Below are 57,671 nucleotides of genomic sequence, written 5' to 3'. Positions count from 1 at the left end.
GGTTACCATGACTGGTTACCTTAATCGAGTACCATAACCAAAAATTATAGTTTATTAAGATTTAAGTGGCACATAAATGGATTTCTTTGAGAATTCTAGCTAGAACTTACGTTTGAAAATGATTTGGTAACGAATGATGGTAACTATATAAAATGCCATTATATCAACGATTTTGCAACACTATATATTAACGGTATCTGAATCTAGTAACCATTGAAAGTTACTAATAGCCGTAATAAGCATTTGATGGCAAATCCGGATACAGGAACAATCAATATAGTTCAAAGTACTTCGATTTTATGATCTTAAATTATTGACATATAAAAACATTTCAATAAATCTAAATTAGAGATTTCGAGCATTTAATTGAAAATTATTATGAACCTTGTGCATTCTTAGCCTTTCAGTTTTATTATGGTAGTTTACTAGAAATATAGAGAATCCCCGATATAATGCTTAATGAAAAGCAGTTAGATTAAATCCATTTTGAGCTTTCTCTACTGAATTCTCTATATATACCAAGGTGATATGATTTCCTATCTAGTTTTATTAGGTCGATTTTAATCTAAGTAATATAGTTTAATTGATCCGAAATAATAGGCTTTCAAGTAGAGGAAACTCTATTACTTTGGAAAACACTGTTACTCTGGCTTACTAATTCCGGGGTAACAGACTTTAGCAGTAACAACTATAAAAGGGGATAGGTACTATTTGTTTATCAAAGTAATTTTTTAAAAAAATTTGAAGGGAGTTTGTAAAAGATTGGACGATGTTAGTGTAATTAAAGGGAAAGGGAGATCCCGGCTGGAAGTTAAAACTTCTGAAATCCTGTTATTAGAATATTTAGAACGTCATCGATTGCTTACGATGGCACAACTTTATAAGTATTTTACTCAGTTCTTGGGAGAAGAGATTAAAGAATACTCATTTAAAAATCGATTAAGAAGACTGGAGGAATTTAAATTAGTTCGTTCTTCTAGTTTTGCAGAAGGTTTCGATGGTGAACGTTTTAAGTGTTGTTCAATTGGTACTGGTGGAATCAATTTGTTAATTGAAAATGGGCTTTTGTTTGAAGATTACAATAAGAATCAAATATATCAACTATTAGAAAAGAAGAATAAACTTCATTTCTTATATACACAAGAGGTAGTTCTGAATATTATGTGTACCACTAAACAAAGATTATCATTGCCGCAATATAAGCATTACAGTCAAACTAAATTATATAGCTCGTTATCACCGTCTCATGTTCCTTATGAAATGTGGATTGAGAAGGCAAGTAAGCCCGTAGCTATGTTTAACAAGGGAGCAGCACACGCTAGAGCAGCACAATTTATTAATAACAATCAACAGTATAAAAAAACTACTGGTGATTGGGTAACAATTATTCGTCCAGACTGGATATTAAAAAGGGAATTTGAAAATCAAGGACAAAAAACAAGATATCTAAACATTGAATTAGATACCGGTACGGAGCCATTCGAACAACTTGAGGATAAGGTTTGGAGATACTGTATACTGGCCGAACGAGAATCAAATAGTAGTAAACACGGGGTTCTATTTGTACTGCCTGACGAAAGTTTTTCAAAAAGGACGAAGTATGGCGATAGAAGTCAAAGAATAACAAATATCCGCGAAAAAATATTTAATGATCCGTTAATGGCCGATAGGATAAAAAAAGTAAATTTAGCAGTAGGTGTAGTATCGTTAAGAAATGCTGGGGTTGTTGCAACTAATTTTTTGGTACCGAAATTATTTAAATAGTAAACTATTAAGCAAAGTTGCAGCTTTTAGTACTTTATGAAATTTGTTTGTAGATGTGCAAGTGAATTTATCCCCCATCAGAGGGGGATATCATTTGATTTTGGAAGTACAAATGTTATTATTACAACAATCTTCAGTACAAAAATTACTAAGGCATTTGAAACAACGAATATACGAACTATCTTAATAACTAGTAAATTCACCTTCATTTATTACATTTTTTTATAGTGTTTACTATTTTATTACTTCCTGATGATTAAAAATTAATTACCATAGTTTTTGGAATGATTAATGATATAGAAGTTTGACTGGATTTCAAAAAGATCACACTTTCGCAAACGGGCCATTTAATTGAATTAGACTTGAATATTTATTCTAGTAAATAAGATTGTAAGACAGATAAGATGTAAAACATATTTGACATCTCATTTGTCTTTTTTTATAATTAAAGTGTAAAAAACATTTTACACCTTATAAAAATTAAAGGTGGTTGAGTGAATGGAAAATAGAATTAAGGAGTACAGAGAAAAAAGCAGTTTTTCACAAGGGAAATTAGCAGAATTATGCAATGTAAGCAGACAAACGATTAACGCTATTGAGAACAATAAATATGACCCAAGTTTGCAGTTAGCATTTGATATAGCAAGGACTTTGGGTGTCGCTATGGAAGATTTATTTATCTCTGAGAATAGGAGGGAAAGGAATGAGTAAAACCAAAAGTATTATAGCTATTTTAGTCTTTATTGCTTTTCTATCAATTGTAGGATTTTCCTTATACAAATGGGTTAGTTTTGGAACTATAGATGCAGCGGGTATATTCTTTAGTTTTCTAGCTTTAAGCTATTTTTTTAATTGGCTTAATTGGGGTCATCATGAAGGCGGTGGAGAAAAAGATGAATTAGATAGACATATTGAAACTCAAAGTGCCAAAATAGGTTATTATGTACTAATGATTCTATCTGGTCTAATATTATTTATTTCTGAAGGAACTGGTAATTTCAAACATATTAATAATTATCCACTGGTTGTAGTGGTAGGCCTTACATTTGTTACGGTCCCAATTACAGAATTTATATATTCAAAGAAGTACAAGTAATAAAAATGGTTACTATGTTATTACACAATCGGGCGTGTTTGTGGAAAATCAAAAGCCTAATCCCTCGCAAAAAAATATAGGGGGATTAGGCTTTTTTCTTTCGAAATCCTTTGCGTTGTAAATACCGCTTTCCGGATTTTCCCCATAGGTAACTGCATTGGCGATAAGTGGTAAATATAATGGTGAAAGCTAGTGAGAATTATAACGAAAGTGGTAAATTCTTATGGTTGTAATTAACTCTTACCCTTTATGCTTATTGTTATAAGTTAGTCTTCTTCTCTAAGAGAAGATAAAAATGCAAATAAGTTCTTCTTTTGCTTTTCAGTTAGCGAGTGGATGCTTTGCATTAACTGTTGATCAATTAGGTTTTGTTCATCACTCATATCGTTTAATTGCTTGAAAAATTCATGAAGTGGAACGTTAAAATAATTACAATATTGTTCTATAAAACGGATACTTATATCTTGTTCTCCAGCCTCGATTCTTGATAGTCGGGGCTGTGTCGTTTGGAGCGCTGAAGCTAAATCCATCATAGAGACTTTATGTTCTTTTCGGATCTTTCTAATTAATTCTCCTGTGCTTTTATTGATCATGGTCCATTATCCTTTTTAGTTCTAGTTTATCTTTTTCCCATTTTACAAGCAAATAAACATAAATTATAATATAAGTTATATAAAAAATATATATAATACGTTATAAAGGGTGGGATAAATGGATAACCTATCATTTGATGAAGCTTTTAATGATTTTGTCGAGAAGCGTATTCATGAAGCTTTAACAAAAAAATCAGATTCAAAGCAGAAGGAATTACTAGAAAGTCTTGAAAGTGAATTGTTATCGCTCTTATCTTCAGAAAGCGATAGGGATAAATTAAAAGAAATTTTCTTCAAGATATTATGTGAACAGAATCAAATTTGCTATGAGTTAGGTTTGGCTGATTCGCAGTTATTTTCATTAAAACTTTCTAAGTAACGATTAAAGTACCACCATTGAAAACTTGAAAAAAGTAAATACCTTAATCTGCTTTTTGCAGTATCAATAATTACAAGCTGGAGGTGCGTTATTATGGGAACGTATATTGGTTTGTCACTCCTTCCCAAAGGAGTATCTCAACTACAATGGGGAAAGGTATACGAAGAAAGTCTTGAATTATTAAACGCATTTCCGTTTGCAGATATAATAGAGAAAGATTACTTTGGACTCACTATCCCTGTGTTTGTACAAGCAAAAGAAAAAGTTAAGCAAAAAAAGTTTTGGCAGTTTTGTGGAGATTTAAATAGCAAAAAATATGGGGAAACTTTCAAACTTTATAAAGACATAAGTGTTTATAAGAAATCGGTTGAATCTGATGAAAGAAAAGATATTTTACTAGAGAATCAAGCGCAGCATATAGTAAACATTTTTGATTCAAAGACGCAAGGTCATGAGTATCATTTGTATATATTAGCTATTGCAATGCTTATAGAAAGCCGTCTCCCCAAATACGCCTTAGTCAGCGGTAATATTGACTATAAACAATGTGTTAAAGCAAAAGAGTTGGCAGACATGCATCTTTCTACTCCAATTGATCTACCTGTTAGGGTGAATGCAGAGAGGCTGTTTTCGCGATTTAGTCATATTAATAATGACGTTGATAAGATTGAAATTTTGGAAAGGTGGTTAATTGCTGATCAAGAAAAAAAGTTTGAAATGATATTTAATCTCTTTTCAAGGGAGAGTTTCGTTCAGTGGTATTTAAGGAATCTAAGGTCTTATTCTTCACCAGTACAGGTAGGCTCATTGAAACTTATGATCTATTATTTGAACATAGTAAAAGATATAAAAAGTTTAATTTATTTAGCATGTAAACATGAGGATGGTCCTAAATTTCATTCACTTGAAATGATAAAAGCCATTGCACGGACATGGATATGTTTGCCTCAAGAACACTTTTCGTTTATGAAGGCTTTTAATAAAGTTGAAGGGCATCCGGAAATTGTTGAACGGCAATTTGGAATGATGGTGATGGATTTAAAGTTCTCAGGTAGAGAAATCAAAACTCATATTCTTTTAGACGAAGTAGCAGCAAATTTAGAGAACCATTTTCCAGATTTTGAGGGAAGTATTGAACAAACTTTAATCAATGAAATTTCTTTAATAGAAGGAGAACTACAAACATTTCGTGAGCAAGCTAAGACATCTCTTGAACTATCAGATGTATCTACTGAAGATAAAATGTATTTTGCAGATGAAGAAGCGTTTCTATATTTTAATGGTGATAGTGTAGTCTTAACAGAAGAGCAAGAACTACATTTGAAATCTATTGCATATAGTATTAAGGTCTTTTTAGAACAAAATGAGTATTCCACGATGTTAAATCAATTCTTATTTGGATCCATGTTAGACATGAAAAAAGTGTTAGCAGGGTTAGCTAATGAAAAATTCCATATGATATTGACAGAACATACGTGGAACTGGATTCAGGCAACAGATAATGTTGAGTTAATAAAAATATTATTGTTAAAACTACTAATTGACGAGCTAATGGCTAATAAGAATGAAAAAAATAAAATGGATATGCGGAAAGCGATGTTCGAAAACAGGATACTTTTGGAAAGAATAAATGGATATTTGAAAGATGAACAAACAATGGAAATGCTTAATAGGTGGAGTACACACCAAAAATAAACTGAATCAATAGTAGGGCATTTTATTTTCTGCTAATTGAACAAGAGGGAGAAAGGCTTATTAAACTTTTACTTTGTAAAAATTGTGGCGACATATTTAATCTCGATTTTATTGTAAAAAGTTGTCGGTGTGGTGTTACTGGTGGTAAGTACTTAGATCAAAGGTTGGCTGAATACTTTGGCGATGCTATACCTATAGGGATTGCTAATGATTCGCTAATTAGTGCAATAAATAATCAACCGTATGACGGTATGGGGGAATTATTTAAGGCATTTGTAATTCCAGTTCAATGCCACACTTTTATAAGGAAAGAAGATTTATAAAAATAATTAGCTACATTTATTGAACAGACTACTTTAATAGGGTAATTTAATAAATTTCTCAATCAATATTCTTTATTAACATTATTAGCTATGTTATCACTTATTCACTTATTGTTGATTTGAATAATCAAAGCGAGGTGGATCTGTTTGATGGTCAAAGGCTATCTTCAGTTGAAATATGCTCGAAATTATCAAGCTTCGCATAATAAATGCTATAGATGTAATACAGAACTAACTTATTTTATTCAAACTGTTAAAATTGGAAATCAAACTATTGAAAATGCTAAGGTACTTATGTGTCCAAATTGTTCAAAAATGTACAAATATAATTAACAGATGTTTCTTAGGAACTCCGATTCGTTTTTTAGGTATAAATTATCGTATAACTAAAACACGAGTCGGAGTGTTGGTAGCATTTCGGTTCGCGTCCATTGTGAATCTTAGAGCAAATAATCCACCCGAACGGTTCATAATGAAAAAAGGTAGCCTATAAAGGGATTAGTCCATCTCTATAGGTTGCCTTTTTTATTTGTGTTAATTTAATTGTTAATTTACTTGCTATTTAAGTGGAGGAATCATTTGTTATTTTAGTTGCAAATTTATGTTTTCTCCACGTTATCTGAACTACTTAATGAAATATCCATCTGTTTTTTTGCGTATTGTGTATTTTGTTTTATAACGATGTAACCTTCTTCATGAATTAGTTGCAAAAATAAATCGATAATTTCTTGCGCCTGAATTAAATCTATCCCTTTTTCATTGGATATTTCTTTAGCTAATCTATCGCGAGTATTTCGTATCATTACGTAACCCCCATTGTTTAAGATAAAAGGCTGGAAGTTCAATATTTTACCCTGATTTTTGTATGTAATTATTATTTTACTCCATTGCTAATATGGAACACCTTGGCTGATTGGCCTATTACCTCCTCAAGGCGCATTTTGAACTGTCTTACTACCTCATCAGCATGTATCGTTTTATTAATCCAATCTGTATCAACATATACGGCAAACTCATCATTTATCAAGTAACCATCTTCTGACTGCTCTCCTTTAATAACCATTCGTGTTGTTCCTTTTACCGTATCTATAATATATTTTAACTCATCATCCATTTTCACCTGTTTTTGCACTGCATTACCCCCAAAATAGTATTTTTTAAAGCTTTTCATGCCTTTTTTACGTTATTTTTAATACGAGTTTAGCCAATTCTTATTTTACAATGAATAAAACATATTTTATAATATATTATATATAATAAATATATAAAATGTGATATAAATATTGGTATAATGAATTACTTATTCATTAAATTCTCAAGTAATTAGTGGTTAAAGGAGTAGCGATGCAGTACGTAAAACATTTAGGATTTCTACAATTAGATATGTGTATAATCACAAAGTTAGACGAGGTACCACATTCAAAAATCTCTGATGAGCTTTTATCAGATATCGTAACTGTCCTTGCAAAACACGAAGTTGTAACGGATAGTATAATTTTCGATTTTTTAAGTAGTGAGAGATGTGAACAGAAGGATATTTTACACAAGGCGTTGATTGAAGCGGGTAAACGAATTGCGACGGAAAATCTATTAGCAGCTCAGAAAAAGCAATAGTTCATTATTAAATTTTTAAAACACTACTAAAGAGGAAGTGTTCGATGTTTATATTTAAAAACGAAAAGGAAAAAATCCTCCTAGAAATAAATATTGACTACCCTATTGAGGATTTCTTTTCCTTAGTAAATTACATAAAACGAGCCACAAATCTAGATCTAGTAAGAACAGAAACAAAGCAGTTAATAGAAGCTAGCACCCAAGTATGCTCAAATAGATTTTACTACAAAGATTTAAACCAAGAGATTGAAATAATGATTAAAGATAGTTCTTATTCAATTCATTTTAGCAATTTTGTTACCTTATCTGGTGTTATAGAGAAGGAAAAGCATAAGGAACTTGAGTGTAAAGATATTAAAGAAATCAGAATTAAAATAACTAGTAGAACTGAAACGGGGTTGTATGAGGTCTGTATTGATAATATAAAAAAATATTACCTAATGGAATCGACTTCTCACCTTTCAAAATATCAAATAAAAAAGATTCTTAATGGAAAACGTTCTATAAATTATATACAGATTAGACTATAACGTATAGAGAGTAAATAATATATTACAAGTAAAAAGGGGAATATCAACATGGAAATATACTCTGGTAAGTTAAAGATAGAGCTTGCAACAATTGTTGAGTCTTCAGAAGAAAACAATATGAAAAACAAAGCTCATGAAGGGTTAACTATGGAATTGTTGAAGGAACTTCGCCTTTTACTAGGTGCTGCTGGATACATGGTAGGAGCTATTGGAACAACATTGGAAAAAGTTGAAAATCCCAAGTCTAGTGATTATTCTATGATTAAATCAGAAGTAGAGAAATCCAAAAAAGAAATTAACCGCGTGTATAACAAGGCTAGTAGAATATCATTTAGAATTGAATAAATTGTATTATTCCGCAACCGCCTTAAAATTAAGAAGGCGGTTATTTTTATATTTTTATATCGCTTAGATACAAAAAATAATGTCCTTATGAAAAGAATTATTTAATCAATATTTAGACAAACATAGATCAAATAATCGACTTCCGATGTACAAATGGAGATTTTAAAGCTTTAGAAGCCCTTTTCAAGCCTTTTTAAAGCTCTAGCATAGGTCGTATTCCGCTCTTTTTCTTCCCAATCGAGATTTTGAAGTATACGTTGCCAATAAATATTCCCTTTTTCGGCGTAAGACTTTGCTGTCTCCCGCCATAAAAAGGCTTCCGCCTCTTCCAAAACGATAAAGATCTACTTTGAATTTTGAAATGGGGCATACCTTCTTCTTTTATTAAATGGTATATCGTGGCAGGACTTGATCTGAAATACTCGGCAGCTTCTTTTACCGATAATACTGTTCTTCCATACTAACGTGTTTTTTCATTCTGTGCTTTCGCATATAAATCTTTAGAAAATTTATCAAGTTCCTCAGTTCACCTCTGTAAAATGATTTTGTTCAATCCTAATATAAACCAGCAATGCAAAATCAATATGGTAGGCTGTTAAAAGGGCTGCTTTCCGTAGAAAAATGAGCTGTTGGGACAATGCTAACATTATAGAAAAAAGTAAAGAAAAAATGCAAAATAGATATGAATGTATCTACAAGAAAAATTGTAAAAACAATTGGATATTTCTGTTAAAATAAAAAGGGATATTTATAATAAGTTAGGTTGAAAATCAATTTCATATATTAAGGGGTGAACCATCGTTATGAAAATTACAAAGGGGATTATAATTGGAATTATTTTCGGTTTAATTTTATCCTTCTGTATTTCTTTTATTTTTATGGTGGTTACACAAGGGCTAGCAGGTGGCTTTACATCTTTATTTGGAGAGAGTTGGTTATACTACGCAACGGTTTTTCCCTTTGTATTAACCTTTTCAATATTAGGATCTTACTTTGCAAAACGAGAAAATGTATCAAACGAAAAGTTTTGGTTATTGAGTCTAATATCGGCATTGTTTATTACCCTCTATAGTGGAACTATTGGGGCTTTATTTGGTGAGTATCTTGTCAGGGGAGGAAGCCTTAGAACTTATACAGCGGGTGGTTTTATTGGCGTTAATGTAGAGGGTGTCTTAGTTTGGGGAACCATTTATGCTTTTGTTATGTTGCCTTTGACTGTACCATTGGCACGTTTGAGTATCCAAGTATTTTTCCAATTGCTTAGTAAATTTAAAATACCGTGTTAAGCAGCAACAAGTTATCTCTTCGGATACTGTTATTAATTTGAAAAGGAGAAATTCCAGTGGTGATGGTTGAAAAGTATAACCTTAATGAAGAAACGTTAAATTTTATACTTGATTTTGAGAAAAAAGTTGAAAAGGGTAGAGTTTTTACAAATAAGGAATTGGTAAAGCTGTTTGAATCGTCCTCTTTCTACAACGAGGTGGTGCAGTCTTATTATAAGACGGCAATACAAAAATCTATCTGGTGGGCTGTTAAAAGGAGTAATAACTGGCTCATGGAGAGAGGGAAATATACGAAACTGTAATAGAGTTTAACTATGGGAAGTTAGCTCCCAAAAAATCGTATTGAAGTTACAGTCGACAGATAAGAAATGAATCTGTCGTCTTTCTTTTCCTCTTACATAACGAATAAATTGTATGTTTTCATAAATTTATTAATCCAGAAATATCTAGAGAAAAAGACTCACTTCATTAAATAACTATTTAATGAAGTAAAAATAGAATTATAGAGATTTGGATTTTCAATTCACCGTAGAGAGAGCTCGAAATCAATAGGCAAAGCAAACGCTATAAAGATTTGAAGATGAGAGGGAGCTATGGGGAGATCTGTGAATTATATTTGCCGGAAGCTTTAATGGATTTGATTGAGGTGCTGGCTCCGCTATATTAAAAAGATAGGGCTTCTTCCCTTGAAATGATTTACCATGTGGATACAGACCGTTGCAGGGGATACAATCAGAAGTGGAAAGGGAAGGATATTTCCTTCAATGGTTGTTATGCCTAAAGGATAGAAATTCTAAATAAGTAAAAAGAAACGGAGATATTATAAAAATGAACGATGTCTTAACTGTACAAAAACAACTCATAGATGAATACGAAGGTCATTTAAATAGATTAACTGAAAGACTTGGATTTAGGTATTCAATTTCTCCTGATCAAAATTTAATAGAGATATGGGGGAAAACATTAAATGAACCTAGGTTTAAAATGTTTACCATAAATGTTTTTGGTCCGGATGAAATTGTTGGCGAACTTACTATGACGGAGTTGTTTGTTCCCAAAGAATTACACCATAACAGAATAGTGTTTGGATTAATGAATATAACATATGAGATAGCCAAAAAGTATGACTACGATGTTTTTATTACAAATATGGTAAGTAGCTTTTATCACTATATGACTAAAGTTAGAGGCGCTTTACCAATAGAGGTTGAGAACACTGTACAATTGGTAGATACAACTAATTTAAATTAATCAAAATAAAATAAGATATAGGTAGACAATCAATTTAAGATAAGTGATATAAATGGAAAAAAGATATCAAAATCCAAGGGAGAAAGAAAATGACTGAAATACTTGATAAATTAGGTGTTTTAGCTGCTCAACAAAGATTAGTCCCATTTATGGGAGCCGGTTGTTCAGCTTCTATGATGCCGGATTGGGATTCCTTAGTAATGGAAATGGCAGAGGAATAGGACATACATCTGCTACGTTTGATAATTTAGATATTGCTCAAAAATATGTAGATACATTTGGGAGAGATAAGTTCTGTGAGTTCCTACAAAGTAAGTTAGAAATCTCAGACTTTGATGATGAAAAAGGGTATATTCATTTAACGATGATGAATATGGGTGTTCCTGCTATTTATACTACAAATCAAGATAATGTTATGGAAAAGGCGTTCGAAAAGTACGGAAGAAAACATAGAATTATTGTGCAATTAAAGGATTTTGCTGAAGTGAAACTGTCAGAATTACTCTATATAAAGTTTCATGGCGATCTCAATAATCCAGAAACAATTGTTTTTACAAAAGAAGATTATAAAAAAAGAATGAGCGACCCATTGAATGCGCTCAATATTCGCTTGCGAGCGGATTTGTTGGCAAAAAATTTGTTGTTCGTAGGTTATAGTTTTAGAGATATAAATATTCAGGAAATGTTTGCTGAACTTCAGGAAGCATTTTATGGACAGTTGCCAAATTCCTATATGATTGCATATAGGTATAGTAGTGAATTGCAGTCTTTGTGTGATAAATACGGAATTGTATTAATAGATCCAATGAAGGAAATACCTGATGCTAAAGGCTATTCAGAAGCCTTTGAAACCTTCCTAAAAAATATTTTGGAAGAAGCAAGGAGCAAAAAGTTTGAAGATGAAATGAAAGAATTTTTCACACCATCTTCTCCTATACCTGTAAAGGTGGTAAGCAAGCAAGAAGTAATTCTTTTACAGGAAACAATAAAAAAGAATCCTTTTTCAACTAGTATTAAGTTATTTCGTGAAATCTGTGATATATCAGAAATTCCCTCTGATTATGAAAGCCATATTGTCGATGCATTTGTTGAATTAGCAAAAAAAGCAGAAAGCGACAAAGATACAGAATCTTTAAATGCTGCTATTTTTAACTTGCATTTAAAAAATCAATTGAATAAATTTAATGTATTAGCAGCATTAATGGCTTCCGCTAATGTGAGAACTCCTAAGAGCAAGTACGGTGGAGATCGATTTTTTATATCTATGAAAGGAATCAAGGAAGCATCGTATATTGTCATTGCAGCGAAAGCAATTGAATACATCTATAGATGGGGAAGGAAGCCAACTGCCCCTTTTTCTTGGAATGTTGGTCAATGGATAGAGAGAGGATCAGACATTAAAGTTTTGCCAGAACAAATACAGAGTTACGTAAAAAAATGGGTAGATAAAATGAGAGAAGATTGCAAAACAGTTGCGGAACATCCGATTAACAGACAACAAAGGCTTCTTAAAATTTCTCCATTTGCTAGTACTTCAGTTAGTCTTACAGCTGATGAAATTGATATTTTAAGAGAAGTAATGAATTTGGAATTGTAAAAAGAAACATAGGATAGAAATCCTGATGCTGTTTTTTGCCTCTTAAATAGAGTGCATATGTATATAAAAGATCTCCTGTTGGAAGCAAATACAAAAAAGAATTACCAATTCTATTTGAATGGTAATTCTTTTTTGTAAATATTTATTTATTATTGGGCAGTTGACGGTATTTTAGCAGTCAAAGATTCTTTACAACAAGCTGTTGCAGAACTTAGAAAAAAGGTATCATTCCGCACAAATCATCAGTTTTACTAAATTGGTTACTCTAAATCATCCAAAAAGAAATCAACGCCTAAAGTAAATTCGTATGCTTCAGAAAGAAGAGAACTCCGCGAGAAGCAACTTGCGAAAATTAGGGAACTATCAAAAACGAAGAACATTGCAGATATAGAGTTCCCCATCTAATTATTGAATTGATTCTCAAAATCGTGAGTAAGCTGTTGCTGACCCTTGTTTAAAAAAGAGTTTCATACAGCTTATTTGTCGTGCAATCATTTATATCTCACAACAATTGATAAACATTGTGGGAACTTAAAATTAATTGAACTTGGTAAAATCATATCAAGTACTTTTTTTATGTAAAAAAAAGGGAATAACCCCCTTATTCCTTCCCTTTATAGGTTGCCTAAAATGGGCTACAGAAGGAAAGATATAGAGGATAATAGCAATAAAATTTATGATATGTTTCTAAATAAGCTCTATCCAGTCCCGTAACCAGAAAAGAGTTTTCATTATATAAAACACCAAAGTCCTAATATACCAAGGGTTTTTAATGGTTTTATTATAAGTTAAGGTTTTCACTAATGTATTTTGTTATTAGGTTTGAAATGGTGTTTGTTATTTAATTTGTTATAGATAAGATTGTTACATATCCAATTAATTAAATTATTATTGAATGATTTAATTATTGTAATAATTTGGTACTATTGAATTAGCAAATTAAATGGGAGGTTAGTAGTATGTCGAGTTTAATACCAAAAAGTATTGGTGAAATGCTAGATGCTAACATAAAATTTTGGATTCCATCCTATCAGCGTGGTTATCGATGGACATCTCTTCAAGTTACAGAGTTGTTAGATGATATTTGGGAGTTTCATAAGATGGATCCAAAAAAAGATGATTACTATTGGCTACAGCCGATTGTTGTTAAGGGACATAAGGATACTATTGAAGTGATTGATGGCCAACAACGATTAACGACAGTATTACTTATCATAAAATATATCCAGTCCATTATTCCGTTTTATGAAGGGACAGGATATACGCTAACATATGAAACTCGTAATGGGAGCAGTTCGTATATTGCCAATATAATAAATGGAGAAAGCCAGCGTAACGACAACATTGATTACTACCATATGTATAATGCATTTGAAACTATTAGAGAATGGTTTAGACAACATCCTGAAAAAAACTCACCCGTTCATATATGGCAGCGTTTAACAGAACAGGTCAAAGTATTATGGTATGAGCTTGATGCTCATTATGATTCAATCGATTTATTTACACGAATTAATATCGGGAAAATTGCTCTAACAAATGCTGAGTTAATTAAAGCGTTGTTTTTAAGTAAAACAAATTTAGGATCAAATACATCACAACATGATTACATAAAATTAAAGCAGATTGAATTAGCCACACAATGGGACCAAATCGAAATTCATTTACAAAACCCTGATTTTTGGTTTTTCTTGCAGCCTACCAATGTAAAGTATGACAACCATATCGAATGGATATTTGAACTCGTAACAGCAAATTTTCCTAACGATACAAATATAAAAACATCATATAAAACGTTTCATGCTTTCCATGATGAAATAGAACGTCGTGTGGATGAAGGTGAACAAAGGTATGAGGTCGTTGAATCTCTTTGGAAAGAGATACTTGCTCTTTATTATCAGTTTAACGAATGGTATGTAAAACGTGACTTATATCATTTGGTTGGATACTTACTTGAAATTGGCGAACCTATTAGAAATATTTTGGCAAATGCAAAGACAATGAAAAAAGATGCGTTTCTAAATTCACTTTACAATATGATTAAGTCTCGTATAAAAAATTGGGATATAGCAGAACTAGACTATGAAAATGATAGATCAAAGGTTAAAGATACACTTCTACTATATAATATTATGACTCTACAACAAGATGTGAACTCTAAGCAACGTTTTGATTTTGATCGTTATAAAAATGAAAAATGGGATATTGAACATATTCATGCATTGCAAAGTAAAGTACCTGAAAAACAAGAAGAACAATTAGAATACATTAAAGATGCTTTATCATTTGTTGAAGATTTAGATTTCAAAGAACAGCTAGAACAAAATATACAAACAATTAAGGAAGAGGCTTTGGAAGTTGAAGAGTTTGAGAAAATTCAACAACAAATTGTCGACTATTTTGGAAATGAATATTCAAATCATATCTCAAATTGTACTTTATTAGACGCTAGAACTAACCGTTCTTATAAGAATAGTATTTTCCCAAAAAAGCGGGAAGAAATCATTAAACGCGACCAAAATGGTGTGTATATACCACCTTGTACTAAGAATGTATTTTTAAAATATTACAGTAAACAAACTACGCAAATTCATTATTGGAATCAAGAAGACCGTGAAGCATATATGCAAAACATACTTGATGTATTAGCACCCGTTATTACAAAACATTCAAAGGAAGAGGTGAGTTTAAATGCATGATTCTAAGGTCTATAGTTTTTGGGAGTTAATAAATCATTATAAAATAACTATTCCTATAATTCAAAGGGACTATGTTCAAGGAAGAAAAAATAAAGATGTAGAAATTGTGCGGCATGATTTTTTGCGAGTGCTATTTAATTCACTGAAAACTGGGGAACAAGTCGAATTAGACTTTATTTATGGTACTGTCGATCAAGCCAATCATTTTGCACCACTTGATGGGCAGCAACGTTTAACTACTTTGTTTTTACTATATTGGTATATTGCCTTAAAAGAAGATAAGCTTGATAACAATAAGGAAACATTCAAGAAGTTTACTTATGAGACTCGTATGAGTAGTAAACTATTTTGTCAGATGCTCGTTTCCTTAACAGAGTTAGATTTATCAGAAGCTTGTTTATCAACTCAAATCCAAAATGAATCAAGTTTCTATTATGAGTGGGTTAATGATCAAACCATACTGTCAATGCTTGAAATGATTGATACTATTCACGCGTATGCAAAAGAATATGATTTACCAAATGATTTATTTGAAACATTGCAATCAAACGCGCCTATTACATTCCAATTTATTGATTTAGATACGTTCCAGTTAGAGGATACTTTGTACATTAAAATGAATGCTCGTGGAAAGCCTCTAACTTCATTTGAAAACTTTAAAGCGCGATTCCAGCAATATCTAGAATCAGTTGAGTATGAAAATAGTGTAGAACTCATGCATAAAATGGATACCATTTGGTCGGATTATTTCTGGAAACATAAGCAACAAGAGTATGATGAATCGTTTTTACAATTTTTCTATGCATTAATGTACAATCAATTAGCCCGTTTTCAAACCAACCGAGGGCGACTATTTCAAGCAATTAATCAAGAAAATGATATACGATTTGAAGAATTACAAAGTTTGGAATTTGACCATGAAGCTTGGTTAACTGATATTAATAATGCTTTGGATTCATTATATTCTGAAACACTTACTACACAAAATTCTGCTATTAACATTGAGAGTCTTATTTTTGAAGCAATGACTTCTAATATCAATTACACAGATCGAGTGCAGCTTTATGCTACAATTTCATATCTTCGTTTCTATGGTAATGATTTTTCATCATTTGAACGATGGATGCGGTTTATTCGTAATGTATCAGTAAATACGATTTATAATAGAATTGAAGATTATATCCAGTCAATACAAGCACTTGATGTTCTTATTCAGCATGTAAGAGAACTTGATAAGTATTTAGCTAATTCAAATACTAAACTAACTGGTTTCTCAGGCTATCAGCTTAAACAAGAACAAAAAAAAGCAAGGTTAATACTGAAGGATGATGCGTGGGGAGAAAAGTTAGCGCAAGCAGAAGATTATCCTTATTTTGAAGGAGACATCGGATTTTTATTACTTCATATTAAAATTAACGAGATTGACCAATTAACTCAAGAAGAACTCTATAAAAAACAGTTGAAATTCCAAAATTATTATGAAAAGGCAGTTGCAATTTTCGGAGCTGTAAAGCTCAATGTACCAAATGATTTACTAAGTAGAGCGCTATTAACTTTTGGTGATTACTTACTTGAATCTGGGCAAAATCGTAGCTTCTTAATTGAAGGTTTTGATCGTGATATATAATGGACCCAAGAAACTAGACACGAAATGAGGAGATGTTAAAGTAGGTTTATGAAAAGAAATCGATACACACCAGAGTTTAAAGCTCAAATCGTGCTAGAGGTCCTAAAGGAAGAAAAGACCATGAATGAAATCGCTTCATCTCATGGAATTCACGTCAATCAAATTAGACAATGGAGGAATGCATTTCTTGATCAAATGCCTTCGATCTTCGCTAAAGAAAATAAAAAAGCGGATCAAATGAAGGCGGAATATGAAAATCAAATTGAAAACCTCTACGCTGAGGTTGGCCGTTTAACCACGCAATTGTCGTGGCTTAAAAAAAAATCTGGAATCAAGGAGTAGGGCCGAGCGTATTCAAATGATTGATTGGGATGATAAAGAGCTGCCAATCACTACCCAGGCTCAGCTGCTTGGGCTCAATCGTACTAGCTTGTATTATAAGCCAGTCGAGCCTTCTCCTGAGGAAATATTTATCAAGCACAAGATTGATGAAATTTATACCAAGCATCCCTATTTTGGGTCTAGGCGAATTACTGTTGTTCTAAACAACAATGGAATAAATATTAATCGCAAGGCTGTACAACGTCATATGCGGGAAATGGGCATTGCAGGGATTTCTCCCGGCCCTAACCTTAGTAAACGCAATCTTGAGCACCGGATCTATCCGTATCTTCTTAGAAATTTGGCCATTAGCCACCCTAACCACGTCTGGGGAATCGATATTACCTACATTCGCCTCCAACGAGGCTGGATGTATCTTGTAGCTCTGATAGACTGGTATTCTCGCTTTGTCGTTAGCTGGGAGCTAGACCAAACACTAGAGATTGACTTTGTCTTGGAGGCAGTGAAACGGGCTCTGTCGGTAGGACAGCCAGAGATCTTAAATAGTGATCAGGGTAGCCATTTTACCAGTCCCCAATATACCGGATTACTGCTGGATAAGGACATCCGAATTAGCATGGACGGCAAAGGAAGAGCCCTTGATAATATTGTTACAGAGAGGTTATGGAGAACGATTAAATATGAGGAGGTTTACTTAAAAGATTACGAGAGTCCAAGAGAAGCAAGGAAAGAGATTAACAATTTTATCCACTTCTATAACTATGAACGCCCTCACCAATCGATTGGCTATAAACCCCCCGCCTCCGTTTATGGCCTCGGAGTGATTCATCCATAAGGGATGATACTTCTCAGGGAAGAACCTGTCAAGGGTATGGCTAGCCCTCGCTCCGCTCGCCCTTGACAGAACCTCCCCTGAGAAGGAAAAATAGAGTAGGATGAATCACTCGCAAAAAAATGTGCACCTACCACCCCCCTAGCCCCAGTGAGCACCTCTAGCTCCTATAAAGCAGATATCCATAATGGATTCTGACCCACCTTAAAAAATTTAAATTAGTGTCTTGACGAAGGGGTCCACTTTAATATAAGTTGGAAGCGATTCTTACGTCACAAAAATGTAGTTTATTTAGTACGACTATTACAACAAATTTCGCCTGATACAGTTAAAGAGGACTTAGAGAAAATCATTGCGCAACATACAGTAACTGATTGGAGAGAATACTTTATTCGATATCCTCAGATTTTAAAGAATTGCTGTGGGAACAAACGCTTCATTAGATTTAATGGAGAAAAGGATATTTTACTTTTGGATACAACAATGACCAGTGGGTACTGTCAGGAGTATTATAGTTATGCTGTTTATGCAGAACTAAAAGAAAGAGGTATCGCGTGTTCTTACCAAGATTCAATTGGTGCGTACAATGACAAATATGTTGAACTAGATCATAGTGGTTATACCTTAAATTTTGTTGATGAGTATTTTCACATATATAACAAGAATGAAGTAATTGTAACTACTACTAAAGATTTTGATGAAGCAGTGCAAAAAATGGTTGATTGTGTAAGTGTAGTTAGCTAAGTCAGGGTAAAACTTCATTTCAAATAAATATCGTAAATACTTAAAACCTAAAGTTGCTGTGACATAGCAGTATTTTTTAGGTTTTTTTGTATTACTATTTTTAATAATTGGTAGCATGTGGTCAAGTTAATACCTAGTAGTCAAGGGATTAGAGCAAATTATTCTTTTTGTACTTAGTTCAAATCTCTATTTAAATGAAATTTAAATTAGCATTATCAATCAGTTAATAGAACATTTATTCCCCTAAAGTGTTGTTTTCTGGAAATATTATGTATAATGTTTAAATGAGATAAAATGCCGGAATACAATATGAACTGATTCGTAGGTCAAAAAATATAAGTGATGAAAAAATTAAAGAATAAGGAGCTGGAGAAATGTCTGTAAATGATTCACCAAATGCACTACCTTTTATGGATTTAACAGAGTTGGAGACAACTATGCAGGAAAGTCTAACAAAGACTAGAAGTGTAATTTCTCAAGCAGATCCTTTGATAACTTTGATTCAATTGCATGGATATAAATTTTTCAAGCATTTTGGGGACATAGAAGCATCAGTTCATGGAAATGTTATGCCTTATGAGAATAAATTACTTGACTTTACACAAAATCTTATAGTGACTAGTGATGTAAACGAAGGAAATTCATACTTAGATAAAGATGATATAACTTGCTATGTAGAAGAATTGGAAAAGCTTTATACAGTTGCAACGGTTTATGTAAATCTTGCACCAAAAGATGAATTAATCAAATATTCTCAAGGAATGCAAATGAACGTTTCTGGAACGCTATATCCGTTTTTTGAAAAAGAACATTTTACGGATATGTTGTCTCCGTATTCGGATCTATTTAATGAGAACTTTGGCATAACAAGTTTTGATGTAGTAGAAGGCCTTTTGGCAATAAGCAGACATTTACGTACTTTGGGATTTATGGATAATCTGATAGATTCAGGTGCTTCACTGGAAGAGGTAATGTCAGTCGAAATATTACTAAATATGGCTGATTATTTCAATGTTGAGCGTATAACAGGATGGCCAATTGAGTTTATTAAGGAATTATCACTTCGACAGGGCGAATGCAGGGACTTTTATGAAAGTGACCTACATGTAATGTTGAAGGAGTCTCCGATAAAATATAAGCCTTTTATTGATATTGATGGTAAATATTATTGTTTTTCTATTGATAATTTAATAGATAACTTTTATAGAACAGTTCTAAGAGCTTTGCGTAGGAAAAATGGGATTGTTTCAAATAGGATAAATGAAATACAAATGGAATTATCGGAGTCATTACCATTTAGATTTTTTAAATCCATCTTACCTACATCACAAATGTTTCAAAATATCTTTTATAAAGCACCAGTTGGAGCAAATGGAAAAAATGAATGGTGCGAATGTGATGGTATTATTCTCTTTGATGATGTAATGATAATTATAGAAGTAAAGGGTGGAGCTTTATCACCAGTCTCACCTTTTTCAGATGAAGAAGCTTATAAAAAATCATTAAATGAATTAGCTAAAAATCCTTATGAACAATCTCTACGATTTTATGAAGAGTACAAAAAGAATGGAAAGATAAATATTTATCATAAAGAGAGTAAAAGGCGATATAAGCCAATAACTTCTATTGAGAATATTAAATTTATCCAAGCCTGCTGCGTTACTTTAGATGATTTTAACGAAATTGCTTCACAAATTGAAAAAACTGAATTCATTCAAACTAGTGACCTACCTGTTTGGTGTGTTTCCGCTAATGATTTGCGAGTATACCCTGAACTATTTGATTCTCCAAGTTTGTTTTTAAATTATTTATATCAAAGGAGTCATGCCGCTAAGAATCCTTATATAAAGCTTAATGATGAATTGGACCATATAGGGATGTATTTTGCATATAATGACTATTCTACGAGTATTCAAGAAATTGCTGATGAAAAAGACATAGGAGAAATATTTATTGCTAGTCATAGAGATGAAATTGATGCCTACATGGCAAGGAAAATTAACTCCGATTTTAATGATGGTGAAGGAGGAAGTTTTCTTGACCTCTTAATTGGGCCTGCACCAAAACCTAAACAAAAGATGGATTTCATGTTTGAACAACTAATCAAATTATTAGATAGTACAAAAGATCATTTGTGTATACGGGCTGCAAGATACCTTCTTTTATTAGATTCCTATACGAGGGGTAATATTAATGAGTTTCTTTTATCAAGAAGTAAAAGGCTTGCGATATATAAAAATCACAAAGCAATATTAACTCCATATATAGCGTTCAATTATAAAAAAGAAGATAGAATCAGTGAATTACCAGTTATAATGATATTCCTACTCCATGCATCCAATAAATTATTTAGAGATGTAGTCCAACGCAAACGTTTTTTAATGGAGAGAATTCCACATGAAGATGAGACAACCTATTGCATATTGGTGGGAATGAACAAAAATAAAGAGTTAACAAAAGTAATAACACATGTTATAGGTCCTGAACAGTTTCAAATGTTACCAGAGTCAGCATATAAACATCTTAAAACGACAAGAGAGAAGATAAGTAATTCACGTAATATCAAAGAATTTGAATAGAAATGACTTAGACAAAGTTTTTTAAAAGGATAGCTGTTGAGAATCTGTAGTGTCTGTATATAGTGTTTCTTTTGTTAAGAAAATAAAGTCTACAACATTAAATCTTTTATAAATGAGGGGAAATAATTGTTTTATTTAACACCATTTAAAACTCGTAGAAATAAATCGGGTTTTCATTTAGTAAGTGATAACTGGAATGACTATGGTTTTTATACTCTCTATAAGTTATTTTATCTTGATATTAATTTGAATGAAACTGAAATAGGTTTCGTTAAAATCGGATATAAAGGTCAAGAAGAAGGGTCTACTGTTCTCCCGAATAGTTTTGATAACATTCCGGACGGTTTTTTCTCTTTGGGACAAAGCGTAAGCTTTTATAGTGAACTTCGGAAATTGGGTGATGAAGTTCGATTAAAGTGTTTAATTGGTTTAAAAGATATTGCTTACAATAACCAGTTATATGATGAAGTAATTGAAGAAGAAGTAGTTAAAACCTCATTGTTAAGACAGTTAAATAGAAAGACGGTCACTAAGCAATTTAGTAGAATTACGCGTGGTGGTGCAGTTTTAACAAATTATAAATTTAACTTTAGTATTCAATCTGACGAAGAGAAATCGAGATTTTATTTTGAAGTAGTGCCAGAATCATTACCACCTACTAATATCCATGCAATTATTGGCACAAATGGAACAGGGAAAACAACTACTCTTAAAGGAATAATAGATGGATACTTAGAGGATAGTTTGAATGAAGATTTCTCAAATGCAATTTTTATTTCTTTTAGTATTTTCGATAAAAACGGTCATTATGAATCTAATGACTCTGGAAAAGAGTATTTTTATGTTGGTGTTAAAACACAAGAATCAAAAACAAAGACACAAGAAGATTTAAAGTTGGAATTTTATGAGTCTGTTAGTAAAATTCTCTCAAAAAAAGGCATTATTACCTTCATCGAATGTTAGAGATTTTATCAGCAGATGAAAATTTGGGTAATTTTGGTTTAATTGATATTCTAGAGGACTTCATTAAACAGCCTCAAAATAATCAGGCAGTAGAAGAATGTAGTACTTTTTTTAGTAAAATATTTGATGTTCTTAGTTCTGGACATCAAATAATATTATTATCGCTTACTAAAATAGTTGAATTAATTGTTGAAAAGACATTAATCTTAATTGATGAACCCGAAACCCATTTGCATCCACCTTTACTATCGGCATTTGTACGTGCAATCTCAGAAATAACGGTTGCCGAAAATGCAGTAGCAATCTTAGCAACACATTCACCTGTTGTTTTACAAGAAGTTCCTAAGTCATGTGTGTCTATTATTCGTAAGCATGGTAGTAAAGTAAAGATTGAAAGACCGCGTTTTGAAACCTTTGGAGAGAATGTGGGTGTTTTAACAGAAGAAGTATTTGGGCTTGAAATTCCAAAAACGGGTTTTCATGCGTTACTTAGAAAAATAGCTGAAGAAACACCTGACTACGATTTAGTTCTTGATCGGTTTAATAATGAACTTAGTATTGAGGCAAAATCAATTATTAGAACTTATATAAACGAAATCAACGGGATTTAAGAGGTAATAATATGTATTTATTAAAGCTTCCAGAATACTCTATTGAAAATTACTTTGATGAAATGCTTAATGGGCGTCATGATAACGAAAAAAATAAGTTTATAAAAACTAGATTAGAGTCGATAAAAACTAAACTTATAGTTGAAGAGAAGTCTTATCAATCTTTAGCAGAAAAGAAGGAGCTTTATACTATAAGGGAACAAGTTAATATAAGTATCCCTAAAACTGTGGAGTTAAAAGAATCAATTCCCGAAACTATTAATGTTACGGAGATGGAAAAAGTTTATACCAACTTTTTAGTCGATAAGCCAGATTCGAAAAAAATTGGTCGAAAGGTATATGACTCGATTTTATCGAACACATACTACAACCTTTGTCCTTATTGTTCACATAGAGAAGTTAAAACGGTTGACCACTATCTTCCGAAATCTAAATTTATCTCTTTTGCAGTGACGCCAATCAATTTGGTTCCATGTTGTTCTGATTGTAATAAAGATAAATTAGATGATTATAATCTTATTGAAGAGAAAATGTTAATTCACCCTTATTTTGATGATATAAGTTTAATAGATTGGTTAAAATGTAGAGTAAAAGTAAATACTTGGCCAATCACATTTTCCTTTCATGTATCAAATAATATTACTGATACAGTACTTAAATCACGTATAAATTATCAATTTCAATTACTTAATTTAGGTAAATTATATGCTGATAATGCCACTAGGGAATTTAATAAAAGAGTAAAATCATTGGTAACAGAATATAATTCTAATCCAACAAGGAAGGCTTTTGATTTCTTAAATGATAACTATGAATCATATGGGTCTGAAGATGCTAATTCATGGCAAACAAAAATGTTTGAAGCTTTAAAAAGTTCAGAATGGTTTATTGAAGAAGCTCTTCCTAAACTACAGAGTTTTTATCTTAAAAATTAGAATATATTTTAGAGTTTTATTTAAATAGGTATTACTATGGAATTTATGAGGGGGTGCGTAAGATGACATATTTTCAAGAAAATTATACTAATATATATTTTTCTAAAGCAACCGATAAAACTAATGGATTAAGGAATGCTCAACTGGGGGCAATACATGCCATTGGATCATATTTCACACGAGAGAATAAGAATAAGGCGCTAATTGTATTACCAACTGGTACTGGTAAAACAGCTGTTTTAATGATGAGTCCTTATATTTTAGAATCAAAAAAAGTTCTGATTATAACTCCTTCAATTCTAGTAAGAAATCAAATAGCAGAAAACTTTTCTGAATTAAAAACACTTAAACACATAAATGTTTTACCTGAGATTTGTATGTCGCCAATTGTATTTGAACTAACTGACACAAAAGTGGAGGACCATATTGAAAGAATAATTCAAAGTGATGTTGTTGTAGCAACTCCACAGGGAGCTTGGAATATCTCAATGAATCCGAAATGCTCAGAATTATTCGATTTAGTATTAGTTGATGAGGCACATCATGAGCCAGCTAAAAAATGGAGAGAAGCACTTGAAAATTTTTCAGAGGCAAATAAAATTCTTTTTACAGCTACTCCGTTTAGACTAGATAATAAAAAACTACAAGCGGATTTGATTTATAGATATTCACTTTCACAAGCATATAAAGATAAAGTGTTTGGTGAAGTTAAATTTATACCTATTAAAATTGAAAATAAAGAAACTAAGGATATAGAAATAGCCTTAGAAACAGAAAAAATATTTTTTGAAGATAAGTCTAAGGGTTTGAAACACTCACTAATGGTAAGAGCAGGTTCAATTGAAGAAGCTAAAATTTTATATGGTATCTATAAGGAAAATACCGAATTAAATTTAGAAATAGTCCATAGTAGACTTTCAGCAAAAACTATTAGAAATGTCATAAAAAAATTACTGGACTCTGAATTAGACGGTGTAGTTTGCGTAGATATGATGGCAGAGGGGTTTGATTTTCCTAATTTAAAAATTGCTGCGATACATTCTCCACATAAATCTTTAGCAATTACCTTACAATTTATTGGGAGATTTGCAAGAACCAATGCATCAGAAATTGGTGAAGCAAAATTTATCGCTGTTAACGATGAAGAGTTCATTTTAGAAAACCATAAATTATTTTCTTCAGATGCTGTCTGGAAAGACATTATTATTAATCTAAGTGAAACGCAAATCACTGATGAAGAAGAAAATCAGAGATTTATTAACAAGTTTACTCCCAAATTAGTTAATCGAACTGAAATAAGTAATGAAATAATTAACATGAGACCAAATTTCCATGCAAAAATCTTTCATACTGTTTCATTTAATATACATGCTGATTTTCCTGAAGTTGGATTTAAAATAGAAAGTTTATTAATTAATACAGAAGATAACACAGTAATTGCTATACTAAGTGAAACGGTTGTACCAAAGTGGGCTACTAGAGAAAGTGGCATATATGATAATAACTTCTATTTAATTGTAATGCATTACTCACCAGAATTTAATTTGTTGTTTATAAATTCACAGTTAAAAAGTGAAAATCTCTATACAATTATCGCATCATCATACTGTGGAGAAAATCAATTTTATAAACTAAGTAGGAATGAGTTACATAAAGTTCTAGGGGATATGGAAAATTTCGAAATATTCAATTCAGGGTTACAAAATCGTGTGTCAAATGAGGAATCCTATGTAATAAATTCTGGGCCAGATGTTAGCAATACATTTGATCCGGCAACTGGTAAATTATATGCGGCAGGACATGTTTTTTGTAAAGCTCAAAAAGATGGAGTTGACTATACACTAGGATATAGTAGCGGTTCGAAAATATGGAGTAGTACATATGGATCTATCAAAGAATTTGTTGAATGGTGTAATATAAGTGCAACAAAAATAAAAAATCAAAGACTAATAGTAAAAACTAATACTGCTTTTGATTTCGTTCCTATTCCAGAAAAAATTATCGAATTTCCTAATACTATATTTTTAATAAGATGGGCAAGTAGTACTTACTCAAATCCTCGTCCGCTATTTTTAGATGAAAAGGTTGGAGAAAGTACAATATTAGACTTAGATATCAGCCTAGTTAGCATTACAAAGAATGAGATTAAGTTTAAGTGTAAATATAAAGATACAGACTATTTATATGCTCTAAATCTTGAAGGTAATATCACATCACTAGAAGAAGATGAATTGTTAGTTCAAGTAGGCAGAAGACATATGAAAATTTCTGAGTATTTAGTAGGTAACCCAGTTGAATTTCTAACTACTGATTTATGTTTAATTTCAGATAGTGAAATCGCGAAAAATAATATTAAAATTGAAAATTTTGTACCTATTTTAATTGAACAGAAAAAATGGTCAATATATAATACAGATATTGAACTAGAGTTCGGAAAACCCAAGAAAAAGGGATTTATTTCTATTCATGATGCCTTAGAAGTAATTTTAAAAGGTGATGGATATGAGTATTTAATTTATGATCATGGTACGGGGGAAATTGCAGATTACATTGGAATAATAACGACCCCATCCGAAATAAATATACATTTTTATCATGTGAAAGCCATGAAAGCCAAAACATACAATAATTCGGTAAACGATTTATACGATGTTTTAGGACAAGCTATAAAATCTGTAATTTGGTTAAAATCAAAATCTGTATTTAGAAATAAGCTTAGTAACAGAAGAGATTCAGGATACTGCCAGTTTATTTTAGGAGATTTTGATACTTTAAAAAGTCAACTCCTTTCTAATAAGATTATAAAAGCGAAAATTATTGCAGTTCAACCATCAATAAAGAAAAATCTGAAAATGACAGAAAAAATAGCAGAATTACTTGCAGCAACTAATCACTACATTAAACATTCAGGATCTGCTAATGAGTTTGAAATTTGGGGGAGTTGAAAAATAAATTAATTGCTTAGAAAAAACGATGTTTAGCAAATACACATAAGCCACTATCGAAAATCAAGTCTAAAAAGATAATGTTTAATAGAATAAATAAAGTTTTTCTTTTTTCTTGTCTCCGTAAGCAAATTAGTAAAACCTTATTAATTCCTTTGTAAGAGCATTTTTCAATGGTCAAATAAGCCCTGTAAACGTTGATATGGTAAGGTTTTAGGTTTTTAGATCAGTAACACCCGCCGTCACCATGATTGCTTGAAAAGTAAAAAGCTGCATAATGATTTAATCTTGACTTAAATGAACATGTTATGAGTGACATGAAAGTTCTAAGTGGACTTAAAGCCAATTTAAAAGAGAAGAATATAGACAAGAGTTGGAAAATCCAACCCTCGTCTAATATTTTGCCTCTTAAATCGCCACAGGTGATTTGTATCACGCAAAACTCATTGAAATAAAAAAGAAATTACACCACTACATCCCATTTTGTTTTATGATATTCCTACCGTCAGCACTCCACACATGTGGAGTGCTGTTCACTGTTAGTGCGGAAGGACTGTAACCCCAAAATAAAGTCCTGTACTTTATAAAAAAGTCGCAACATCTTGTATTTCGTGTTTAAAATAAAGTCGTGTATCCTAAATCTCTGGAACCCTTGTCACTACTGACTTTCTTCAATCTTTAACTTACAGAACTTCTTTTTAAATCGAAAAAAACATGAACAAAAAGCGTGAAAAAAAAGTGTGAAAACGGTCAAAACGTGATCGAAAATGTGTGAAAATGAGGGAAAGATAGCGTGACTTTATTTTAAACGGCAACGGTAGAATACGGGTTTGCGTGGGGTAAAGATGTGGTGAGTTTATTTTAAATGGACAAGGACAATTAAATCGGAGATGTATTGAAATAGTAAAGAGGGGCTGAGAACCCCTCTTTTTTGTTGCCTAATTCAGTTTTGTAAAGTATCTTATTTCCTCTTTATCCGCGCAGAACCCTACCGATTCGTACACAGACAAGGCAGATTTATTTGTAGTTAATACCATGAGGTTAGCGTTTTGTAGCTGATGAGATTTGAGATATTTTAAAGCTTGTGTAAGCAAATACTTAGCAATTCCGCGTTTTCTCCATGGTTCACGGACAAAAACATCCTCGATTACACCGTGGTCTGCTTCTTGCCATGCCATCAGTCCGCCGACAATAGCGTCTGATTGACGTATGACCATGGATGTCCATAGTTTGTTATTCTTGTATTCAGTCAACCTATTAAGTCCTAGTGGAGTGTCAGGCCAAATTTCAGCTTCTACATTAAGATAATCTCTTTCTTCGTCAGAGGTTTCCATCTTCCAGTATGAGAATTGCAACTCCTCTTGAAGCTTTAACTCAGGAATCGGTTCATTCAAATCTCGATTCATGCGATATAAACTATTCAGATGAAGGTATCCTTTTTGGATAAAAAACTGATTGTTTGCTGTTTCTGTTGAATCGTTACCAACACAAAGCATTGTTCCGTATTCTTTAGGCAAGGTTTCCTTTAATTGATTTGCTCTTATGAAAAGATACTGATAGACGTTTTCGAGCAAAGCAATGTCGTTTTCTTTTTCGGAAATGGTTTTAAGATTGACGTAGATGGAATGATTGTTCTCTTTTGAACGACCGGGTGGTACAACGTTAATGATGCTAACTTGCCCCTTAGCGACCATTTTCCCATCTTCAAATGCGCAATAAACGTTACTCCAATTATCTTCGTCCCCGACCCACCAAAATGTTGCATTTTCTTTTGCTGTTACTGATTGATACAACTCGCCAAGTAATAGCATGTCTCCATGTTGGAAATTACGAATGAAAATTTCTGTTGATGATTGGCTCAAAACAATACCCCTCTCAGTAGTGGGGGATTCGCAGTTTAGAGGGCTAGCTATGCGAGTTCCCCTTAATGAATTCGCCCTTTGCTAACATTTGATTACTCACAACAAACGCCTCCTTTAACTGTTATTATCATTGACATTAACATACCATGACTATTGTATCAAACATAATTTACAACTATAATTGTTTTCTCCACATGTATGTAATACTGTTCAAATGCAGTTATACTTTATTGAGCAAGAACCAATGGCATGAACACCTTATTTACAAGTACAAGAATTTCATGAAAATTTTATGCGCGTCAGATGATCGTAAACTGTCCCTAAGACCACTCATCCAAGATGCTAGCTACTGGTACCTCTTACTACTCGGTTGCATAGAAGAGGAATACGAGCGTCTTAGGGCAGGTATTATATTAGTCTCATGTTACACAGCATGAAGCTGTCAATATCACCTTCGATTTTTGTAGGCGGTTCATCACCAAAATGAAGATCAGATTCAAGCAGTATACTAGCCGAATTTTTCATTTTAAACATCTCCTATATTGGTTTCTCCATCATTTTCCACATTATGAATGTTGCTTTCTAAATCAGAGGTTTTTAATAGAAATACTAAAGCCTTGCTTTGATAAAGATATTTATTATATCGGTTCTTTGAATGTGAATGATAAATTCCCAAATTTTAGATAAAAGGAATTACACTTTATAATTTAATATTGTAAAATAAAGTAAAATAAGTTGGATAAATGGATGAAGAAGATGATATCTTGAATATTATTAAGAAACTCACTAGGAAACGTACCAGTAGTGAGACATTTACCTTTCCGATAAGGTTATATCTTGTTCCTTAAAAGATGGTTTATGAATTTCCTTCAATAAATGAGGTGTCATGTTAAAATGAACATTTTTTTTAATTTGTTCTTATTTTATAATAAGCGATTACTGAAAAGTTTCTTTTATTTAGGGACCATGCTATTTATGGTTGTTATGTTATTTCTGAGATTTTTTATTGATGATAATAAAGCTTATGATTATATGGATTATGGGAGCTTTGTAGGAGAAATGATGCTTATTATTCAAGCCGTCATGTTATTATTTATTGTCTTCTTTTATAGGTTATTTTCGGACGAATACAAATTTGGTGCAAATAATTTATTTGTTGGATCTTTTCGAATTACATTATTAAAAATTGCTGCATTATTGTGTAACCATTTACTATTTTTAGTTATTTTCTTAGGTGCACAAATTTCCTTCATTTTTGTCTATTTCCACTCAGTTGGAATTCCATTTTCCTCATTCTATTCACAAACGGCTTCTTACATCATTGTATATTGGTTTTTACCATTTGTTTTTGCATATTTCTTAGGTATTTTAGTTGCACTGCTATTTGGAAAAGGCAAAATTAGCTTTGTACTAATGATTGTAGTCTGGATAGCGATTGGACCCATGAACACAGAATTATATTCTTCATATTTTCGTAAACTTTCATTTTCTGATTTAGGTAGTTTATTCTATATTGGTCCCCTCCATAGTGAAAATTCGTTTAATGAATTAGTTGGTTATAATACTTCTGAATCTGCATATTTAAAAATTACTTTTTGGTGTATTTCAGCCATTGGTATTGTGTTTATTTTACTTCTAAAATCAGCTCGGACAGTCCGTGATAAAACTTTTATCTTAATAATATGCCTTTTTCTTCTAATCGGTAATACCATAATCTTTCCAAACATATTTCAAGATGAAAAACCAATTTTTAGTTATGAAAATTCTGCTAAGGAAATTAAGTATTATAAAGTACCAAAAGAAGATGTTGCTCAAAATTATTTACAGTATTCTATCAAACAATATGATATTACATTAAACGTTGATAAGAATGTTTCGGCAGAAACGAAGGTAACAGTAAATAATATCATGAATAATACTCTATCTTTTGTACTTTATCACTTTTTTAAAGTGAAAAAAGTGATTGATAGGGATGGTAATCATTTACCTTTTGTGCAACATGGTGATTTTGTAACGGTGAGAAGGTCGTCTAAAGTGCCAAACGATAAAATAACTTTTTATTATGATATGAAAGACTCAGCCCAGATTCCAATTTCAGAAAACTATTTGTATTTACCGAATTACTTTAGTTGGATACCTGTAAAATCTGATCATGCACCATTTACATATAAAAATGTATACGGCGATGCAATAAAATCCCTTTCTATGCAATCCAAAAAAATTATTCATTATAATTTAACGTTTAATGGTGAAATCCCTATCTATACTAATTTGCATTCTCATAGAAATGGAACCTATAGTGGTGATGTTTCGGGTGGAATAACAGTTATTGCTGGAGAAATTACAAAAAAGAAATTCGGTAGACAAGAGGTGATTTACCCCAATTCTTGGTCGGATATTTCAAAGGACTGGCAAGTATATGAAAAATATCTAATTGAAGTGAATAGAGAAATTAGGGATATGTTTCATTTAAATGATATGAAGTTGCCTAATAAAATCGTACTAGTATCTCCTAATTGGGAATTGAATTCTTATTTAAGTAGTGATCATCTTCTAATTCAACATGAAACACTTTTAAATATTAGTTCTGCGGTAAAAGAAATTCCTGAAGTCTTTATCCCTGCACTACTGTGGAATTATAATCAAAGAACACTTTCCTCTTATGAACAAATCTTTGCGTTTAATGATATTCTTTCTATTTATATACGAGATAAAGTGAAGATTAAATCTCCAGTTTCTGCTCCTACAAGTGCAGAACCTCCATATTCAACGCAAAAAATTGTTGAGCAGTTTTATAAACAATTCTATGATTTATCGGAGAAACAACAAAAGGAATTTTTAGTTTTATGGTATAAGGAAATGAGTAACGTTTCGGATAGTTGGTTAAAAACGGTAAAACTTTTTCAAGGTTTTAGGGAGAGGGTAAAATGATAAAGGTTTCCGGGATAAATAAAAAAATCAAAAAACATGAGATACTATCTAACATTACATTAAATATAGAGGGGATATATGGATTAGTTGGACCAAACGGTGCTGGGAAAACTACCTTAATGAAAATTTTATCCAGCCTTATTTCCATGAATAGCGGGAGAATTGAAATAAACGGAGAAGATTATACCAAGGGTAAGTATGTAAAACAAAATACACTAATTGGATATTTACCACAAGATTTCATGGTCTATCCAAATATTACAATAGTGGAAGTACTAGACCATATTGCTATGCTTCAAGGAATGATGGATAAACATAAAAGGAAAACGATTATTAATCAGGTAATAAAGAAGGTTAATCTACAGAGCCATGAAAATAAAAAAATGATTGAACTATCTGGGGGAATGAGAAAAAGGGTTGGAATTGCCCAGCTATTAATGGGGAATCCATCCATCTTAATATTTGATGAACCAACTGCAGGTCTAGACATTGAGGAACGAATTCGATTTCGAAATTTATTAAGGAATCTTGGCTCCGAAAGAACTGTCATTATTTCTTCTCATATTGTAGAAGATATAGAATTTTTATGCACAAAGATTGGGGTCTTAAAGAATGGGAAAGTACTATTTGAGGGTACTCCTTCAGCAATGAAGGCATACGCGGAAGGATATGTTTATGAATATAATGTATCACCGGAAAATTTAGACTTAATAATGATGGAAAAAGAAGTAGTACAAATTACCGAGGAAGAAACGGGTTTAAATATTCGTATCTTTTCATTAGAAAAGGAAGTAGATGCAATGCCGGTAGCACCTAGACTTGTAGATGGTTATTTGGCGATTGTCAAGGGTGTGAAATAGATGAAGAAATATGTTTATAAACTTTATGCTTTCTTCCTCTTTGATCGTAAGACAATGGGTATTATCTTTTTTGTCCCAATTATAATGTTTATCTTCGCTGTGTTTTTAATACTTTTTATTCCAAGAGAGCAAACAGGTATTTATAATAACCTTATTGTAATACAAGGTGTTTACATCCCTTTTTCATGTTGGTGTCTTATGTACCGTTTGAGTGAAATGTATCAAGATATAATGGACCCAAGAAACTAGACACGAAATGAGGAGATGTTAAAGTAGGTTTATGAAAAGAAATCGATACACACCAGAGTTTAAAGCTCAAATCGTGCTAGAGGTCCTAAAGGAAGAAAAGACCATGAATGAAATCGCTTCATCTCATGGAATTCACGTCAATCAAATTAGACAATGGAGGAATGCATTTCTTGATCAAATGCCTTCGATCTTCGCTAAAGAAAATAAAAAAGCGGATCAAATGAAGGCGGAATATGAAAATCAAATTGAAAACCTCTACGCTGAGGTTGGCCGTTTAACCACGCAATTGTCGTGGCTTAAAAAAAAATCTGGAATCAAGGAGTAGGGCCGAGCGTATTCAAATGATTGATTGGGATGATAAAGAGCTGCCAATCACTACCCAGGCTCAGCTGCTTGGGCTCAATCGTACTAGCTTGTATTATAAGCCAGTCGAGCCTTCTCCTGAGGAAATATTTATCAAGCACAAGATTGATGAAATTTATACCAAGCATCCCTATTTTGGGTCTAGGCGAATTACTGTTGTTCTAAACAACAATGGAATAAATATTAATCGCAAGGCTGTACAACGTCATATGCGGGAAATGGGCATTGCAGGGATTTCTCCCGGCCCTAACCTTAGTAAACGCAATCTTGAGCACCGGATCTATCCGTATCTTCTTAGAAATTTGGCCATTAGCCACCCTAACCACGTCTGGGGAATCGATATTACCTACATTCGCCTCCAACGAGGCTGGATGTATCTTGTAGCTCTGATAGACTGGTATTCTCGCTTTGTCGTTAGCTGGGAGCTAGACCAAACACTAGAGATTGACTTTGTCTTGGAGGCAGTGAAACGGGCTCTGTCGGTAGGACAGCCAGAGATCTTAAATAGTGATCAGGGTAGCCATTTTACCAGTCCCCAATATACCGGATTACTGCTGGATAAGGACATCCGAATTAGCATGGACGGCAAAGGAAGAGCCCTTGATAATATTGTTACAGAGAGGTTATGGAGAACGATTAAATATGAGGAGGTTTACTTAAAAGATTACGAGAGTCCAAGAGAAGCAAGGAAAGAGATTAACAATTTTATCCACTTCTATAACTATGAACGCCCTCACCAATCGATTGGCTATAAACCCCCCGCCTCCGTTTATGGCCTCGGAGTGATTCATCCATAAGGGATGATACTTCTCAGGGAAGAACCTGTCAAGGGTATGGCTAGCCCTCGCTCCGCTCGCCCTTGACAGAACCTCCCCTGAGAAGGAAAAATAGAGTAGGATGAATCACTCGCAAAAAAATGTGCACCTACCACCCCCCTAGCCCCAGTGAGCACCTCTAGCTCCTATAAAGCAGATATCCATAATGGATTCTGACCCACCTTAAAAAATTTAAATTAGTGTCTTGACGAAGGGGTCCACTTTAAACCAGATGTTATCAAATATGATAAAAAGGGGGATGTATACATTTTTTATGATTGTTCCGAGCAAAGTCCTAAAGGCCGCAGAAGTGTTTGTTATGATCGTAAGGCTCTGGAATCAAGGAAAGAGCATAAACCGAAAAATAACGCTATGGATATGGCTGCAGACCTGGGTATTGAGATTTTAACGGAGGAACAATATCGGGAGCTGCAGAAACTGGGAGCTTTTGATACTAAAACTTCGAGCTGGGTGAAAACACCTGCTAATATTAGAGACCTAGGTGGTGCTGTCTTTTGTGATCGTCGTTACGACACTGTCTTTTTGTACCATAATGGGGCAGAATCCTATTATGCTTCAAGAGGTTTTCGTGGCTCGCTAATGGTTTGATTTTTGGGTGAAACCATTGGGGCATAGGTAAGTTTATATCTCATGTGAAGTGGTAGCAAGAATAGGACTAAACTAAAAAATAGAAGGCTCCAATCAAAATGTATCATTTTCTTTCTATTAACAGTTGGAACAAAGTAGGTAGCAGGTCATTTTCTTTATCGTAAACCTGCTTCTTTTTTTGTGGACTCAACACCTTTAGCCCGATTATTGATGTGTCGGGCATGGAATAAATAGTATAATTTTAGGGAGAAACTGTGATTACAAAATTCTTTACCTTATAGTTAATAATTATTGTTGGGAACTAATATAAAAAAGAGGTACCACAGACAATATAGCTTTAACCGAATAATGTAGGTAAGTTGAGATTTTAGCAATTCAGAGTAGGTGCTTTTCTTTTATAAGCATAAATTGAAAAAATAGGAGGTTTAATTAATGGATAATAACGATATATTGATTCGTTTGAGATATGCATTAGAAATAAAAAATAAAGAGATGGCAGAGATATTTAAGCTTGGTGGCGTGGAGGTATCAGTACCTGAAGTGGTCAAGATACTTACAAAGACATACGATGAAGATGAATACGAGAATGAAGATCAAATTAAATGTACGCACAGTATGTTAGATTCTTTTTTAAATGGTCTTATTATTTATAAAAGAGGGAAGCAAGAGCCGAAGCCTGGACAACCTAATCCAGCAGAATCTCCCTTAAAGACAAGTGGAAATGTGAATAATCTTCTTTTAAAGAAAGTCAAAATAGCATTGTCTTTAACGACGGATGATATACTAGATATTTTTAAATATGCAGGATTACGGGTATCAAAAGGTGAACTAGGAGCTTTATTAAGAAAAGAGGGGCATAAGAATTATAAGGAGTGTGGAGATAATTTCGCTAGAAACTTCTTAAAAGGACTTGCGATTAAATTTAGGGGATAATGCTATTGTGAACTATACAGGTTGACAGGATAGATTCGGACAGAAAAATTATAGTCCCAACAAGGAAAACAAAAGAAACATAGTTAAGGTGCTTGATCCCTATGGTGAAAAAATTTACCGTGGGACAGGCACCTTTAAATGATGTTTTGATTTTAATTTTTTATTATAATTGTATTTCTGGATAGTTCATAAGTATTTCTTGGCTATAATAATAGCTAGTAGCCAGTGCAATGATAAGTCCAATATAAATTAAAAGTAATTGAATCTTCGTTTTTTTGTTAGTTTTATAGTAGCTCTCCGTTGTCTGTATTTCTTTTTTAAAGTCTAGTAATTTTTCCTCTAAGCTGTTGAGAGTACGTTCAACGACCTGTTGATTTGGATGATGGTGTTCTTCATTTAATACTAGGGTACCCGATAATTGTTGAAGATATATATCTTTTTTCATTTTTTCAATTTCTGTATTTAGTGTATTTAATATTTTAGTGATTTCTTGGTTTGTGACTTTCTGTTTTGCTTTGTCAGTAACTTCTTGAATGAAATCTAAATCGTTTGATCCATTCTTTATTTTTACGACCAAGTGTTCAAGTTCTTGGACTTCCATTTTATCGTTATGTAAACTTTTTTGTTTTTTATATAATTTGTACCACTCTGTTCCTCCTAAGATGACAATTAAAAATCCTATAGCACTACGATTCAGCATTGAAAAAGCTAATAATAGGATGATACCTAACCCCCATAGTTTCGTACTAATTCCTGCAGCAATTCTCCCGCCATCCAAAGGGGTAATTGGGATAAGATTAAATAAATTGATCATCGCTCCCAAAATTATCAGAAGAGCCCAGAATGGTTCATGTGTAAAATAATACAAGGGAATGGCAGGTAAAAAGGATAATAGTCCAAAAAAAGGCCCCATATATGCAACAAATCCTTCATCCTTTGCATTTTTAGGCATTTCCTTCAAACCAATAACGGCTCCAACAAAAGGAATAAATAGGGCAGGGCTGACAGGAAGTTTAATCTTTTTAGCAGCATACAAATGCCCCATTTCGTGAACAAACAATAAATAGACTAGCGCAACTGCGAACTTCCAGCCAAAAAAAAGAGCATAGGTACCTAAATAAATAAACATGCTTATGAGTGTCTGGAGTTTTAAGAATTTAAAAACGATTAAAACATACTTTATTTTACCAAGTAAAAAGGCCCCTATTGCAATAAATATCCCTAAAGAGGTTTTCTTACTTCTCGTTATATTCGTTTTCCTCAAATAACCATCCCCTTAGCATTTTCGACGATTGAAAAATGAAGCTAAAATTAATGTAAGTATATTATAAAAGGAACCATTTGAAATCACCTAGAGCACAGTTACACACGAGTGTTTGGTCATTTATTTTGATTAAGTCACATTAACATTGGAACCCAAAGTTGTCCCTAAAAATAAGTGCAAAAACTGTTTCATTTCTTCATCCCTATATTATTTCTACGTATAAAGTTTCATGTCATAGTTGAAGTGATTTGCTATGAAAAATTACATAAAATATAATGGACCCAAGAAACTAGACACGAAATGAGGAGATGTTAAAGTAGGTTTATGAAAAGAAATCGATACACACCAGAGTTTAAAGCTCAAATCGTGCTAGAGGTCCTAAAGGAAGAAAAGACCATGAATGAAATCGCTTCATCTCATGGAATTCACGTCAATCAAATTAGACAATGGAGGAATGCATTTCTTGATCAAATGCCTTCGATCTTCGCTAAAGAAAATAAAAAAGCGGATCAAATGAAGGCGGAATATGAAAATCAAATTGAAAACCTCTACGCTGAGGTTGGCCGTTTAACCACGCAATTGTCGTGGCTTAAAAAAAAATCTGGAATCAAGGAGTAGGGCCGAGCGTATTCAAATGATTGATTGGGATGATAAAGAGCTGCCAATCACTACCCAGGCTCAGCTGCTTGGGCTCAATCGTACTAGCTTGTATTATAAGCCAGTCGAGCCTTCTCCTGAGGAAATATTTATCAAGCACAAGATTGATGAAATTTATACCAAGCATCCCTATTTTGGGTCTAGGCGAATTACTGTTGTTCTAAACAACAATGGAATAAATATTAATCGCAAGGCTGTACAACGTCATATGCGGGAAATGGGCATTGCAGGGATTTCTCCCGGCCCTAACCTTAGTAAACGCAATCTTGAGCACCGGATCTATCCGTATCTTCTTAGAAATTTGGCCATTAGCCACCCTAACCACGTCTGGGGAATCGATATTACCTACATTCGCCTCCAACGAGGCTGGATGTATCTTGTAGCTCTGATAGACTGGTATTCTCGCTTTGTCGTTAGCTGGGAGCTAGACCAAACACTAGAGATTGACTTTGTCTTGGAGGCAGTGAAACGGGCTCTGTCGGTAGGACAGCCAGAGATCTTAAATAGTGATCAGGGTAGCCATTTTACCAGTCCCCAATATACCGGATTACTGCTGGATAAGGACATCCGAATTAGCATGGACGGCAAAGGAAGAGCCCTTGATAATATTGTTACAGAGAGGTTATGGAGAACGATTAAATATGAGGAGGTTTACTTAAAAGATTACGAGAGTCCAAGAGAAGCAAGGAAAGAGATTAACAATTTTATCCACTTCTATAACTATGAACGCCCTCACCAATCGATTGGCTATAAACCCCCCGCCTCCGTTTATGGCCTCGGAGTGATTCATCCATAAGGGATGATACTTCTCAGGGAAGAACCTGTCAAGGGTATGGCTAGCCCTCGCTCCGCTCGCCCTTGACAGAACCTCCCCTGAGAAGGAAAAATAGAGTAGGATGAATCACTCGCAAAAAAATGTGCACCTACCACCCCCCTAGCCCCAGTGAGCACCTCTAGCTCCTATAAAGCAGATATCCATAATGGATTCTGACCCACCTTAAAAAATTTAAATTAGTGTCTTGACGAAGGGGTCCACTTTAAAATTCAGGAGCGTAAAGCAGCAAGTGCATAACGCTTAGATCACTTTATATCTATCTTACGTATTTTGTTTTACTATAGAAGACACCTTCATTTTGTGGATGTGGAGAAATTAGATGGTAAATCCCTACTAAAACAACTTTAAACCATTTTTATAGATTACTGGGATTCACTCCTAAACTTTTTTCAATCAAATAAAGCGATGATTCTTTAGCTTTGTACAAATAATAAAGTTCTTTAACAAAGATAAAAAGATGATATGAATTTGAGTATTCATGTAACCTTTTTATAGTATATGAGTATTTTTAATTTTTTATATTTTACTGTAATTCGTTGTTAGATAAGAGTGTATAATACATCCATAAGAATTATTAACATATTGCAAAATGAAAGAGGGACAAATAATGGAGACTTGTGCAGATGTATTAATCGTCATCGATTTGCAGAATGGCGTATGTTACAGTGGAGATCACTTATTTGATTTAGATAATCTAATCACTAAAGTAAATAATAGAATTGCCTTATATCGAGAATTGCATAAACCAATCATTTTTGTTCAACACTGTGATGAAGAATTAGTGCCTGAAGAAGAACCGTGGGATATTCATGCTAATCTAGATGTTCAGGAACAAGATTTTTTTATTAGAAAAATACATGCAAATTCCTTTTACAAAACAAACTTAAAAAATCTTTTAGACCAATTAGCTGTACAGCGTATTGAATTTTGTGGTGCCCAAACAGAATACTGTATGGATGCTACGATTAAATTTGCTCATGGATTGGGATACGAAAACTTCATGGTACAAAAAGCAACCTCTACTTTGAATAATCCATTTATGTCTGCAAAAGAGACGATTGATTTTTATGAAAATATATGGAATCATCGATTTTTAAAATTAATAGGAGATGAATCTTAGAATGAACGATGATATAAAACGACGTAAAAGGTAGAAAACGATATAAATAGACCACCTGTATACATAAAATCAATTATGAATACAGGCTGCTTGTACTAATGGGGAATCTCTATTTTATTCTTTTTATGAATATCTTCTGTTCCAGCATCCAATGCAGTCTTGTAATAGGAACATTTATGCTCTATGAGTTCCATTGTTTTCTTTAGCTCTTCCATCTGTGCCTCTACACTAGCCTTTCTTTCAATAAACATGTCATATCTTTGTTGCAAGGTGGAATCCCCGTCAGAACACCAATCAATGAAGTTCTTAATTTCCTTAATAGGCATCCCCGTTGATTTCAGACATTCAATAACTTTTAAAGCATCGATATCTGATTCTTTGAACAATCGTATTCCGCTAGGGGTACGTTCTACAAAAGGGAGAAGTCCTTCTTTATCATAGTAACGTAAAGTGTATACGGTAAGATTCAATTTTTTTGCAACTTCACTGATAGAATATGTCTTCATTCTAATCACCCCTTCTTAATAAGTAGACCTCGAGTTAACTCTATTATTGAAAGAGAATTCTATCAAGCTATTTTCTCAATGTCAAAGTTACCTAGCAAAGTAAAATCAAATAGATAGTCGTGAAGTTAAAATATATATTAATCACTTGACCTCGAGTTAACTATAGGTATTAACATTGATTTGTAAGAGAAAAAAGTAGGGATAGACATGAATGGAGGAGAAGAAAAACTTGGTCCTTGTTTATCCCTGAGTAACTCATTCTTATGAAAAAATGATTACAGGAGGTTTATTTATGATAACTGCTAAAGCACGAGCTGTTGATGGTCCGGATAAACCGTTTCGACCGGCTGAAATTAAACGTCGCGATCTTGATTCGCATGATGTTCTTATTGAAATTAAATATGCAGGGATATGCCATTCTGACATCCATACTGCTCACGGAGAGTGGGGTCCAGTGAATTATCCCCTAGTTCCTGGACATGAGATTGCAGGAGTGGTTACTGCTATAGGTCCTAATGTTACAAAATATAAAATAGGTGACCGAGTAGGGGTCGGGTGTATGGTTGATTCCTGTGGTGAATGTGAGAACTGTCTTCATGGAGAAGAACAGTACTGTCTCAATGGAAAAACGGATACCTATGCAGCTGTTGACAAATATGGAGAGCCAACTCAAGGCGGCTATTCTACTCATATTGTAGTAACAGAAAACTTTGTCCTGAGAATTCCAGATAATATAGAGCTTGACGTTGCTGCCCCATTACTTTGTGCTGGTATTACGACCTATTCACCATTAAATCATTGGAATGCTGGTCCTGGTAAGAAAGTAGCGGTTGTAGGTATGGGTGGTCTTGGTCACATGGCTGTTCAAATTGCACATGCTATGGGGGCCGAAGTTACCGTTTTGTCACAAACATTGAAGAAAAAAGAGGATGGTTTAAAATTAGGCGCAGATAACTACTATGCTACAAGCAACTCAGAAACATTTGAGAAACTTGCCGGACATTTTGACTTAATCATTAATACGGTAAGCGCAAAGATTGATCTGGATGCCTATCTAGGGCTTCTTACACTTGATGGTACTTTGGTAAACGTTGGTGCTCCTGCAGAACCGGTGTCATTAAGTGTAATAAATTTAATCAGTCATCGTCGTTCATATGCTGGCTCCATGATTGGAGGTATTCGTGAGACTCAGGAAATGTTAGAATTCTGTGCAAAACATAACATTACTCCAAAAATTGAGGTGATTTCAGCTGACCAAATTGATGAAGCCTATGAACGAGTATTAGCTTCAGATGTCAAATATCGATTCGTAATTGACATTAGCACAATGTGAGATTGGTGAATAATGGTTTTGGATGGCGAGTTAAGGATGTCCTACAGGTCTTACTTTTGGGACATCCTTTTTTTTGAAATAACAAAAAGGGATGGTTCTGAAACGCTTTTTCTTTTTGGTCTCATAAATTTTGCTGATCTTTTCTCTGTGTAATGAAAGGTGTACGTTCTTAAACAACAGCTATAAAAACATAAAGTTGCTGTGCTCCATTTTTTATCGTTTTCTCTATCATTTAAAAAAGATTGATAATGTAATAACTACATATTGCAATCAAACAGCATCTTTTCCTTTACTTTCAGCTATTACAGTTCCCTAAAAGAGGATTAAAAGAAACGCAGCAAAATAGATATGTTGCGGAGATACTCAAAAAAATGACCCGGATAAGAATCCGCGCCATTTCTTGTACAACATCGTTCCAATACCGACGATACATTCATTTTTATTGAATTTTTAATATCGGCTTAATAACCTCACCAGATTTAGATGCGGCAAAAGCTTCATTGATTTGATCGAAGTCATAGAATTTCACTAACTTATCGAATGGGAATAGTCCTCTTTTATAATAATCTACAAGTTGTGGGATAAAGATTTTTGCGACTGCATCTCCTTCAATAACACCCATCATGGTTTTACCTTCAGCCATTAAATCATTGTGAACATCAATGCTCATTTCAGGTGTTACACCGACGATTGCTGCAATACCTAATGGACGTAATGAATGTAAGGATTGACGTACGACTGGAGGAACACCAGTTGTATCAATTGAAAATTCTGTACCGCCATTTGTAATTGCTTTAATTTCGTTTACAACATTCACTTTTGTTCCATTTAGAGTATGCGTAGCACCTAGTTCTTTGGCGAGTTCAAGTCGATTATCATGTACATCAATAGCGATGATATTTTTGCATCCTACAATTTTTGCTGCCATGATTGCACTTAAACCAACAGCTCCAGTACCGAAAATGGCAATAGAAGTACCAAATGTTGGTTGAAGTTTGTTGAGAACGGTACCTGCTCCTGTTTGGATGCCACAGCCTAAAGGTCCTAATAAAGCTAAATCTACCTCTTTATCAACTTTTACTACATTGCGTTCATGTGAAATGGCGAAAGTACCGAATGAAGATTGTCCAAAGAATGTTGATAATTCTTTCCCATTTTGTGATAAACGATGTGTATGGTCATCGTTTATACCGCCAAAATTAAGCTCATTAAATGTTTCACAGGCTGTTGGATGTCCGGTTAAACAATTATGACAATGACCACAGTGAGCAAATGAGAGAACCACATGGTCACCGGGTTCAAGATCTGCAACATTTTCACCCACTTTTTCTACTATTCCTGCTCCTTCATGGCCTAAAACAGCTGGAAGTGGTGCGATTGCTGCATCACGTGCAACGGCATCTGTATGACAAACGCCAGTAGCTACAATTTTTACTAATACTTCATTTGCCTTTGGTTCAGCAAGTTCAACTTCTTCTAAAACAAAATCTTGACCTTGTCCATGAGTCACTGCTGCATTTATTTTCATCAAAAAAACCCCTTTCAATCAATAATAGATATACCTTCCTATGTTTCCTTTTTAAAAATGATAATTATTGTAAATTCACCTCTATCGTATTCCGATTTAAAAATAGGTACAATATTTCTTAAGGAATGAATAGATTCCTTTATGTCAATAAGAGACTAGAAGGTGTTTTCATGCAATTATTACAATTACAATATTTTTTAACTGTAGCTAGAATTGAACATATGTCGCAGGCAGCGCTTGAATTAAATGTATCTCAATCATCATTAAGTAAGACGATTGCCCGTTTGGAAGAAGATCTCGGTGTACCTTTATTTGATAGACAGGGGCGTAAAATAAAATTAAATGCCTATGGTGAAATTTTTGCTAAAGCAGCAAAAGAAGCTTTAGTAGGACTTGATAATGCACGGTCACAAATACAGAACCTCGCAAATATTACAGAGGATCGAGTAACAGTCAGTGTAATGAGTTCAAAAATTTTGCCGCATGTCTTTAAAAGCTTTTATCTTAAGCGTCCTAACGTAAAAATACATCAATCGATTTTGCCAGACTCAGTGGCAAAAGAAAGATTAATAACAGGCGAAATTGAATTATGTATCTCGAATAGTCCTATCACTGGACCAGATATTATTTGGTTACCTGTCTTAAAAGAGCAACTTGAATTAATAGTTCCACTTAATCATCCGTTGGCAATGTTTGATGAAATCGACCTAAAACAAGCTAGACATGAGCGTTTTATTAGCTATAAATCTGGTTCAACTGCTACGAATATGATTGAAACATGTTGCCATGATGCTGGTTTTGAACCGAACATTATCTTTGAGGGGACAGAGCTTTCTATTGTTCTTCAGATGGTAAATGAAGGGGAAGGGATTACCTTTTACCCGCAGTATTCATTTCTAGAGGAAAACTTAAAAAATACGAAACGGATCAAAATCAGAAATCCAGACTGCTATCAAATGGTCGGATTTGCATGGATGAAGACTAGAAATTACTCATATGTTGCGAAGCAGTTTCGTAAGCATATGATTCAAGAATTCGAAGAAATCAATAAGGGGAATAGCTGAATGGGCAACGTCGCTTATTTAAAGGGAGCGCGGCTGAAAGATAAACATTTTCTGGGTTATACACATAATAAAAGTGAAGCATTATATGAAGGACACTAAATATACACAAATGGAAAAACTCGTCTTGAAATGGCGAGTTTTTTTAATTGAAGTTGCTGTTACCGTCATTTAAATTCTTTTTACTAAATATTATGCCTTTCTTTTTCATTGACAAAAAAAGTCCATCCAAATAATATAAATCGTATACGATGTATCGTGTGCGATTTATTTAGAGAAGGGGGGAGAAATATTGAATAGAGCTGAATTTATTGGGGAATCTATTGACTTTTTACATCGTTATACGATGAAAAGTCTGCAGAAGAAAGCAGAGGACCACGGGGTTACGATTCCCCAAGTAAAGGTGATCGGTGAAGTGTATTCACATAAAACGGTTAGTATTAAACAACTCTCTCAAAACTTAAAAATGACGCAAAGTACTGTTTCGGATATTGTTGAAAGACTAATTTCTAAAGGGTTTCTAGTAAAAATGCCGAATCGGAAGGATAAACGTATAGTAGATATTTCCTTGTCTGCTAGACTCGCTGAAGATATCGATGAGAGTATATCAGAAATTACAAATCAGTCATTAGTTGGTGTATTAGATCGTTTAAGTCCAAATGATCAGGAGATTGTGGAGAAGGGAATGAAATTATTAGTTTCCGCTGTTAAAGAAAACATGGTAGCGGAGGGAATGGATAATTATGAATTCTTTAATGTTTTGTTCTTCTCCGGTAAAGACAAACAAGACAAGTAAACATTTGAATGGAATTTGGAGGGCACAATGTGAGAAGAATAATAAAGGGCCGTTGGGCAATTTTTGCAATCTGGCTTATTGCAACGATAGTGCTTACTGTCATTCAGCCAGATGTAAATGCTATTCTACGGCAAAAGGGCCAAGAAGGTACAAGTAAAGACAGTCCATCTGTCATAGCAAGTAGTATATTAAAAAAAATGGATACCACAAAGGGTACGGATAACCTAATTGTATTTTATGATAAAAATAAAATTTCCAATGATGAAATGAAAGGAATCGGGGATGTAGTTAAATCACTTAGTGATAGCAGCTCGGAACTTGGGATCACAAACATGATTGATCCCTTCAGTATGCCTGATGCGAAAAGCTCATTAGTTTCCAAAGATGGTACAACTGTCATGGTGAGCTATAAGCTTGATAAAAAAGGCAGAGAAATTGATGATATTAAAAAGCAATTTGAAGAAAAGTTAGATAAAGTACCTGTTACATACTATTTAAGCGGGGAAGACTTTATCAATAATGATTATTTGAAAGCGACCCAGTCAGGTGTAGAGAAGAGTGCGGCATTAACTGTTATCTTTATTTTAGTTGTACTTATTCTTGCATTTAGATCAGTTGTTACCCCGCTGATATCTCTTGTGGCGGTAGCCTTTTCCTATCTTTGTTCGATGGGGATTGCTGCTCAATTAATAGATAAAGCAGGATTTCCAATAACCAGCCTTACTCAGATGCTTCTTGTGCTTATTCTCTTTGGGATCGGCACGGATTATAATATCCTTCTATTTAATCGGTTCAAGGAAGAACTATCACATGGTCATTCGATTGATGACGCAATAGTAAATACGTATAAAACGGCAGGAAAAACAATTGCTTATAGTATACTCACTGTATTTATCGCATTCCTAGCTCTTGTTTTTTCCGAATCGCCAATCTATCAATCTGGTGTTGTAGTCGTTATCGGTGTAAGTGTTCTATTACTTGAAATTTTGACGCTAACTCCTTTTATTATGAAGGTATTAGGCAAGAAAATATTCTGGCCATCTAAAAATGTTGGTGGGCATAAAGAAAACAAGTTTTGGGGAAAATCATCATCCCTTGCGACCAAGCACCCTATTATTATTACAGTGATCATTCTTTTAATTATAGGGCCAATGATGTATTTCCATCAGGAAAAGCTTAACTTTGATACGGTTGGTGAACTTGGAAATAAATATCCTTCTTCTAAAGCCATTAATTTGGTTTCAGATCATTTTGGTAAAGGGCAGTCCATGCCGGCTACCGTCGTTATTGAAAATGATCATGCCCTTGATAATAATGAGTCTCTTGCCGTCATTGATAACATAACAGAACGACTTAAGAGTATAAAGGGAGTGAAGCAGGTTTCTTCGGTCACACAGCCTCTTGGGGAAAAAATTGATGATTTTTATGTCGATAGTCAAATGGCAACTGTAACAGATGGTTTATCCCAAACAAAAGATGGGGTAGATCAAATCCATGATGGAATGAAGCAAGCACAGGAAAAGCTTGGATCTGCTGACTTTACTGATGTTAACAAGATGGTTGATGGTACCGCGAAGCTTCAGGACGGTATGACTGCCTTAACAAGTGGATTAAAAAAAATCCAGGCAGGGATAGATGATAAGTCGAATAATCCACAAACAATAAGTAATGGTATTGCTGCGATTGAAACAAATCTCACGAAGATGAGTCATGGAGTAGCATTATTAGCTGATAATTATAATAAGATGCAGGCGGGTTATAAGGAAATGGGTGCTCATTATCAAGAGGCAGCTCAGGCACTTCTTGGTGTGAAAAGTGCCATTACTCAAATGCAATCGATGACAGATGCCCTTGGAAGCAGTTATACGAATTCGAATAACGATGCAAACTTTCAAGCGTTAAAGCAAACAATAAACCAGTTAGCAACAACCTTAAGCCAAATTACACCAGAGAGCATTCAAGCATTAAATGAAAATTATAATGCAGTGACAGCTGGTTTTGGTACTGCAAATAAAAATCTTGCTAGCATGTCAGGTGGATTAAACCAAATGGCAGACGGCTTGAAGAAACTTAAAGAAGGACTTGGCAAAGCATCCTCAGGAATTGACACCATTGTTACAAATATGAATAGTGTAAATGAGGGGCTTGGCCAGATGAAAACTGGTCAAGAGCAGCTTGCGGCTGGTCTTAATGGATTTGGTGCGTTTGGAGACCAATTATCGGATGTGAACGGTGGATTAGAACAAATATCTGATGGAATTGGTCAAACAAATGGTTACTTAGCTCAACTTAATACGAATAAGAACTTCTTTATCCCAAAAGAAGCGTTGACAAATGACGAATTCAAACAATCATTAGATGCTTTTATGTCTAAAGATCGAAAAATCACTAAGATGACCATCGTTTTGAGTGATGACCCTTATTCGAATGAAGCTTTAACAACAGTTAAAAGCATCAATACAACAATTTCAAATGGATTAAAAGGTACAGTACTTTCAGATGCTAAGCATGGAACAGCTGGATCAAGTGCGACAACTAAGGATATGAATGATGTATTGTCTAGAGACTTAAATAAAACAACGATTATTGTCATCGCTGGAGTATTGCTTGTTTTATTTTTTGTTATAAGATCTTTCTGGACACCAGTTTTCATAACAGCATCCCTTGTTGGTGCATATTATGCAGCTATGTTTATCGTAAACTATATTTTCTTAGATGTACTAGGATATGAAGGATTGTCTTCTTTCGTTCCATTCTTCTCCTTCATCATTATTGTTTCCTTAGGAGTAGATTATAGTATCTTCTTGATGATGCGCTTTAAGGAATACCCGGATCTTTCACCTAAAGAGGCAATTGTATTGGCTTCCAAGCATACGGGTGGTGTCATTATATCAGCAGTTATTATCCTGGGTGGTACGTTTGCGACACTTATGCCTGCAGGAATCGTCCTTTTATCGGAATTAGCCATTGCTGTTATTACAGGTTTAATCGTACTTTGCTTTATTTTACTACCTATTTTTGTCCCTGCATTAATGGCCTTACCGGAAACTTTAGCAAATGTCGTTTCTAGAAAAAAAGATGAGCGCTTAAGCTTTGAGGAAAAATAGTGTAGGTTACTAACTAGGGGACAAAAATACTTTTATATGAAACTTAAAAAAAGGATGACTTCTTTTTAATTAGTGAAAGAAGTCATCCTTTTCTTTGATATAATTAAGTCTCATCAGGTTTTTCGCCATTCTGTAAATCATTAATGCTTAAGCCAAAATCCATTTGTAGGTGCGGATAATCTTTAAATTGAGCCCAATCTCCACCCCAAGAAAATCCTAAAGCTTTTGCTAAGTCTACAACCTCGTACCAATCTGATCGACCATTTTTATTCCCATCATACTCCATGTCCCAAATAACATCTCCTGTAGGAGTTTTTAGTGCAAAATCAACGGCAAGACCGTAATTATGATAGGACTCTCCACCCTTTGCATTGGTGACAATATTTCCACTCACCGTTCTTCCTTTTTCATAAAGCTGGTCTTGATCTTTAGAGCTCCGGAAATCATCTGTAATAATAACCGTAATTCCTATTTTTGCAGCTTGCTGGATTAATTGATTCGTTTTCTCTTTTACAAGTGGATTAAGTCCAGTTGCCTCTATTGTTTTAGTCGAGATTGAATTGGATTGATTTTTATGCTCATTATATAGAGATTGAATATAAAGGAAGCAAATGAACAGAAGAAGAATGACAAGCCAAAATCTTTTTAACCGTTTTTTCAATCTTACTATTCCTTTCTTGATCGCAATACTATGATGATGACGAAAATATTAATTAAATTGTTTCATGGTTTTTGAAGGAAATCAAATAGGAAATCTAATAAAAAGTTTGTAAATCTGGTGTTAAATTCCTTTGCTGAAATTTACTCATAAAATAAGTTAATAAATTATTTGATACAAGGAATGAGTAAAAACTGTCATTCAAAATACGAAGGACAGTTTCTACAGAATTTTTACTATATTAACTACTGCACCCACTACCACAACTAGAGCAACTAGAACCTCCGGAATCCCCTCCAGAGTCTCCTCCTGAATGACAACTATCAGAAGAACTACTACAAGAAAAACCAGAACAAGTAGCTCCTGTGCCTGTAGTGGTTGCTACTTTATAATACTCGTCTGGCAATATTTCATCCATACTGTTTTGAAAAGAATGTGAATCATATAACGAGTAAAAAATGGCTGCACCTACTGCTAAATGAAATATTTGCGACTCAGATGATGAATGTGATAAAGGTGTAGGTTTTCTATTTGTTTCCATCATCTGTTCGGATAACAAAATTTCACTTTTAAATTTTCTTATTAATTCCAATTTATTATTGAGCCAATCATGCCCTTGACGAAAATACTTATTTAATAATTCGTTTTCTGATAAGCTTTTAAAATCATCAATAATTTCCTGCTTAATTGGATTTTTAAGAAATCCTCCCCAAATCGCTCTGCTGTTAGGAGTTGATTCAAATATGCTTAAATACACCCAATCAAAAAAGCCTCTCTCACCCGGAATCGGAGTTACCTCCATATTTGGCGTATGATGCAAAACTTCCTTATAATAATCCTTTGAGAATTTTTCATATTCTCTAGTAAACATAAGCATTTCATGCCAAATATCATCCACACGCGGGCTAAACATCGGGACTGACTTTAATAAGCTATTCATAATAAAAAAGCGTTTTAATTCAAAAAGAAACCAATCAAACTCATAATCTCTAACTTTTGGATGTTCCTTCAAAAATCGTGCTTTTACATTTGATGTATATGAACTCGATAGGGTTCTATCTAATTCTTGAACAATGGGCAGCAATGTATCTGTTTGAATCCCGAGATTATCTGGAATAGCTCGATCTTTTATGTTTAATTTATTCTTTGTTTTAGTGGAAGCAATCATAAAAATAAGAAATATGACTAAAATAATAGCTACTAATAGGATTGGCATAAGCTATTCCCCCTTTTTTCATCCTCAATTTTTATACGTTCACAAACTGGAAAAGTTTCAAAAAATGCACCTAAAGGTAGGCTACTGATGATAAGGCGTTGGCAGATTATCAAATAGGCATATGAACAAAGGCGTATTGCAATAATTAGCCTAATTTTTATCGATTCTTACCAGTACATCATAATTTTAGTTATATCAGGAAATAATGAACATATTCGGTAACCTATTTTTAAGTGACTTTTTAAGAAATGTAACAGATAAAAACGGATGAAAAAAGCAAGACAAAATGTTTGACTAATGTCTAGTAATCTTATAGGATTTATGAAGCGTGAATATTCTAAGTGAGGTCAATGTAAGAAAGAGATGGATTTAAATAGACAAATTTTAAAGAGTTGATTTCGTAAAATTGCTTTATTCTGTGGTTATTCAAAACCATTTCTCAAATATTGTCACTACTAGTAAGGGCACTTTGAATTTTTCAACTTATTTCGCATCTATAGAAGGAGGAGACAACATGAAGAAGACAAAATTGTTTTTTTCAATAATCGCTTTAGCAGTACTTGTTTTAGCTGCATGTGGTAATAATGATAATAAAACGAAAAAAAGTGAAGAAAACGCACTTAAAACGATACAAAAAAATGGTGAATTAACGGTGGGAATTATGGGAACGTACGCACCGTATAATTATATGAACGACAAAAAAGAATATGATGGTTTCGATGTAGATATTGCGAAGGAACTAGCAAAACGTCTTGGGGTAAAAGCTAAATTTGTCGCACAAGATTTTTCAGGGTTAATACCTGGACTACAGAAGGGGAAATTTGACATGTTAGTTAGTCAGGTAACCATCACTCCAGAACGACAAAAGCAAATCGATTTTACGAAACCCTATATTACAAATGAAGTAAAAGTGATTGTTAAAGAATCAAATACAAAGATTAAATCATCTGATGATTTTAAAGGAAAAACAATAGGTGTTGGTCTTGGTACAAATGATGAAGCCTATTTACGAAATGATTTAATGCCAAAAGTAGGAAACTTTAAAATTAATACTTATGATGATGTAATAACAACGTTAAAAGATTTAGATGCTGGGCGTATTGATGCAACGATTAATAACGTATATGCGTTAAAACCAATCGTTGAGGAAAATGGTTATAAAATAAAAGCTGTCGGAGATGCAATTAAAGCTGATAAGGCTGCTGTTGCAGTGAAAAAAGGCAATACTGAATTAGTTGATGCGTTAAATGATGCTCTTGCTGAGATGAAAAAAGATGGCAAGTATAAAGAAATCTTTGTTAAATGGTTTGGAGAAGAACCACCAGCAGAATAATGAAGGTAGGTAACTACAATGGATTTGGTAATTGATAATTTTTCTTTCTTATTGAAGGGTGCATATTACACATTACTTATTACAGTGGTTTCTATGTTCTTCGGTTTAATCATTGGCTTGTTAACCGCGATTGCTCGAATTAAGGGCAATCGCGTTCTACGTATGATCGCAAGAGCGTATGTGTCAATCATTCGCGGTACACCTCCGCTTGTACAGATAGTAATTGTTTATTATGGATTAGTGGATTATGGAATAGAATTAGATGCATTAACGGCTGCTTATATTGCACTAAGTATTAATATTGGTGCTTATGTTTCTGAAGCATTCCGTGGCGCGATACAATCGGTGCCAAATGGCCAAACAGAGGCTGCATTGGCAACAGGAATGACAGCTGGTCAAGCCATGCGGCGAATTGTCATTCCGCAAGCGATCCGCTACGCCATTCCGCCCCTGGGTAACACCTTTATAGGAATGTTAAAAGAAACTTCGCTCGTTTCTGTCATTGCCGTAACAGAATTGATGCGTTCTGCACAATTATTAGTCGCTCAATATTACGCTTATATGCCATTTTACTTGGCCATTGGAATTATGTATTGGGTGATGAGTACATTCTTTTCATTTATATTAAATAAAATTGAAAAACGGTTATCTGTATATTAAGGTGGTGAAAATATGATTGACATTGATCAGCTCCAAAAGAAATTTGGAGAAAATGAAGTGTTGAAAAATATTTCATTAACAATACCAGCACATCAGGTAGTAGCTGTAATCGGTCCGAGTGGTTCAGGTAAAAGTACTTTTTTAAGATGTATTAATGGTCTAGAAAGTATTACTGGTGGAAAAGTAACTGTAAATGGTCATGAAATCAATGCTAAAGCTTCGATAAAAGCATTGAAAAAAACCATTTATGCTATTCGTCAGGAAACAGGCATGGTGTTTCAACAGTTTAATTTGTACCCACATAAAACGGTAATTGAAAATGTGATGGAAGCATTGGTTGTTGTAAAAAAGATGTCTAAGCAAGAGGCAAAAAATATTGCGAAACCATTATTAGCACGGGTTGGTTTAGGTGAAAAAGAAAATGTTTACCCTTCCCAGCTATCAGGTGGTCAACAGCAACGTGTCGCAATTGCTAGGGCATTAGCAATGGAACCGAAAATAATGTTATTCGATGAACCAACATCAGCTCTAGATCCAGAATTAGTTGGGGAAGTACTGAATGTTATGAAAGATTTAGCCGAAGAGGGAATGACCATGGTCATTGTCACTCATGAAATGAAATTCGCTAAAGACGTGGCAGATCGTATTCTATTTATGGCAGATGGTGTCATTGTCGAGGATGCTGAACCAAATGATTTCTTTGAACATCCACAAACAGATCGGGCACAAAAATTTTTACGACAGGTATCAGAGTTTTAATCAGAAAGGGATTGAATATTATGCAAATTAAAGCAAAATGGCAAGGCGGACGTGCCTTCGAAGCGGTTGGCCCTACTGGACATACAATGTCCATGGATGCCACAGCAAATTATGGTGGATTAGGACAAGCACCTACACCAACAGAAATGTTACTAGCTTCATTAGCTGGATGTATCGGTATTGATGTTACAATGATTTTAAAACCACATTTAGATCAAATTGAAAATATTGAAATTACAGTGGATGGCACACGCAGAGAGGAAATGCCAACTGCATTTACCGCTGCTACACTTACTTTTACAGTAGATGGGGATATTGCAGCTAAAAAAGTAAGACGTGCTATTCGATTAGGTGAAGAAAAGTATTGTGCGGTTTCTGCATCATTAAAAGCAGATATATCCTATAAACTAATTTTAAATGGTGAAGAAGTGTCAATTGAGGAAGAATAGGAATGTTGATAGACGACAATTTAGGCTCTATATGAAATAGAGACTAATTGTCGTTTTTTGTTCTCCACAGATTAGTATCTTGTTTTGTTGGCTTATATATATTTTCTTACTGTAAAAAGGAAAAAAAAGAGCTTGGTTTCTACCAAGCCTTATTATTCCTCTTTATTAAAATTAATTCTTATACTTTGAGATTTATTCAAAGTCTTATGATTCTCATCAAGAACATCACTTGTTTGAATGTCTATCCAATTTACATCTGGCGTCGATTTTTCGATAATAAATCCAAGTGCCCCTTGTTTAGAACCGTTTGGTTCAATCTCACCACCCAGATATTCAATATAAAAGTCATCTTCAAAATTTTTAATCTCTCCATTACTTGTTTCTAAATGAGCAATTGGCCCAAAATGTACTTTTTGGTTCGATTGGTTGATTAGTTCAATTTCTATTTTAATAAAATCGAATTCCTCATATTTTTCCGTAAATTGATGGAAATAGTCCATTAAAGAATACGTAGGTGTATTATGAATGAGCTTAACATTCTTGATTTTCATTTCAACGGGTCCAATAGTATATAATTTATTCAGAGAAGCGATTTCCTTTAAGGTGACGGTCCCCTTACTATCATTAATTGTTTTTCCTGCATTAAGGAGCTTTGTATCATCTGAAACTTGAGGATTAGGGACATAAATATCAGCTAAAGATTTTGCTCTCTTTTTTTCCTTTTCTGTTCGATCTTGTTCAGATGGATGATCCTGTTTTTCAGTTGCTTTAACAGGAGATACCGAAGTTGAAGCAGTTTTACATCCGCTTAAAATTAGGGATAAAGCGAGTATAATGGGAGTTAGTACTTTCATAAAAAAATCTCCTTCCTTACTTATGGGAAAATAAAAATAGGATCGATTATGATAATTGAAAACGAATAATTCCATAAGCTGATTACGGTCAAAGAATGAAGGATAGCTAGAGACTTAGTCTGATTAATTCCGAATCAATCTACATGTAAAAAGGAACCCGTTGAACAATTGTGCAACGGGGAATTAAATGATTTTATAAACTAGATCACTTTCCGTTTTTTAAAATCTCGAAAATTAGTTTGGCTTGGTCTGTATTATCTATATTTCCAGCAAATAAGTCGCTACCTGGCCCAAACGCGTACACGTTCACATCTTCACCTGTATGACCACCCGTTGTCCATCCAGTAAAAGATCGATTATCAAAGATAGCCTCAATCGCATTATCTATCTCTGTAACGTCTTTAGATTCAGCAGACTTTTTAACCGATTGGATTTCTTGAGCTGTGAGCTGTAAGTCAATGTATTTCTTTAAAGTTTGTTCTACATCGGAACCTTTAGCAATCTGTTCTGCTATATAGTCTGGTGTGCGTTTTGCTGCTGCAATGGGTGCCCCAAACCAGTTATATTCACCCTTGGCTCCGATGGAAAATCCTCCGGTTGAATGGTCAGCTGTTGCCACTACTAGTGTATGTTTATCTTTTTTTGCAAAATCTATTGCTGCTTTAAATGCCTGCTCAAAGTCTTCCATTTCGCTCATTGAACCAACAATATCATTATCATGTCCAGCCCAGTCGATCTGGCTCCCTTCAACCATTAAGAAAAAGCCTTTTTTATTTTTGCTTAATTTATCTAATGCTGTTTCGGTCATGTCTTTTAAAGAAGGCATAGATTCGTCACGATCAAGCATTTTTGGCATGCCACCTTGAGCAAATAATCCTAAAATATGAGAGCTTTTGCTATTTAACATGTCATTTTTATTTGTTACATATGAATAGCCCGCTTTTTGAAATTCTTTTGTTAAATCCCGATCAGGGCGTAAAAAGTTACTTTTACCGCCACCAAGCAAGACATCAATCTTATGTTCTCCATTAATCATTTCATCATAGTAATCATCGGCAATCGCATTCATATTTTTACGATTTACATCATGAGCACCGTAAGAAGCAGGTGTTGCATGAGTGATTTCAGAGGTTGCTACTAGTCCGGTGGATTTTCCCTTAGCTTTAGCAGCTTCAAGAACCGTTTCTACTGAGGAACCATCATTATCAACACCAATCGCCGCATTATATGTTTTAATCCCGGCAGACATGGCTGTTGCAGCAGCTGCTGAGTCTGTAACATTTTGATTAGGGTCTTCTGGATAAGTCTTTTGTTGCCCGACAAGATATTTATCAAATTCTGTTAGTTCTACCTCTTTTGTTGATGGATCATCCTTTAAATAACGATAAGCAGAAGTGTACGAAACCCCCATCCCGTCTCCGATTAAGAAAATAACATTCTTAATTTTTGCATCGTTTTGTTTAGCTTCAATGGCTTTAACATCATCCCTATGTAGAGAACCAAACAAAGCTCCAAGCGCTACCGTAGAAAGAACAGCCACAGGCAAAATCCTCTTTTTAAATCGGTTTTTAAACATCATCAGAACCCCCTAAAATTTTTCATTCAATAAATTCGAACTTCTATTAAACTATAAAATGTTTTTGTTAATCTAGTATTAATACAATGTAAAGATTTATGATGGTGGGACAGGGGGTCGGTTCCAATGTCCCACCAATATAAAAATGTGAGAAGTTGCTATTCTATTAAATTTGGTGTTTAACCATTAGGAAATTACACGATGATTTTTTGATTTAGATCATTTTTACGTAGCTATCAAAGTTTTTATATTTTTTAAAATTGGTGTAAAATACATTTTTAGGGATAAAGGTGGTTCAATCTTCACTGTGGCTGAGTAAGCATCACGGGGCACCACACGTTGGGCTATAATAATGGATTAATACGCAAGATTTATATATAATCTAGTATTAAAAAATCGTGTAAATTTGTATTTTGGAGTTACAACAAATGTAGGACAAGGTTGAACATTTAACCTTATAAAGGAACTTTTCAAAATGGGTAAATAGGAGGATTTTTTAATCAATGAGGTGCTATATCTATTATTTGAATAAATGGAGATAATTTGAACAAGATATTTAAGCTTACATAGAAGGAGTAAAGAGATATGCAAAATCGAAACATAATGTTAGCCATATTATTAATCAATCTATTCATTGTCTTCTTAGGAATTGGTCTTGTTATTCCAGTTACTCCTACAATCATGAATGAGTTACATATTTCCGGATCTGTTGTCGGCTATATGGTAGCATTTTTTGCTCTTACACAGTTAATTTTGTCACCAATTGCTGGTCGCTGGGTAGACCGCTTTGGGAGAAAAAGAATGATTATTATCGGTTTAATCATTTTTGGAATCTCGGAGTTCTTATTTGGAATTGGGAAAACAATTGAGATACTTTTTATTTCACGAATGCTCGGTGGTGTCAGTGCGGCATTCATTATGCCGGCAGTTACAGCGTTTATTGCAGATATAACGACGGTTAAGGGACGCTCAAAAGCTATGGGGTATATGTCAGCCGCTATTTCGACAGGTTTTATTATCGGACCTGGACTGGGTGGCTTTTTAGGAGAGATAGCTACGCGCTTGCCGTTCTTCTTTGCAGCAGGTTTTGCGGTAGTAACAGCTATCATATCGATCACTGTACTTCATGAACCTGAACGACATCCTGAAAAGGAAGAGGAGAAAGGACAAAAGACAGGGTGGAAACGTATTTTTGTACCGATCTATCTTATATCTTTTATCATCATTTTTATTTTTTCGTTTGGTTTAGCTTCCTTTGAATCGCTTTTTTCATTATTTGTCGATCATAAATTCGGTTTTTCACCGAAGGATATTGCGATAGTGGTAACAGGTGGTGGGATAATTGGGGCGATTTTTCAAGTTGGTTTATTTGATCGTCTAACGAAATGGCTGGGAGAAATTCGTTTAATTCGTTACTGCCTAATTGTCTCGGCAATCCTTGTATTTTTAGTAACAATCGTGAACACCTATTTTACCATCTTACTTGTTACAGTCACTGTATTTGTTGGATTTGATTTGATGCGTCCGGCTGTAACCACATATTTATCAAAAATTGCCGGTGATGAGCAAGGTTTTGTCGGTGGAATGAACTCCATGTTCACTAGCATTGGTAATGTCATTGGACCAATAATAGGCGGAATATTATTTGATTTCAATTTAAACTACCCTTTTTATTTTGCAACAGTCCTATTAGCTGTTGGAGTTGGAATATCATTTGCATGGAAAAGAAGGGAATACCACACGACATAAGGCGGGACAGAGGGTCAGGTTTACTGTCCCACCACCACAAATACTTATGCAGAAAAATTTAATTTTGAAATAGGTCCATCTTTTGATGGGCCTTTTCTATTAAATAGGATGAATACATTTTTATGAGATAAATTAGTAAATACATGAGAATTAGGTGAATTTCGTGGGAATTACTACACCTAGACTGGGACACTGGACCTGACCCCCTGTCCCACCTTTTGCATTTTAGTACGTCAAAGTAGTAGAATTTGAGAATCAGTATATTCTTAAAAAAAGTAATTTTAGGGGTGAATGGTAAGTGATAAATTTTCAAAGTGATTATTTGGAAGGGTGCCATCCGAAAATTTTAGAAAAATTAGTAGAGACGAATTTTAGGCAATCTTCAGGATATGGGAATGATGAGTATTCGAAGGATGCTATTTTTAAAATAAAGGCTGCCTGTAATAAAGAAGATATAGATGTGCATTTTTTGGTAGGAGGAACACAGGCCAATTCTATTATTATTGCATCTATATTGCGCCCACATCAGGGAGTAGTGAGTGCTATTTCTGGGCATATATCTACAAATGAAGCTGGGGCAATCGAGGCTACCGGACATAAAGTACTTACACTTCCTAGTGAGGATGGGAAGATTCGGGCTGAACAAGTAGAGGAATTGTACTATGCACATTGGAATAGTCCAATTCGTGAAGCGGTTGTACAGCCTGGGATGGTGTACATCTCCAATCCTACTGAAATGGGTACCTTGTATACGAAAGCTGAATTGGAATCATTAAGTAAGGTTTGTAGAGAATTGAATCTTCCATTATTTTTAGACGGTGCCAGGTTGGGTTATGGT

General features: G+C 33.8%; 50 protein-coding genes and 1 pseudogene (1 of these 51 only partly in view). 39 read left to right on the top strand and 12 right to left on the bottom strand.

Annotated elements, in window-relative coordinates; translation table 11 throughout:
* Window positions 1-762 precede the first annotated feature (762 nt).
* The 3 genes from MHI39_RS23825 (at window position 763) to MHI39_RS23815 (ending at window position 2,860) form a co-directional block, all read left to right on the top strand.
* Window positions 763-1,764 carry a replication-relaxation family protein gene (locus MHI39_RS23825; RefSeq protein WP_342540366.1) on the top strand — a complete coding sequence of 334 codons (1,002 nt, stop codon included), beginning with the start codon at window positions 763-765 and terminating at the stop codon, window positions 1,762-1,764.
* A 498-nt stretch (window positions 1,765-2,262) separates the two neighbouring features.
* Window positions 2,263-2,475: a helix-turn-helix transcriptional regulator gene (locus tag MHI39_RS23820; protein ID WP_342540365.1), complete on the top strand. Its 213-nt coding sequence runs from the start codon at window positions 2,263-2,265 to the stop codon at window positions 2,473-2,475.
* Window positions 2,468-2,860: a hypothetical protein gene (locus tag MHI39_RS23815; protein ID WP_342540364.1), complete on the top strand. Its 393-nt coding sequence runs from the start codon at window positions 2,468-2,470 to the stop codon at window positions 2,858-2,860. Before MHI39_RS23820 ends, MHI39_RS23815 begins: the two co-directional genes overlap by 8 nt.
* A 266-nt stretch (window positions 2,861-3,126) precedes the next feature.
* Here the strand turns inward: MHI39_RS23815 and MHI39_RS23810 are convergent, their stop codons facing one another.
* Complete coding sequence (locus tag MHI39_RS23810) at window positions 3,127-3,453, bottom strand: helix-turn-helix transcriptional regulator (RefSeq protein WP_342540363.1); 327 nt, start codon at window positions 3,451-3,453, stop codon at window positions 3,127-3,129.
* Window positions 3,454-3,571: 118 nt separating this feature from the next.
* Between MHI39_RS23810 and MHI39_RS23805 the strand changes: the two genes are divergently transcribed.
* Window positions 3,572-3,832 (top strand): hypothetical protein, encoded by a 261-nt coding sequence (locus MHI39_RS23805; RefSeq protein WP_342540362.1) that lies wholly within the window; start codon window positions 3,572-3,574, stop codon window positions 3,830-3,832.
* Between the two features lie 93 nt (window positions 3,833-3,925).
* Window positions 3,926-5,527: a hypothetical protein gene (locus tag MHI39_RS23800; RefSeq protein ID WP_342540361.1), complete on the top strand. Its 1,602-nt coding sequence runs from the start codon at window positions 3,926-3,928 to the stop codon at window positions 5,525-5,527.
* Window positions 5,528-6,449: 922 nt separating this feature from the next.
* Here the strand turns inward: MHI39_RS23800 and MHI39_RS23795 are convergent.
* Both MHI39_RS23795 and MHI39_RS23790 read right to left on the bottom strand, forming a co-directional pair.
* Complete coding sequence (locus MHI39_RS23795; protein WP_342540360.1) at window positions 6,450-6,653, bottom strand: hypothetical protein; 204 nt, start codon at window positions 6,651-6,653, stop codon at window positions 6,450-6,452.
* 71 nt (window positions 6,654-6,724) lie between these two features.
* Window positions 6,725-6,982 carry a hypothetical protein gene (locus MHI39_RS23790; RefSeq protein WP_342540359.1) on the bottom strand — a complete coding sequence of 86 codons (258 nt, stop codon included), beginning with the start codon at window positions 6,980-6,982 and terminating at the stop codon, window positions 6,725-6,727.
* Between the two features lie 212 nt (window positions 6,983-7,194).
* Between MHI39_RS23790 and MHI39_RS23785 the strand changes: the two genes are divergently transcribed.
* Genes MHI39_RS23785 through MHI39_RS23775 form a run of 3 tightly spaced genes read left to right on the top strand, consistent with a single transcriptional unit; the run spans window position 7,195 to window position 8,339 of the window.
* On the top strand, window positions 7,195-7,464 hold the full coding sequence (locus MHI39_RS23785; RefSeq protein WP_342540358.1) for a hypothetical protein: 270 nt from the start codon (window positions 7,195-7,197) through the stop codon (window positions 7,462-7,464).
* 44 nt (window positions 7,465-7,508) lie between these two features.
* Window positions 7,509-7,994 carry a hypothetical protein gene (locus MHI39_RS23780; RefSeq protein WP_342540357.1) on the top strand — a complete coding sequence of 162 codons (486 nt, stop codon included), beginning with the start codon at window positions 7,509-7,511 and terminating at the stop codon, window positions 7,992-7,994.
* A 48-nt stretch (window positions 7,995-8,042) separates the two neighbouring features.
* Window positions 8,043-8,339: a hypothetical protein gene (locus tag MHI39_RS23775; RefSeq protein WP_342540356.1), complete on the top strand. Its 297-nt coding sequence runs from the start codon at window positions 8,043-8,045 to the stop codon at window positions 8,337-8,339.
* Window positions 8,340-8,509: 170 nt separating this feature from the next.
* On the opposite strand, the gene MHI39_RS23770 is transcribed toward MHI39_RS23775, so the two are convergent.
* Window positions 8,510-8,671, bottom strand: coding sequence for a hypothetical protein (locus MHI39_RS23770; RefSeq protein WP_342540355.1), 162 nt, complete (start codon window positions 8,669-8,671; stop codon window positions 8,510-8,512).
* Window positions 8,672-9,142: 471 nt separating this feature from the next.
* Here MHI39_RS23770 and MHI39_RS23765 point away from each other — a divergent pair, with 471 nt between their 5' ends.
* The 14 genes from MHI39_RS23765 to MHI39_RS23700 all read left to right on the top strand — a co-directional run bounded on the left by MHI39_RS23765 (window position 9,143) and on the right by MHI39_RS23700 (window position 26,750).
* The gene (locus tag MHI39_RS23765) at window positions 9,143-9,625 is read left to right on the top strand and encodes a hypothetical protein (protein WP_342540354.1); all 483 of its coding nucleotides are present in this window, start codon (window positions 9,143-9,145) and stop codon (window positions 9,623-9,625) included.
* A 62-nt stretch (window positions 9,626-9,687) separates the two neighbouring features.
* Window positions 9,688-9,927: a hypothetical protein gene (locus tag MHI39_RS23760; RefSeq protein ID WP_342541483.1), complete on the top strand. Its 240-nt coding sequence runs from the start codon at window positions 9,688-9,690 to the stop codon at window positions 9,925-9,927.
* A 526-nt stretch (window positions 9,928-10,453) separates the two neighbouring features.
* Complete coding sequence (locus tag MHI39_RS23755) at window positions 10,454-10,876, top strand: hypothetical protein (protein WP_342540353.1); 423 nt, start codon at window positions 10,454-10,456, stop codon at window positions 10,874-10,876.
* An 89-nt stretch (window positions 10,877-10,965) separates the two neighbouring features.
* On the top strand, window positions 10,966-11,097 hold the full coding sequence (locus tag MHI39_RS23750) for a hypothetical protein (protein WP_342540352.1): 132 nt from the start codon (window positions 10,966-10,968) through the stop codon (window positions 11,095-11,097).
* Window positions 11,061-12,473 carry an SIR2 family protein gene (locus tag MHI39_RS23745; protein ID WP_342540351.1) on the top strand — a complete coding sequence of 471 codons (1,413 nt, stop codon included), beginning with the start codon at window positions 11,061-11,063 and terminating at the stop codon, window positions 12,471-12,473. The genes MHI39_RS23750 and MHI39_RS23745 overlap by 37 nt, the downstream gene beginning before the upstream one ends.
* A gap of 959 nt (window positions 12,474-13,432) precedes the next feature.
* Complete coding sequence (locus MHI39_RS23740; RefSeq protein WP_342540350.1) at window positions 13,433-15,172, top strand: DUF262 domain-containing protein; 1,740 nt, start codon at window positions 13,433-13,435, stop codon at window positions 15,170-15,172.
* Window positions 15,165-16,799 carry a DUF262 domain-containing protein gene (locus tag MHI39_RS23735; protein WP_342540349.1) on the top strand — a complete coding sequence of 545 codons (1,635 nt, stop codon included), beginning with the start codon at window positions 15,165-15,167 and terminating at the stop codon, window positions 16,797-16,799. The genes MHI39_RS23740 and MHI39_RS23735 overlap by 8 nt, the downstream gene beginning before the upstream one ends.
* Window positions 16,800-16,847: 48 nt before the next feature.
* Window positions 16,848-17,976 (top strand): IS3 family transposase gene (locus MHI39_RS23730; protein WP_152984831.1). Its coding sequence is split into 2 segments (ribosomal slippage): window positions 16,848-17,111 and window positions 17,113-17,976, totalling 1,128 coding nucleotides; the frame shifts between segments, so codons are not numbered across the junction.
* A 468-nt stretch (window positions 17,977-18,444) separates the two neighbouring features.
* The gene (locus MHI39_RS23725) at window positions 18,445-18,717 is read left to right on the top strand and encodes a hypothetical protein (protein WP_342540348.1); all 273 of its coding nucleotides are present in this window, start codon (window positions 18,445-18,447) and stop codon (window positions 18,715-18,717) included.
* Between the two features lie 437 nt (window positions 18,718-19,154).
* Window positions 19,155-21,296 (top strand): hypothetical protein, encoded by a 2,142-nt coding sequence (locus MHI39_RS23720; protein ID WP_342540347.1) that lies wholly within the window; start codon window positions 19,155-19,157, stop codon window positions 21,294-21,296.
* 126 nt (window positions 21,297-21,422) lie between these two features.
* Window positions 21,423-22,259 carry a hypothetical protein gene (locus MHI39_RS23715; RefSeq protein WP_342540346.1) on the top strand — a complete coding sequence of 279 codons (837 nt, stop codon included), beginning with the start codon at window positions 21,423-21,425 and terminating at the stop codon, window positions 22,257-22,259.
* Between the two features lie 23 nt (window positions 22,260-22,282).
* Window positions 22,283-22,870, top strand: coding sequence for an AAA family ATPase (locus tag MHI39_RS23710; protein ID WP_342540345.1), 588 nt, complete (start codon window positions 22,283-22,285; stop codon window positions 22,868-22,870).
* A gap of 11 nt (window positions 22,871-22,881) precedes the next feature.
* Window positions 22,882-23,805, top strand: a complete 924-nt coding sequence (locus MHI39_RS23705; protein ID WP_342540344.1) for an HNH endonuclease signature motif containing protein — start codon at window positions 22,882-22,884, stop codon at window positions 23,803-23,805.
* A gap of 62 nt (window positions 23,806-23,867) precedes the next feature.
* On the top strand, window positions 23,868-26,750 hold the full coding sequence (locus tag MHI39_RS23700; RefSeq protein ID WP_342540343.1) for a DEAD/DEAH box helicase family protein: 2,883 nt from the start codon (window positions 23,868-23,870) through the stop codon (window positions 26,748-26,750).
* A gap of 938 nt (window positions 26,751-27,688) precedes the next feature.
* Here MHI39_RS23700 and MHI39_RS23695 read toward each other — a convergent pair.
* The gene (locus MHI39_RS23695; protein ID WP_342540342.1) at window positions 27,689-28,612 is read right to left on the bottom strand and encodes a GNAT family N-acetyltransferase; all 924 of its coding nucleotides are present in this window, start codon (window positions 28,610-28,612) and stop codon (window positions 27,689-27,691) included.
* 894 nt (window positions 28,613-29,506) lie between these two features.
* Here MHI39_RS23695 and MHI39_RS23690 point away from each other — a divergent pair.
* The 5 genes and pseudogenes from MHI39_RS23690 to MHI39_RS23670 all read left to right on the top strand — a co-directional run bounded on the left by MHI39_RS23690 (window position 29,507) and on the right by MHI39_RS23670 (window position 35,372).
* On the top strand, window positions 29,507-31,543 hold the full coding sequence (locus MHI39_RS23690; protein WP_342540341.1) for an ABC transporter permease: 2,037 nt from the start codon (window positions 29,507-29,509) through the stop codon (window positions 31,541-31,543).
* Window positions 31,540-32,403, top strand: a complete 864-nt coding sequence (locus tag MHI39_RS23685) for an ABC transporter ATP-binding protein (protein ID WP_071977451.1) — start codon at window positions 31,540-31,542, stop codon at window positions 32,401-32,403. Before MHI39_RS23690 ends, MHI39_RS23685 begins: the two co-directional genes overlap by 4 nt.
* Before the next feature lie 280 nt (window positions 32,404-32,683).
* Window positions 32,684-33,812 (top strand): IS3 family transposase gene (locus MHI39_RS23680; RefSeq protein ID WP_152984831.1). Its coding sequence is split into 2 segments (ribosomal slippage): window positions 32,684-32,947 and window positions 32,949-33,812, totalling 1,128 coding nucleotides; the frame shifts between segments, so codons are not numbered across the junction.
* Window positions 33,813-34,055: 243 nt separating this feature from the next.
* Window positions 34,056-34,439: pseudogene (locus MHI39_RS23675) on the top strand (DUF4256 domain-containing protein); the annotation flags it as partial.
* A 432-nt stretch (window positions 34,440-34,871) separates the two neighbouring features.
* Window positions 34,872-35,372, top strand: a complete 501-nt coding sequence (locus tag MHI39_RS23670; protein ID WP_071977453.1) for a DUF1456 family protein — start codon at window positions 34,872-34,874, stop codon at window positions 35,370-35,372.
* A gap of 163 nt (window positions 35,373-35,535) precedes the next feature.
* Here the strand turns inward: MHI39_RS23670 and MHI39_RS23665 are convergent, their stop codons facing one another.
* The gene (locus tag MHI39_RS23665; protein ID WP_342540340.1) at window positions 35,536-36,636 is read right to left on the bottom strand and encodes a site-2 protease family protein; all 1,101 of its coding nucleotides are present in this window, start codon (window positions 36,634-36,636) and stop codon (window positions 35,536-35,538) included.
* A 324-nt stretch (window positions 36,637-36,960) separates the two neighbouring features.
* Here MHI39_RS23665 and MHI39_RS23660 point away from each other — a divergent pair.
* Together MHI39_RS23660 and MHI39_RS23655 are read left to right on the top strand one after the other, a co-directional pair.
* Window positions 36,961-38,089, top strand: a protein-coding gene (locus tag MHI39_RS23660) for an IS3 family transposase (RefSeq protein WP_152984831.1) whose coding sequence is annotated in 2 segments (ribosomal slippage) — window positions 36,961-37,224 and window positions 37,226-38,089 — 1,128 coding nt in all. Because the reading frame shifts where the segments join, the coding sequence is not laid out codon by codon here.
* A 646-nt stretch (window positions 38,090-38,735) separates the two neighbouring features.
* Window positions 38,736-39,248: a cysteine hydrolase family protein gene (locus MHI39_RS23655; protein WP_280617960.1), complete on the top strand. Its 513-nt coding sequence runs from the start codon at window positions 38,736-38,738 to the stop codon at window positions 39,246-39,248.
* Window positions 39,249-39,343: 95 nt separating this feature from the next.
* Here MHI39_RS23655 and MHI39_RS23650 read toward each other — a convergent pair whose 3' ends face one another.
* Window positions 39,344-39,754 carry a MerR family transcriptional regulator gene (locus MHI39_RS23650; protein WP_280617959.1) on the bottom strand — a complete coding sequence of 137 codons (411 nt, stop codon included), beginning with the start codon at window positions 39,752-39,754 and terminating at the stop codon, window positions 39,344-39,346.
* Window positions 39,755-40,046: 292 nt separating this feature from the next.
* Here MHI39_RS23650 and MHI39_RS23645 point away from each other — a divergent pair, with 292 nt between their 5' ends.
* A complete protein-coding gene (locus MHI39_RS23645) occupies window positions 40,047-41,087 on the top strand; it encodes an NAD(P)-dependent alcohol dehydrogenase (protein ID WP_280617958.1) in 1,041 nt (346 codons plus the stop codon).
* Between the two features lie 439 nt (window positions 41,088-41,526).
* Here MHI39_RS23645 and MHI39_RS23640 read toward each other — a convergent pair whose 3' ends face one another.
* Window positions 41,527-42,615, bottom strand: a complete 1,089-nt coding sequence (locus tag MHI39_RS23640; RefSeq protein ID WP_259548231.1) for an NAD(P)-dependent alcohol dehydrogenase — start codon at window positions 42,613-42,615, stop codon at window positions 41,527-41,529.
* A gap of 170 nt (window positions 42,616-42,785) precedes the next feature.
* On the opposite strand from MHI39_RS23640, the gene MHI39_RS23635 reads away from it, so the two are divergent.
* From MHI39_RS23635 to MHI39_RS23625, 3 genes are all read left to right on the top strand, one after another.
* The gene (locus MHI39_RS23635; RefSeq protein WP_259548230.1) at window positions 42,786-43,679 is read left to right on the top strand and encodes a LysR family transcriptional regulator; all 894 of its coding nucleotides are present in this window, start codon (window positions 42,786-42,788) and stop codon (window positions 43,677-43,679) included.
* A 289-nt stretch (window positions 43,680-43,968) separates the two neighbouring features.
* Window positions 43,969-44,472 (top strand): MarR family transcriptional regulator, encoded by a 504-nt coding sequence (locus MHI39_RS23630; RefSeq protein WP_259548229.1) that lies wholly within the window; start codon window positions 43,969-43,971, stop codon window positions 44,470-44,472.
* A 29-nt stretch (window positions 44,473-44,501) separates the two neighbouring features.
* Window positions 44,502-47,579 (top strand): MMPL family transporter, encoded by a 3,078-nt coding sequence (locus tag MHI39_RS23625; protein ID WP_342540339.1) that lies wholly within the window; start codon window positions 44,502-44,504, stop codon window positions 47,577-47,579.
* A 103-nt stretch (window positions 47,580-47,682) separates the two neighbouring features.
* On the opposite strand, the gene MHI39_RS23620 is transcribed toward MHI39_RS23625, so the two are convergent.
* The gene (locus MHI39_RS23620) at window positions 47,683-48,240 is read right to left on the bottom strand and encodes a M15 family metallopeptidase (RefSeq protein ID WP_342540338.1); all 558 of its coding nucleotides are present in this window, start codon (window positions 48,238-48,240) and stop codon (window positions 47,683-47,685) included.
* 238 nt (window positions 48,241-48,478) lie between these two features.
* A complete protein-coding gene (locus tag MHI39_RS23615; RefSeq protein ID WP_259548227.1) occupies window positions 48,479-49,453 on the bottom strand; it encodes a hypothetical protein in 975 nt (324 codons plus the stop codon).
* A gap of 514 nt (window positions 49,454-49,967) precedes the next feature.
* Between MHI39_RS23615 and MHI39_RS23610 the strand changes: the two genes are divergently transcribed.
* The 4 genes from MHI39_RS23610 to MHI39_RS23595 are packed head-to-tail and all read left to right on the top strand — an operon-like array spanning window position 49,968 to window position 52,654.
* Complete coding sequence (locus MHI39_RS23610) at window positions 49,968-50,786, top strand: transporter substrate-binding domain-containing protein (protein ID WP_078111204.1); 819 nt, start codon at window positions 49,968-49,970, stop codon at window positions 50,784-50,786.
* An 18-nt stretch (window positions 50,787-50,804) separates the two neighbouring features.
* Window positions 50,805-51,446: an amino acid ABC transporter permease gene (locus tag MHI39_RS23605; RefSeq protein ID WP_071977458.1), complete on the top strand. Its 642-nt coding sequence runs from the start codon at window positions 50,805-50,807 to the stop codon at window positions 51,444-51,446.
* Window positions 51,447-51,458: 12 nt separating this feature from the next.
* Window positions 51,459-52,205, top strand: coding sequence for an amino acid ABC transporter ATP-binding protein (locus MHI39_RS23600; protein WP_251340227.1), 747 nt, complete (start codon window positions 51,459-51,461; stop codon window positions 52,203-52,205).
* A 20-nt stretch (window positions 52,206-52,225) separates the two neighbouring features.
* The gene (locus MHI39_RS23595; RefSeq protein WP_342540337.1) at window positions 52,226-52,654 is read left to right on the top strand and encodes an OsmC family protein; all 429 of its coding nucleotides are present in this window, start codon (window positions 52,226-52,228) and stop codon (window positions 52,652-52,654) included.
* 152 nt (window positions 52,655-52,806) lie between these two features.
* Here the strand turns inward: MHI39_RS23595 and MHI39_RS23590 are convergent, their stop codons facing one another.
* Both MHI39_RS23590 and MHI39_RS23585 read right to left on the bottom strand, forming a co-directional pair.
* The gene (locus MHI39_RS23590) at window positions 52,807-53,508 is read right to left on the bottom strand and encodes a DUF4352 domain-containing protein (protein WP_342540336.1); all 702 of its coding nucleotides are present in this window, start codon (window positions 53,506-53,508) and stop codon (window positions 52,807-52,809) included.
* A gap of 205 nt (window positions 53,509-53,713) precedes the next feature.
* Window positions 53,714-55,084, bottom strand: coding sequence for an alkaline phosphatase (locus MHI39_RS23585; protein ID WP_342541482.1), 1,371 nt, complete (start codon window positions 55,082-55,084; stop codon window positions 53,714-53,716).
* 585 nt (window positions 55,085-55,669) lie between these two features.
* Here MHI39_RS23585 and norA point away from each other — a divergent pair.
* Together norA and MHI39_RS23575 are read left to right on the top strand one after the other, a co-directional pair.
* Complete coding sequence (gene norA, locus MHI39_RS23580; protein ID WP_342540335.1) at window positions 55,670-56,833, top strand: multidrug efflux MFS transporter NorA; 1,164 nt, start codon at window positions 55,670-55,672, stop codon at window positions 56,831-56,833.
* Between the two features lie 298 nt (window positions 56,834-57,131).
* On the top strand, window positions 57,132-57,671 hold the 5' portion of the coding sequence (locus tag MHI39_RS23575; RefSeq protein WP_342540334.1) for an aminotransferase class I/II-fold pyridoxal phosphate-dependent enzyme. It continues 495 nt past the right edge of the window; the window shows 540 of its 1,035 coding nt (coding positions 1-540); it begins with the start codon at window positions 57,132-57,134; its stop codon lies beyond the right edge, outside the window.

Source organism: Heyndrickxia sp. FSL K6-6286 (genome assembly GCF_038630395.1).
In the GTDB taxonomy this organism is placed as follows: Bacteria; Bacillota; Bacilli; order Bacillales; family Bacillaceae_C; genus Heyndrickxia; species Heyndrickxia oleronia.
This window is presented reverse-complemented; position numbering and strand designations above follow the sequence as displayed.

Bases quoted from the DNA above. Each gene is read 5' to 3' on its own strand.
- MHI39_RS23645 (WP_280617958.1), top strand. From the start codon at position 40,047: ATGATAACTGCTAAAGCACGAGCTGTTGATGGTCCGGATAAACCGTTT.
- MHI39_RS23720 (WP_342540347.1), top strand. From the start codon at position 19,155: ATGCAGGAAAGTCTAACAAAGACTAGAAGTGTAATTTCTCAAGCAGAT.
- MHI39_RS23610 (WP_078111204.1), top strand. From the start codon at position 49,968: ATGAAGAAGACAAAATTGTTTTTTTCAATAATCGCTTTAGCAGTACTT.
- MHI39_RS23640 (WP_259548231.1), bottom strand. From the start codon at position 42,615: ATGAAAATAAATGCAGCAGTGACTCATGGACAAGGTCAAGATTTTGTT.
- norA (WP_342540335.1), top strand. From the start codon at position 55,670: ATGCAAAATCGAAACATAATGTTAGCCATATTATTAATCAATCTATTC.
- MHI39_RS23635 (WP_259548230.1), top strand. From the start codon at position 42,786: ATGCAATTATTACAATTACAATATTTTTTAACTGTAGCTAGAATTGAA.
- MHI39_RS23650 (WP_280617959.1), bottom strand. From the start codon at position 39,754: ATGAAGACATATTCTATCAGTGAAGTTGCAAAAAAATTGAATCTTACC.
- MHI39_RS23785 (WP_342540358.1), top strand. From the start codon at position 7,195: ATGCAGTACGTAAAACATTTAGGATTTCTACAATTAGATATGTGTATA.
- MHI39_RS23780 (WP_342540357.1), top strand. From the start codon at position 7,509: ATGTTTATATTTAAAAACGAAAAGGAAAAAATCCTCCTAGAAATAAAT.
- MHI39_RS23655 (WP_280617960.1), top strand. From the start codon at position 38,736: ATGGAGACTTGTGCAGATGTATTAATCGTCATCGATTTGCAGAATGGC.
- MHI39_RS23775 (WP_342540356.1), top strand. From the start codon at position 8,043: ATGGAAATATACTCTGGTAAGTTAAAGATAGAGCTTGCAACAATTGTT.
- MHI39_RS23765 (WP_342540354.1), top strand. From the start codon at position 9,143: ATGAAAATTACAAAGGGGATTATAATTGGAATTATTTTCGGTTTAATT.
- MHI39_RS23685 (WP_071977451.1), top strand. From the start codon at position 31,540: ATGATAAAGGTTTCCGGGATAAATAAAAAAATCAAAAAACATGAGATA.
- MHI39_RS23735 (WP_342540349.1), top strand. From the start codon at position 15,165: ATGCATGATTCTAAGGTCTATAGTTTTTGGGAGTTAATAAATCATTAT.
- MHI39_RS23820 (WP_342540365.1), top strand. From the start codon at position 2,263: ATGGAAAATAGAATTAAGGAGTACAGAGAAAAAAGCAGTTTTTCACAA.
- MHI39_RS23590 (WP_342540336.1), bottom strand. From the start codon at position 53,508: ATGAAAGTACTAACTCCCATTATACTCGCTTTATCCCTAATTTTAAGC.
- MHI39_RS23700 (WP_342540343.1), top strand. From the start codon at position 23,868: ATGACATATTTTCAAGAAAATTATACTAATATATATTTTTCTAAAGCA.
- MHI39_RS23795 (WP_342540360.1), bottom strand. From the start codon at position 6,653: ATGATACGAAATACTCGCGATAGATTAGCTAAAGAAATATCCAATGAA.
- MHI39_RS23755 (WP_342540353.1), top strand. From the start codon at position 10,454: ATGAACGATGTCTTAACTGTACAAAAACAACTCATAGATGAATACGAA.
- MHI39_RS23740 (WP_342540350.1), top strand. From the start codon at position 13,433: ATGTCGAGTTTAATACCAAAAAGTATTGGTGAAATGCTAGATGCTAAC.
- MHI39_RS23670 (WP_071977453.1), top strand. From the start codon at position 34,872: ATGGATAATAACGATATATTGATTCGTTTGAGATATGCATTAGAAATA.
- MHI39_RS23705 (WP_342540344.1), top strand. From the start codon at position 22,882: ATGTATTTATTAAAGCTTCCAGAATACTCTATTGAAAATTACTTTGAT.
- MHI39_RS23815 (WP_342540364.1), top strand. From the start codon at position 2,468: ATGAGTAAAACCAAAAGTATTATAGCTATTTTAGTCTTTATTGCTTTT.
- MHI39_RS23600 (WP_251340227.1), top strand. From the start codon at position 51,459: ATGATTGACATTGATCAGCTCCAAAAGAAATTTGGAGAAAATGAAGTG.
- MHI39_RS23750 (WP_342540352.1), top strand. From the start codon at position 10,966: ATGACTGAAATACTTGATAAATTAGGTGTTTTAGCTGCTCAACAAAGA.
- MHI39_RS23615 (WP_259548227.1), bottom strand. From the start codon at position 49,453: ATGCCAATCCTATTAGTAGCTATTATTTTAGTCATATTTCTTATTTTT.
- MHI39_RS23805 (WP_342540362.1), top strand. From the start codon at position 3,572: ATGGATAACCTATCATTTGATGAAGCTTTTAATGATTTTGTCGAGAAG.
- MHI39_RS23605 (WP_071977458.1), top strand. From the start codon at position 50,805: ATGGATTTGGTAATTGATAATTTTTCTTTCTTATTGAAGGGTGCATAT.
- MHI39_RS23800 (WP_342540361.1), top strand. From the start codon at position 3,926: ATGGGAACGTATATTGGTTTGTCACTCCTTCCCAAAGGAGTATCTCAA.
- MHI39_RS23690 (WP_342540341.1), top strand. From the start codon at position 29,507: ATGAACATTTTTTTTAATTTGTTCTTATTTTATAATAAGCGATTACTG.
- MHI39_RS23595 (WP_342540337.1), top strand. From the start codon at position 52,226: ATGCAAATTAAAGCAAAATGGCAAGGCGGACGTGCCTTCGAAGCGGTT.
- MHI39_RS23585 (WP_342541482.1), bottom strand. From the start codon at position 55,084: ATGTTTAAAAACCGATTTAAAAAGAGGATTTTGCCTGTGGCTGTTCTT.
- MHI39_RS23760 (WP_342541483.1), top strand. From the start codon at position 9,688: ATGGTTGAAAAGTATAACCTTAATGAAGAAACGTTAAATTTTATACTT.
- MHI39_RS23810 (WP_342540363.1), bottom strand. From the start codon at position 3,453: ATGATCAATAAAAGCACAGGAGAATTAATTAGAAAGATCCGAAAAGAA.